General features: G+C 47.0%; 36 protein-coding genes and 2 pseudogenes. 18 read left to right on the forward strand and 20 right to left on the reverse strand.

The genetic code is table 11. The annotated features are described in order from the left end of the window. Positions 1–25: 25 nt before the first annotated feature. The 3 genes from FW758_RS17160 to FW758_RS17170 are packed head-to-tail and all read right to left on the reverse strand — an operon-like array spanning position 26 to position 1,309. Complete coding sequence (locus FW758_RS17160; RefSeq protein WP_006083993.1) at positions 26–316, reverse strand: hypothetical protein; 291 nt, start codon at positions 314–316, stop codon at positions 26–28. Between the two features lie 31 nt (positions 317–347). Continuing rightward, entirely contained in the window at positions 348–893 is a 546-nt protein-coding gene (locus FW758_RS17165) for a class I SAM-dependent methyltransferase (protein WP_446446024.1), read from the reverse strand. A 5-nt stretch (positions 894–898) separates the two neighbouring features. Next, the gene (locus FW758_RS17170) at positions 899–1,309 is read right to left on the reverse strand and encodes a hypothetical protein (RefSeq protein ID WP_106651484.1); all 411 of its coding nucleotides are present in this window, start codon (positions 1,307–1,309) and stop codon (positions 899–901) included. A gap of 498 nt (positions 1,310–1,807) precedes the next feature. Here FW758_RS17170 and fccA point away from each other — a divergent pair, with 498 nt between their 5' ends. The 3 genes from fccA (at position 1,808) to FW758_RS17185 (ending at position 5,659) form a co-directional block, all read left to right on the forward strand. Continuing rightward, on the forward strand, positions 1,808–3,598 hold the full coding sequence (gene fccA, locus FW758_RS17175) for a fumarate reductase flavoprotein subunit FccA (RefSeq protein WP_446446025.1): 1,791 nt from the start codon (positions 1,808–1,810) through the stop codon (positions 3,596–3,598). A 265-nt stretch (positions 3,599–3,863) separates the two neighbouring features. Continuing rightward, positions 3,864–4,853 carry a 2-hydroxyacid dehydrogenase gene (locus tag FW758_RS17180; protein WP_446446026.1) on the forward strand — a complete coding sequence of 330 codons (990 nt, stop codon included), beginning with the start codon at positions 3,864–3,866 and terminating at the stop codon, positions 4,851–4,853. 68 nt (positions 4,854–4,921) lie between these two features. Further along, positions 4,922–5,659: a dienelactone hydrolase family protein gene (locus FW758_RS17185; protein WP_311991271.1), complete on the forward strand. Its 738-nt coding sequence runs from the start codon at positions 4,922–4,924 to the stop codon at positions 5,657–5,659. A 218-nt stretch (positions 5,660–5,877) separates the two neighbouring features. Here FW758_RS17185 and FW758_RS17190 read toward each other — a convergent pair. Continuing rightward, positions 5,878–6,282: pseudogene (locus FW758_RS17190) on the reverse strand (DUF1801 domain-containing protein). A 242-nt stretch (positions 6,283–6,524) separates the two neighbouring features. Here FW758_RS17190 and FW758_RS17195 point away from each other — a divergent pair. From FW758_RS17195 to FW758_RS17205, 3 genes are all read left to right on the forward strand, one after another. Beyond that, the gene (locus FW758_RS17195; protein ID WP_446446027.1) at positions 6,525–9,233 is read left to right on the forward strand and encodes a TonB-dependent receptor; all 2,709 of its coding nucleotides are present in this window, start codon (positions 6,525–6,527) and stop codon (positions 9,231–9,233) included. Between the two features lie 133 nt (positions 9,234–9,366). Further along, the gene (locus FW758_RS17200; RefSeq protein ID WP_446446028.1) at positions 9,367–10,032 is read left to right on the forward strand and encodes a peptidase; all 666 of its coding nucleotides are present in this window, start codon (positions 9,367–9,369) and stop codon (positions 10,030–10,032) included. Continuing rightward, complete coding sequence (locus tag FW758_RS17205; protein ID WP_446446029.1) at positions 10,029–10,805, forward strand: PepSY domain-containing protein; 777 nt, start codon at positions 10,029–10,031, stop codon at positions 10,803–10,805. Before FW758_RS17200 ends, FW758_RS17205 begins: the two co-directional genes overlap by 4 nt. 224 nt (positions 10,806–11,029) lie before the next feature. On the opposite strand, the gene FW758_RS17210 is transcribed toward FW758_RS17205, so the two are convergent. Further along, positions 11,030–11,575, reverse strand: coding sequence for a mechanosensitive ion channel family protein (locus FW758_RS17210; protein WP_006080363.1), 546 nt, complete (start codon positions 11,573–11,575; stop codon positions 11,030–11,032). Positions 11,576–11,681: 106 nt separating this feature from the next. Here FW758_RS17210 and FW758_RS17215 point away from each other — a divergent pair, with 106 nt between their 5' ends. The 4 genes from FW758_RS17215 to ahpF all read left to right on the forward strand — a co-directional run bounded on the left by FW758_RS17215 (position 11,682) and on the right by ahpF (position 16,961). Further along, positions 11,682–12,425, forward strand: coding sequence for a spermidine synthase (locus FW758_RS17215; RefSeq protein WP_037390879.1), 744 nt, complete (start codon positions 11,682–11,684; stop codon positions 12,423–12,425). A gap of 89 nt (positions 12,426–12,514) precedes the next feature. Next, entirely contained in the window at positions 12,515–14,047 is a 1,533-nt protein-coding gene (locus tag FW758_RS17220; protein ID WP_446446030.1) for a leucyl aminopeptidase, read from the forward strand. Between the two features lie 596 nt (positions 14,048–14,643). Next, positions 14,644–15,213 (forward strand): alkyl hydroperoxide reductase subunit C, encoded by a 570-nt coding sequence (gene ahpC, locus FW758_RS17225; RefSeq protein ID WP_006080359.1) that lies wholly within the window; start codon positions 14,644–14,646, stop codon positions 15,211–15,213. A 161-nt stretch (positions 15,214–15,374) separates the two neighbouring features. After that, a complete protein-coding gene (ahpF, locus tag FW758_RS17230; RefSeq protein ID WP_446446031.1) occupies positions 15,375–16,961 on the forward strand; it encodes an alkyl hydroperoxide reductase subunit F in 1,587 nt (528 codons plus the stop codon). 261 nt (positions 16,962–17,222) lie between these two features. On the opposite strand, the gene FW758_RS17235 is transcribed toward ahpF, so the two are convergent. The 6 genes from FW758_RS17235 to brnQ form a co-directional block, all read right to left on the reverse strand. After that, positions 17,223–17,465 carry a DUF4287 domain-containing protein gene (locus FW758_RS17235; protein ID WP_446446032.1) on the reverse strand — a complete coding sequence of 81 codons (243 nt, stop codon included), beginning with the start codon at positions 17,463–17,465 and terminating at the stop codon, positions 17,223–17,225. Positions 17,466–17,517: 52 nt separating this feature from the next. Further along, positions 17,518–17,937 carry a GNAT family N-acetyltransferase gene (locus tag FW758_RS17240; protein ID WP_446446033.1) on the reverse strand — a complete coding sequence of 140 codons (420 nt, stop codon included), beginning with the start codon at positions 17,935–17,937 and terminating at the stop codon, positions 17,518–17,520. A gap of 163 nt (positions 17,938–18,100) precedes the next feature. After that, entirely contained in the window at positions 18,101–19,825 is a 1,725-nt protein-coding gene (recJ, locus tag FW758_RS17245; protein ID WP_259483092.1) for a single-stranded-DNA-specific exonuclease RecJ, read from the reverse strand. Positions 19,826–19,919: 94 nt separating this feature from the next. After that, entirely contained in the window at positions 19,920–20,645 is a 726-nt protein-coding gene (gene dsbC, locus FW758_RS17250; protein ID WP_006080352.1) for a bifunctional protein-disulfide isomerase/oxidoreductase DsbC, read from the reverse strand. Positions 20,646–20,785: 140 nt separating this feature from the next. Further along, complete coding sequence (gene xerD, locus FW758_RS17255) at positions 20,786–21,688, reverse strand: site-specific tyrosine recombinase XerD (protein ID WP_006080351.1); 903 nt, start codon at positions 21,686–21,688, stop codon at positions 20,786–20,788. 114 nt (positions 21,689–21,802) lie between these two features. Then, positions 21,803–23,215, reverse strand: coding sequence for a branched-chain amino acid transport system II carrier protein (brnQ, locus tag FW758_RS17260; protein ID WP_006084009.1), 1,413 nt, complete (start codon positions 23,213–23,215; stop codon positions 21,803–21,805). A gap of 528 nt (positions 23,216–23,743) precedes the next feature. Between brnQ and FW758_RS17265 the strand changes: the two genes are divergently transcribed. The 6 genes from FW758_RS17265 to FW758_RS17290 all read left to right on the forward strand — a co-directional run bounded on the left by FW758_RS17265 (position 23,744) and on the right by FW758_RS17290 (position 34,100). After that, positions 23,744–24,460, forward strand: coding sequence for a tRNA1(Val) (adenine(37)-N6)-methyltransferase (locus FW758_RS17265; RefSeq protein ID WP_006080349.1), 717 nt, complete (start codon positions 23,744–23,746; stop codon positions 24,458–24,460). Between the two features lie 236 nt (positions 24,461–24,696). Further along, a complete protein-coding gene (srmB, locus tag FW758_RS17270) occupies positions 24,697–25,956 on the forward strand; it encodes an ATP-dependent RNA helicase SrmB (RefSeq protein ID WP_006080348.1) in 1,260 nt (419 codons plus the stop codon). Between the two features lie 363 nt (positions 25,957–26,319). Then, complete coding sequence (locus FW758_RS17275; protein ID WP_446446034.1) at positions 26,320–27,531, forward strand: efflux RND transporter periplasmic adaptor subunit; 1,212 nt, start codon at positions 26,320–26,322, stop codon at positions 27,529–27,531. After that, positions 27,531–30,722 carry an efflux RND transporter permease subunit gene (locus FW758_RS17280; RefSeq protein WP_446446035.1) on the forward strand — a complete coding sequence of 1,064 codons (3,192 nt, stop codon included), beginning with the start codon at positions 27,531–27,533 and terminating at the stop codon, positions 30,720–30,722. Before FW758_RS17275 ends, FW758_RS17280 begins: the two co-directional genes overlap by 1 nt. Before the next feature lie 241 nt (positions 30,723–30,963). Continuing rightward, a complete protein-coding gene (locus tag FW758_RS17285; protein WP_446446036.1) occupies positions 30,964–31,671 on the forward strand; it encodes a TatD family nuclease-associated radical SAM protein in 708 nt (235 codons plus the stop codon). Between the two features lie 191 nt (positions 31,672–31,862). Next, positions 31,863–34,100 (forward strand): PAS domain-containing protein, encoded by a 2,238-nt coding sequence (locus tag FW758_RS17290; protein WP_446446037.1) that lies wholly within the window; start codon positions 31,863–31,865, stop codon positions 34,098–34,100. On the opposite strand, the gene FW758_RS17295 is transcribed toward FW758_RS17290, so the two are convergent. The 9 genes from FW758_RS17295 to tkt form a co-directional block, all read right to left on the reverse strand. Beyond that, positions 34,081–35,484 (reverse strand): hypothetical protein, encoded by a 1,404-nt coding sequence (locus tag FW758_RS17295; protein WP_012090100.1) that lies wholly within the window; start codon positions 35,482–35,484, stop codon positions 34,081–34,083. The two genes, FW758_RS17290 and FW758_RS17295, sit on opposite strands and share 20 nt — an antisense overlap. Positions 35,485–35,577: 93 nt before the next feature. After that, positions 35,578–36,132: a hypothetical protein gene (locus FW758_RS17300; RefSeq protein ID WP_446446038.1), complete on the reverse strand. Its 555-nt coding sequence runs from the start codon at positions 36,130–36,132 to the stop codon at positions 35,578–35,580. Continuing rightward, positions 36,125–36,874 (reverse strand): winged helix-turn-helix domain-containing protein, encoded by a 750-nt coding sequence (locus FW758_RS17305; protein WP_446446039.1) that lies wholly within the window; start codon positions 36,872–36,874, stop codon positions 36,125–36,127. The genes FW758_RS17300 and FW758_RS17305 overlap by 8 nt, the downstream gene beginning before the upstream one ends. Positions 36,875–37,040: 166 nt before the next feature. After that, positions 37,041–38,510 (reverse strand): sodium:proton antiporter NhaD, encoded by a 1,470-nt coding sequence (gene nhaD / locus FW758_RS17310; RefSeq protein WP_006080339.1) that lies wholly within the window; start codon positions 38,508–38,510, stop codon positions 37,041–37,043. A gap of 242 nt (positions 38,511–38,752) precedes the next feature. Then, positions 38,753–39,490: a DUF481 domain-containing protein gene (locus FW758_RS17315; protein ID WP_012090103.1), complete on the reverse strand. Its 738-nt coding sequence runs from the start codon at positions 39,488–39,490 to the stop codon at positions 38,753–38,755. A gap of 205 nt (positions 39,491–39,695) precedes the next feature. After that, entirely contained in the window at positions 39,696–40,763 is a 1,068-nt protein-coding gene (fba, locus tag FW758_RS17320; protein WP_006084020.1) for a class II fructose-bisphosphate aldolase, read from the reverse strand. Between the two features lie 251 nt (positions 40,764–41,014). After that, positions 41,015–42,190 (reverse strand): phosphoglycerate kinase, encoded by a 1,176-nt coding sequence (locus FW758_RS17325; RefSeq protein WP_006080336.1) that lies wholly within the window; start codon positions 42,188–42,190, stop codon positions 41,015–41,017. 137 nt (positions 42,191–42,327) lie between these two features. Next, positions 42,328–43,344 (reverse strand): erythrose-4-phosphate dehydrogenase, encoded by a 1,017-nt coding sequence (gene epd / locus FW758_RS17330; protein WP_446446040.1) that lies wholly within the window; start codon positions 43,342–43,344, stop codon positions 42,328–42,330. 116 nt (positions 43,345–43,460) lie between these two features. Then, the gene (gene tkt, locus FW758_RS17335) at positions 43,461–45,455 is read right to left on the reverse strand and encodes a transketolase (protein WP_446446041.1); all 1,995 of its coding nucleotides are present in this window, start codon (positions 45,453–45,455) and stop codon (positions 43,461–43,463) included. 400 nt (positions 45,456–45,855) lie between these two features. Here tkt and metK point away from each other — a divergent pair, with 400 nt between their 5' ends. Together metK and FW758_RS17345 are read left to right on the forward strand one after the other, a co-directional pair. Next, on the forward strand, positions 45,856–47,007 hold the full coding sequence (gene metK / locus FW758_RS17340; RefSeq protein ID WP_446446042.1) for a methionine adenosyltransferase: 1,152 nt from the start codon (positions 45,856–45,858) through the stop codon (positions 47,005–47,007). An 864-nt stretch (positions 47,008–47,871) separates the two neighbouring features. Then, positions 47,872–48,173: pseudogene (locus FW758_RS17345) on the forward strand (DUF2971 domain-containing protein); the annotation flags it as partial.

Genomic DNA, 48,173 nt, shown 5'->3' on the forward strand with positions numbered 1-48,173 from the left:
TTTTTCTCTAAATCGTCAGGCGAATTTAAGAAAAAGCGTTGCCATTCACATGCATAATTGTAAATGTCCACACCACGAACGCCAGTGGGATATGCACTAAGGCATAGAAAAACTGATCGAGTCGTCCCATTCCTTTTGCTAACCAAATCAAATACAAGTGTAATCCAATCACCAGCGGGAACAGGGCTAACAGCGGATACAGAGCGACAGGGCTGGCATCGGAAAACAGGCTATGACTAAATAAAGCCCAAGCCACCATGACAGCGGTCGTTAGCGGTGGTGTTGCAATGCGATATTGCTCTGGATAGGGAAACATCCTACGACCTCTTGAGTCTCAATCGGTAAACTTACGTTTTAGGTTTTCGCGCAATCAACTGTGCTTTATAACTGCTGTGACTGGACTGCGGATCACTTAATCGACCTTCAAAGTAATGTAAAGGTTGCCAGTTAGCAAATGCTGATTTGAGTTCATTTTCAGTCAGCAAGAAATTGGGGTTACGCGGCCGCCCACTCTCAGCCTGCTGTGTGGTAAAAGTTTCATAGACGATAAGGCCTGTAGCCTTAACCGCATTGGCAATTTGCGACAATAATGGCCGATGCAGATAATTGAATACTAACACTATGTCGTACTCTTCAATCGGTAGCGATGGCGCAGCCTCGGCTTCTAAATCCCATTGATATTTGCGGGCGTTCACATACTCAATGTGCGACATGGCAGACAAATCCCTGTCGATAAACGTCACTTCTGCACCTTGCGCTAGAAACCACAAACCATTACGTCCAGAGCCGCAGGCAAGATCGAGTACTTTAAGTCCATCAAAGCGAGAAACAGGCCAAGTAAACTCAGTGATTAAGGCTGCGGGAGTCACGACTGGCGCATGGATTACAGACATTGGAATTAACCCTTAATTTCTTTTTTCGAGTCGATTTGCCGACGATGCACAATAGAATAATGCCTGAGCCCTGCTGGACCATGGGACACAATCACGGACAAAAAGAGGATCGCGATTAACAGCTCAGGCTTGAAATTAGCCAAAGGGACAAACAAACCAAGTAAGCCTACTTTTACTAAGGTTAACACACCCTTAAGCTGAATTAACCAACGCCAATCACGCACAATTTCCCACAACATTAATATGCAGCCCGTCGTCATAGCGAGATACCAATAATTCAGCCATTGCGTTTTATCTACGCTTAATAAAATGCCACCACCGACACCGACGATCCCTAAAATATGCAATGCCCTTAAACTGGTTTTACTCAAACGTTGAACCCAAAAACGTTTTTCTGATATGCCTTGTTTGCGCATTACATCCCCTTAACAATCAACTGCGTAACATCTGGTTAAACTAATAATGCAATTCTATACAATAAAGGCTGGATAAATAACATTATTTATAGAATACTCAAAAATAATTAAGTGACATACTCAAAGTGCTAAGTCACATTATAATATCTATTAAATACAAATAGATAAATCACATCACAAAACCAATAATTAATATCATTTTTATTTTTAAAAGTTAAAGCCAATCCATTCAACATGTTAACCCGCGCAAGTTATACCGTATTCGATCGGTGATTAGCCTCACCTTCATTAATATTTCCCGCTCTATTGCACATTTTAAATATGTTATTTACGCTGTAACAAAGGTTATGTGACTTGGGCACACATATACCTCTTTAGATAGTGATAAATTTGCAACTGGAGAATGCTCTAACAGTGCGTGAATGACGTAAAAAATAAATATCACGCCACGATGAATAACCCTTATTAAGTAGATGAATGTACGGCGGAGGAACTACCATGTTCACAAGAAAGATTCAAAAAACAGCACTAGCCATGCTGATCTCTGGCGCAATGGCAGGAACTGCCTATGCTGCACCAGAAGTGCTAGCCGATTTTCACGGTGAAATGGGTAGCTGCGACAGCTGCCACGTCTCAGACAAAGGTGGCGTCAGCGATGACAACCTTAGCCATGAAAATGCCCAATGCGTTAGCTGCCACGGCGATTTAAAAGAACTGGCCGCCGCCGCACCTAAAGACAAGGTCTCACCCCATAAATCTCACTTGATTGGCGAAATTGCTTGTACAAGCTGCCATAAAGGCCATGAGAAATCAGTCGCTTATTGCGATGCTTGCCACAGCTTCGGCTTCGATATGCCTTACGGCGGTAAATGGGAACGTAAGTTTGTTCCTGTTGATGCAGACAAAGCGGCACAGGATAAAGCCATTGCTGCTGGCGTAAAAGAAACCACTGATGTGGTTGTTATCGGTTCAGGTGGTGCAGGCCTTGCTGCTGCCGTCTCTGCCCGTGATGCTGGCGCGAAAGTGATTCTGCTCGAAAAAGAACCTGTCCCAGGTGGTAACACTAAGTTGGCCGCTGGCGGTATGAACGCTGCCGAAACTAAGGCGCAAACTAAGTTAGGTATTGAAGATAAGAAACAAATCATGATCGACGACACCATGAAAGGTGGCCGTAACATTAACGATCCTGAATTAGTGAAAGTGCTTGCAAATAACTCGTCTGACTCTATCGATTGGTTAACCTCTATGGGTGCCGATATGACTGACGTAGGCCGTATGGGTGGCGCAAGTGTTAACCGTAGTCACCGTCCAACCGGTGGCGCTGGCGTAGGTGCACACGTTGCGCAAGTGCTGTGGGACAACGCAATCAAACGTGGTACTGACATCCGCTTAAACAGCCGTGTTGTCCGTATTATTGAAGATGCGAAAGGCAATGTGACTGGCGTACTCGTTAAAGGCGAATACACTGGCTACTACATAATCAAAGCCGATGCAGTGGTTATTGCTGCCGGTGGTTTTGCGAAAAACAACGACCGCGTAGCTAAATACGATCCTAAGTTAAAAGGCTTTAAAGCCACTAACCACCCAGGTGCAACCGGTGATGGCTTAGACGTAGCACAACAAGCTGGCGCAGCAACTCGCGATTTAGAGTTCATTCAAGCTCACCCAACTTACTCACCAGCAGGTGGCGTGATGATCACCGAAGCGGTACGTGGTAACGGTGCTATCGTGGTTAACCGTGAAGGTAACCGCTTTATGAACGAAATCACTACCCGTGATAAAGCGTCTGCCGCGATTCTGCAACAAAAAGGCGAAAGTGCTTATCTAGTGTTCGATGACTCAATCCGTAAGAGCTTAAAAGCGATTGAAGGTTATGTGCATCTGAACATTGTTAAAGAAGGCAAAACCGTCGAAGAGTTAGCAAAACAAATCGATGTGCCCGCCGCTGAACTGGCTAAAACCATCACGGCATACAACGGTTTCGTGAAATCAGGTAAAGATGCGCAATTTGAACGTCCAAACCTACCACGCGAATTAGCCGTAGCACCTTTCTACGCATTAGAAATCGCACCTGCTGTTCACCACACTATGGGTGGCGTTGTGATTGATACTAAAGCCGAAGTGAAGAGCGAAAAAACCGGTAAACCAATCCAAGGCTTATATGCCGCAGGTGAAGTGACTGGCGGTGTTCACGGTGCTAACCGTCTAGGCGGCAACGCAGTATCTGACATTGTGACCTACGGCCGTATCGCCGGTGCTGAAGCGGCTAAATTCGCTAAAGATCACTAGTCACAAACTGTATAAGGGTTAACGGACTAACCCTTGGCTCTCAAAGCACGTCTTTAAATGCGAGAGTCCAGCTTGAACAACTCAAGCACAGGCAGTCAATCCATAAGCGAGCCATCAGGGCTCGCTTTTTTTATCAACAGTTTTAGCCAATTGATGACAAAGCTCACTCTTTTAATAGCCAATTTTCTAAGGCTAAGGACAAAAAGCCCTAACTCACTTACACTCTTTGGCTGATAACTACATCAAAATCCGTTAGGTGACTGAAATGAGAATTGGATTTTTTAGCGCAAAACATTACGACATGCAGCACTTTAACCGCACAAATGCTGCGTTTGGTGCACAAATTGAGTACTTCGATTATCGCCTCTGCATGCAAACAGTGAAGCTTGCCGAAGGTTTTGAAATTGTCTGTGCCTTCGTCAACGATTCACTCTGCGAAGAAGTCCTCGTTGAACTCGCCAATGGCGGTACGAAAATCATCGCCATGCGCTGCGCAGGCTTTAACAATGTCGACTTAGTCGCCGCTAAACGCTTAGGCATGCAAGTCGTTAACGTACCTGCTTATTCTCCTGAATCCGTGGCCGAACACACAGTCGCGCTGATGTTGACGCTGAACCGCAAAATCCACAAAGCTTACCAACGTACCCGCGATGCCAATTTCTCCCTCGAAGGTTTAGTCGGTTTTAACATGTTCGGCAAAACCGTCGGCGTGATTGGTACGGGTAAAATCGGCGTGGTCACCATTAAAGTCTTGCTCGGTTTTGGCTGTAAAGTCATCGCCTACGATCCCTTTATCAATCCAGCGGTTGTCGCGTTGAATGTGGAATATCAAAATCTCGATTTTATTTATGCCAACAGCGATATCATCAGTTTGCATTGCCCGCTCACGGCCGATAACCGCCATTTGCTCAACCAAGCCAGCTTCGCCAAGATGAAACCCGGTGTCATGGTGATCAACACCAGTCGCGGTGGCTTACTCAATGCCTTCGATGCGATGGAAGCCTTAAAACTCGGCCAAATCGGTTCACTCGGACTCGATGTGTACGAAAACGAAAAAGGTTTATTCTTCGAAGATAAATCGAATGAGATCATTCAAGACGATGTATTCCGTCGATTATCTGCCTGCCATAACGTGATTTTTACGGGTCATCAAGCCTTCCTCACTGAAGAAGCCTTAGGCGCCATCGCCCAAACAACCTTGAGCAATGTAAAAGCGCTATGTGCAGGGAAACTCTCAGGTAACGAATTGTTTTAACTGACAGATAAAATCCTGACTGCTACAGTGAGGCTTCAACGTTTGAAGCCTCACAGAGAGAACTAAATATGTTAGTCACTCAGGAAACTCAGGATATCTCCACGCCTTCAGGGCTAATGCGCACTTATATCTACCGCCCAGAAGCACAGGGGCAATTCCCAAGCATCATCTTTTATTCCGAAATTTTTCAGCAAACGGCACCTATTGCACGCGCTGCGACAATTCTTGCTGGCCACGGTTTTGTGGTATTTGTGCCGGAAGTATTCCATGAACTCAATCCTTTAGGCACAGTGCTCGCCTACGATGAACCGGGTAAAGACAAAGGCAACGCCGATAAGTTTGCTAAACCTTTAGAACACCACGACAGCGACACCCAAGCATTAGTCGACTTTGCCCATCAACAAGCTTACTGCAATGGCAAAGTGGGCAGTATGGGCGTGTGTATCGGCGGCCACTTGGCCTACCGCGCCGCACTCAACCCCGCTATTTTAGGTGCATTTTGCCTCTATCCAACCGACATACACTCCAACACCCTGCCCTGCGCCTACGGCAATGACTCTCTGAGCCGCAGCGGTGATATTCAAGGGGAATTAGTGTTAGTGTTCGGCAAGCAAGATCCCCATGTATCAGCTGAAGGTCGAGTGTTAATCCACCAGCAATTAATGGCGCTGAACCGTAATTTCACTTGGCTTGAAGTTAACGCCCAACACGCCTTTATGCGTGATGAAGGCGAACGCTACGATCCCGCACTCGCACTGCAAATGTACCTGCAAGCGGTAGCGTTTTTTCACAGGGTGCTGCGATAATTAGCTTTGAAACGGCTTACCACAAAAAGTCAGCAATCTTTAATTACATCGTTAAACCTTTATTGTATCGCTCAAATAGTGTGGCGGGTTGTCCAAAAAGACTTAACTCGCCGCACTATTTACGTTTAATAAACCACTAAAACACGCTCACTGAAACAAGCTATAACCTTAACAAACATTATGGCTTTAGTGATTCATCATCTTTTTATTTAATGAAACTAAGCACCTAGTAAAGGTAGATGTTTGATACTTTTGTATTTCAACGATAATTCAATACATTGAGAAATTGCGAATTCTGGCAAGGGATCATAGATATTCAACACTATGGCTCGATTCCCTTCAAACTGCAGCACATCGGAATGCAGCTCTCGAAATGTATCAACCAGCTTAGTTTTACAATTAAAGAATAGTCAGTATTGTTCGGGATATTTAGGCTTCCAATCAAATCTTACTGTACTGCCATTTTTAACTGAATAACTCGGCTCGCCCCATTTTAAGCTTTCTTCCACCGCACCTAAATCCTGCGCTGCGGCAATTGTAAAAATCAAGGTTCGGATCCGTAATAGCAAGGGTGTTATATGCTCAGGATAGCGTTCAAACTTGTTCTGTACTTGCGCTTGCATGCTCTTATCCTCCTATTTACACCATGCCGAATCAGCATATCTGTAAAACAAAAAAACACGCTGCGGGCCCACATGGTTGAACTTCCAAACCTTTAGTGAGCGGCGATTATATCAGCACTTTATTATAAACCGCGCATTAGGGGTGTGACACAGTGTCGCAGGTCGTTGAGTTTTTATTGAGATACCCACTTAATCCTATATAAAACATACCATTATTTAAACAGACCTTTCATAGGCTTATTATGACCCGCTCCGCAGTAATGACTTCAATGGCGATATCCCTAGCCAGCATGGCCACGTTTTCAGGGATAGCAGCCGAAACTGAAGCAATGTTGCCAGCATCTGCAATTAAACCTCAAGTATCGACTCCCACTACCATCGAAAGAATTGCCATTACAGGGAGTCGAATTCAAAGGGAAGAGATGGCAACCACTGCGCCTATGACCGTTTTTACCGCGCAAGATATCGAGAAAACCGGTGCCACCTCGGTTGAGGTATTGCTGCAAAGAATGTCAGCCTCTGCGGGGTTTGCGGGTAATCAAACGAATGCCTATTGGACTGAAGGTGGCTATGGTTCAACCCAAGTGAATCTGCGTGGATTAGGGGTGAATCGCACACTCGTACTGCTCAATGGTCGACGTATGCTGAACAGTGGCACTGGGGCAAACTCCTCCGTGGATCTTAATACTATTCCCATTAGCGTGGTTGAACGAATCGAGGTCTTAAAAGATGGTGCATCCGCCATTTATGGTGCCGACGCGGTTGCTGGCGTGGTCAATATCATCACTCGGCAGCAAATCGAAGGGGTTGAGTTTCAAGCACGAACGGGCATAACCGAGCAAAATGATGGTGGACAGTACAAGCTCGACCTTGCCCTCGGTCATGTCGGTGAGCGTGGCAGTGCATATGTGGCGATGGGTTACGATAAAACCCAAGCCGTCGATATGCTGAGTCGCGCACCTTGTCCGCTTGAAGAAGTTAATGGTGAGCTAGTGTGTGGCGGTAGCTCGGCGCTGCCGGGAGGCAGAGGCCATTTCATTGATACCAATGGTAATCCAATCGGCGATCCGTTAATGCTGTTGCCAACAGGAAGTGCCCCTTACACAAGCAGCCATAAAGACAATACTTATCAGTATTTTAATGCGGTCCAACCTAACGAGCGAGTCAATCTGTTTGCCTACGGTGAATATGACTTAACGGCAAGCAGCCAAGTGTTTGCTGAAGCTATGTACACTCGCCGTAGCTCACAATTACCCGCAACCCCGCAATCGGTGTCAGGAATAGTCATTCCTGCTTGGCATGAGTCAAATCCGACCGATGCAGACTTTCTGCTCCAGAGTCGCAGACTGGCTGAAGCGCCCCGACAATTTAATATTCAAGCGGATACTTGGCGCTTAGTGACAGGTTTTAGAGGGGATTTAGACAACGGTTGGCAATGGGATGCCGCAGTTAACTTCGGCAGTAACCGTGGTTCCTATGAAGTGACCAATGTCATTAATAAGGCTCGTCTTGCCGAGGCGACTGACTATAGCAGTTGTCATTTTGATCCCAATGTCCCTTGCGCAGACTTTTGGGGAGTTGGCTCACTCACACCTGAAATGCTGGACTATTTCCTGTTTAACATGCGTGATAGCGGCGGTAATGAGCAGTTTAGTCTCACGACAAATATCACAGGCGATCTATGGCAGTTACCCGCGGGCATGATGAGTTTTGCTGCAGGACTAGAGCACAGAAACGAGAAAGGATGGAATGATCCCGACCTACTTAAAATCAGTGGTGAAGCAAACACAGCCCAGCAAGATCCGATTGATGGTCGTTATACTGCCGACGAAATCTATCTTGAAACCTTGTTACCTATTTTAAGCGGCCTGCCCTTTGCCAAGTCGGTCGAATTAACTGCGGCGTTGCGATATTCCTATTTTGATACCTTTGGTGGTGATACCAATTATAAAATGGGGCTGCTGTGGGTCGTCAATGACGCAGTGACGCTGCGGGCCACCCAATCTATGGCATTCAGAGTACCGAATATTCCTGAGTTGTTTGGCGGCATAGATCAAGGCTCCATGAATACCACAGATCCTTGTAGCGAGTGGGTTAAGCTCGACCCTAGCTCGAATCGATACGCTAATTGTATGGCATCAAACGTGCCAACGAATTATAAGCAAGAAGGCACAATATTAACCGACCGTGGTGGCAATGCTGAACTTGAACCAGAAGAAGCCAATACCTTTACAGCGGGTATTGTTTGGGATCTGGGGTTTATTGAAGGGCTCAATATCACGCTCGATTACTACAAGATAGAGATTAATAACGCCATTAACTCAGTCAATGGTTCGAGCAAATTAGCCGCCTGTTACGACAGTAAAGGGATGACGCATCCTTTCTGTAGCGACGAGCACTTTGTGCGAGACGCAATGACAGGCAACATCACCTATTTACAAACACAACTGGGCAACGCCGCCAACGAAGTGGTTTCAGGTGTTGATATGGCGATGTTTTACCAGAAAGAGATGGGCAACGTTGTGACTAATACGACTTGGGAGCTGAGCTATTTAGATCAATACGATCTACAAACCTACGCCGGCGCCCCCGTTGAGTCTCGAGCAGGCACCATAGGTTATAATGGTAGCTATACCAAATGGCGCTCAAACCTCTATTTTGATGTCACTAATGACAATTGGCGCTTTAGCTACAACATTCAGTATATTGGCGCGGCGGATGATCAATATGCCAATGCCGGAGAGATAGGGGACTCAGTTGATGCACTCACTTACCATAACGCACAGGTTCATTATCAAATGGACAACAATATTGCGTTCACAGCAGGTATCGATAATCTGTTCGACAAGCAAGCGCCATATCATCAAAGCTTTACCGACGGTAATACCAACACTATGACGTACGACCTAATGGGACGTCGTTACTATGTCGGGATGAAATGGGCTCTGTAGTGCTTTGGGCTTAAGGGGGCAGCCCCCCTTAAGCAAGCTGGCTAAATTAATTAAATAAAAGTGAGTCATCAACTTGAAGCGGGTTAACACATTTAAACGAGTCTCATCGGCGCACTTTCTGCACAGATGGTTGATGCTATTGCTGGTACTGCCGATTGGGATCTGGTCAGTCACCGGCAGCTATTTCGTCTTAATGGATCTTGGGTTTATCCGTGGCGATCATATTAAAGTGCAAGACTCACGGCATATCGATCTCAGCCAGCTTCATTACCCAATGGCAGCGGTTTATGCGCGTTTCCCCAAGGCTCAAGCAATCACGTTAACCTCAGTCACTGATACCCTCTATTACCGGATTAAACTGAACGATAAGTCCATTCTCGTGAACGCAGATTCGGGTGAGTTATTGCCTTCAATAACGGAGAAACAAGCCCGAATGATAGCTTCAAACTATCAGCATCATGGCTCTTTACCCATAGAGGCTAAGCTTGTTAGTGCAACCCTGCTCACCGATATCGCCCCTGCAGAATTAGCGCCGCGATACTTACCAGTTTGGAGAATGGATTTTAACGATAGCGCTGCTACAAGCCTTTACCTATCAGCGACAACGGGAGAGTTAGTCACGCGCAGACATGACTATTGGCGTTTGTTCGATCTCTTTTGGAAATGGCACATTATGGATTACTACGAAGGTCAAGCCATCGACAATCTTCTGCTGCTGAGTACGGCTCTAATCTCTATTGTGGCTGTGTTAGCTGGCTTCATTTTATTTTGGCAGCGCAGAAGGAGGTATCTGAGATGATGCCGAAACTTAAATCTAAACCTAAGCCTCAAAGTAAACGCTTCAAACGCTGGGTCAAAATCGCTCACTATTGGCTCGGTGCCATAGTTAGCATTCAACTGCTACTTTGGCTTGTTACTGGGGTCTATTTCAATTTGACGCCCCATGATGAACTCAAGGGAATGGAGTACCAACAGAGTCATCATCCTGAGCCGCAAAGGCAAGCGTTTGATCCTCAAAAGCTTGTGGATATCGCACCCTTACTGGCGAAGCACACTCAAGTAGAAAGCCTGACATTAGTGGCGCTCGCAGGTAAACCCGTATATGTACTCGATGCAAAGGTGCAGCGCTATGCACACCAGTGCCAACAGCAAACCTTGATTGATGCTTATACAGGCAATGCCTTACTTATTGATAAACAAAGCGCGCAACAACTGGCGCTTGAAAGTTACACTGGCCCAGGCAAGATTACCCAAGTTAAGCAAATCTCAGCCCCCATTAGCGAATGGCCAACCCAGTGCAATTCACTGTGGCAAATAGGTATGGATGATGAGCTGTCGACGCGGATTTACATCAATGCAGTTAATGGTGAATTAGTTGGCCATAAAAATGACCACACAGACATCGCCGACTTGATGTTTAAATTGCACTTTATGGATTACCTCAATCAAGGCAGCTTCAACAACCCCTTTAGCTGGCTGTTTGGCATACTAACCTTGTTGTTATCCCTATCTGGCCTGTATTGGGTTGTTGAGAATCTTGTACTCAAGCGCTATCGATTAAGCCTGAGTTGAGTCTTAGTCAGGTGTTAGTTAAGTGCTATTTAAGCGTTAGTTAAGTGGCTAGAACGGCAAAAGCGATTTCATCTCATCGTCCACCACGACTGGTTAGTCAGCCGCTCTTTGTTCATCAATAGTACGTAAGCAAACACACCTAATGAGACGATAATAGGACTGAGAGCGCCCGCGAGCACTCAGCGCAGCTCGATAATCAATACACAGCTGCGTCGTTATATTCACTACTCAGGATCAAACTTCTTCTTGCCTTCGAGTAACGCCTGACGTTCGGCCAAGGGAGTCTGATCGGCTAGCTTTAACACTGCCTTTTGCAGCATCAAGTTATTGGGATAAGTAATGGTATCGCCATTATCGCGATGGATCAGCACATGGAATAACGCGATTTCGATGATCACGCCGCTAATATCTTCATCCTTATCAACCACTCGAATACGCTCACCGATACGATAGGGAAACACGAAAAAGATCAGCACGCCTGCGGTTAAGTTACTCAATATCGACCACTGAGCAACTAATGCCACGCCCATCACAGCGAAGGCAGATGACACAAATAGCGACACATCCTGATAGCCCAGCCCAAGCGATACCGCCATCAGTGACAAGGTAATAAAAAACATCACATAGGAAATAAAACGGGTCACTAAACTGGTCCGCGCCACACTCACTTGCTTCATTTGCGCCAGTTTTCTCACCCAATGGGTTAAGGCGCGCTGTAAAAAGAGAAACACTGCAAGATAAATACAGGCAAGCAGGATTTGATTTGTCATAATAGCGGCTCAATTAACTAAAACTGTCTGAATTCTAACTTTTTTGCGCGAGCAGTTATAGCCTGTGCAAGCGAGCCAAACAGCTAAACCGAGTAATAAACCCAATATGGCCGATTCTACCCTCTTACATGAAACCCAAGACGCACTAGGCCCTATCCGCGTAATCGATTACGACGACTCACGGATCCTGTCCTTTGGGGATAACGACGAGCAGAGTAAAATCCTCAAGGCTGCGCCCCATATTCCCCAGCACACTTATGTGCAAGCCATGTTGTTGGTTTTGCTGTTTTGTAAGCCAAAGAGCGCCATCGTTTTAGGTTTAGGCGGCGGCTCGATTATCCATTCTCTGCGCAATTTCGACGCGGCAATAAAGTTGACGGCGGTGGAATTACGCCCCGCGGTGATTGAATTAGCTAAGCGCTATTTTCAACTGCCGATAGGTAAAAAGCTCAATCTTATCAATGATGATGCCATCGCCTTTTTGGCCGCAGGCGATCATAAAAAAGTCGATGTGATTTTTGCCGATATCTACACAGCCAAAGGCGTTGAAACGGGACAGCTTTCGCCAGTATTCCTTGAGCAATGCACTAACCTCATTAAACCCAACGGTTATTTAGTGCTGAACTGCTGGAAAGAACATAGCCAAAATCGCGAATTATTAGCCGACTTACAACAACACTTTGCCCATGTGAATGCTTGCCTCACTGGCGGCGGTAATTGGGTGATATTTGCGAGCCAATCGCCACAGCTTTTAGGCACCTCGGCCCTGAAAAGTCAGGCTCAATCTTTGTCGCAACAATTGGGGTTTGCCCTTGAGCGATCACTGACACGTTTTGGGCCTTGGATTTAATATTAATATCAGCAAAATAGCTTAAATTAGTTAACCCTAAGGCTGAGCTTTGATATTCTTCTCACACTCCTATGATATGAGCTGTCACCATGAAAAATAAGCACAAATTTATGTTAAGCGTTATGGCTCTGGCGTGCCTTAACTCTCTCAATGCTAACGCCGAGATTTTTAGTTTTGACACTCGTAGCTCACTGAATTCAGATACATTAGTGCTATTCCAAAGCGCTGATGCTACTACCTATGGGATCGATTTTTTACCTCAGTCGACCCAAGACCAATTAAACCTAGCGACGGCTGATAACAGCTTTTCCGGTAAGCAAGGTGAAATTCTTGAGATTTTAGTGCCGAGCGAAATCGATGCTAAGCGAGTCTTACTGGTCGGTATTGGCGATGCAAAAACCTTAACGCCTGGTGATATCAATACTATCGGCGGTAATGTTGCGGCCAAACTCGATACGGTTCCCCAAGCCACAGTGCGCGTGCTCACCCAAGGCTTAACGGCCGCGCCGTTATTTGCCTCAGAGCTGGCCCACGGTATTGAACTGCGCAGCTATCGTTACACTCAGTTCAAGGCGAGTACCCATGCCGAGAAGAACTACCAAATCGCCGTCGATGATTTAAGTGGCAACCAGAAACACCATAAAAATCTGCAAGCGGTTGAAGCGGGTGTGTTTTTAGCCCGCGATCTTACTAACGCGCCCGCGGGCATTATGTATCCCGACAGCTTTGCCAATGAGGCGAGAAAACTCAAATCCCTCGGCGTTAAAGTCACAGTATTAGAAGCCAAAGATATCGAACGCCTACAACTGGGCGCCTTGGCGGCAGTAGGTAAAGGCAGCGAACGCCCACCTAAGTTAGTGGTCGCCCATTGGCCGGGCAGCAAAGATGTGCCAATCGCACTGGTCGGTAAAGGTATCACCTTCGACTCTGGCGGTTACAACATTAAGGCGACGGGCACTTCTATCGCACGGATGAAGTCAGACATGGCGGGCGCAGCCACTGTGCTTGGCACCATCAAAGCCATGGCACTCCAAAAGGCGCCAGTCAACGTAGTCGCGATTATGCCGATGGCGGAGAACATGATCTCTGGCCACGCGATGATCCCAGGGGACGTGATTAAAACTGCCCAAGGGCTCACCGTTGAAGTGCTCAATACCGATGCCGAAGGTCGCTTAGTACTGGCCGATGGTCTCTGGTATGCCAGAGAAAACTATAAGCCTTCCATCATAGTGGATGTCGCGACCTTAACGGGTTCTAAAGTCGGCGCACTCGGCAGCGTATATGCGGGATTGTTTACCGACTCTGAGACCTTGGTTCAGCAGTTAACCTATGCGGGACAACAGGTTGGCGAGAAAGTGTGGCGTCTACCCTTAGATCAAGCCTACGATGATGAGCTTAAATCCACTATCGCAGATCTGAAAAACACAGGTAAAGAAGGTAGCGCGGGCGCTTCCTCTGCGGCCATGTTCTTAAAACGCTTTGCGGGCGAACAGCCTTGGGCACATCTCGATATCGCAGGTAATGCCTTAACCGCCACCGATACCGCCGTTGTGCCTGCGGGCGCCACAGGTTACGGCGTGCGCTTGCTCAGCACTTGGTTAACTCAGCCTAAAGCTAAGTAACCTGAGCTCGGGATAAGCAGAGCCGCTGAATAGGCATCTTTTCGGGCCTCTCTGCGTTGCTCTGTCTAACCATAGCTCGCTATGGCGTACGACAGAGCGCCTTGATATGCGCAAAAATCTGCGCATTCAGTCAGGAAATAGATTTTTCTTTTCAAACTAATCATTTATAGCATTGATTTAGTTTTGTTAAATTTAGATTTTTCGACACTCGTTATCCCGAGTTCAGGTTAAGTAATCACAGCTCACTTGCCGAACACCTTGGCATTCGCAACGCGGCCTTGTTTTAATTGAATTTATATTTAAGGGATATCATTGATGTCCCTTTTTTATGCCTGAAATTTAGCTCAACCTATCCACTGAAAAGTCATCGCATACAATCCAGATCCAACCCCAATCACACCAAGTCCGCAGCAGCTGTGGAAAAACCGATTGAGTCCGACCGAATCGCATTAGCATTCGATTAAACCGATTAGGATAATAGTTTTTATCCGTTATCTTAATTTTATGCGAGTCGGTAATATGCTTCACATCGACAGGACGCAAGCAAATGTCCTCGTTATGAACTTAAGCAATCATCAACTAAATGGAAGCATAAAATGACTCAATCAATTATCAACAGCACAATCAAACCATTCAAAGCCACTGCGTATCACAATGGTGAGTTCGTTCCAGTAACGGAACAAGACCTGTTAGGTAAATGGTCAGTTGTATTCTTCTACCCTGCAGATTTTACCTTTGTTTGCCCAACTGAATTAGGCGACATGGCTGATTACTACGAGCAGCTGAAAGGCATGGGCGTTGAAGTTTACTCAGTATCAACTGACACCCACTTCACTCACAAAGCGTGGCATGACACGTCAGACACCATCAAGAAGATCAACTTCCCAATGCTGGCTGACCCTACAGGCACCATCAGCCGTAACTTCGGCGTGATGATTGAAGAAGACGGTTTAGCACTGCGTGGTACTTTCGTGATTAACCCAGAAGGCCAAATCAAGGTCAGCGAAGTTCACGATTTAGGCATCGGCCGTAGCGCTCAAGAGCTAGTTCGTAAAATTCAAGCAGCTCAATATGTTGCGACTCACGATGGCGAAGTTTGCCCTGCTAAATGGCAACCAGGTGACGACACATTAGCACCGTCTCTAGACCTAGTTGGCAAAATCTAATTTAGCCCAAAGCGTCAACCCCGCCAGTCTAGCGTCCCAAGCTGATTGGCGTTACAGCCAACACAGTTGTAGCGCCACGCAGCAAAGGATTAAGCCCGCCCCTGCAAGGGCCTAGACTGGCCCCCTTATTTCTCCCTTTTACGCGATTTTGGAGTCATCACATGTTAGATGCGAATTTAAAAAATCAACTGCAAACCTATCTGCAAAACCTCAAGAGACCAGTTGAACTTGTCGTGTCTGCAGATGAGAGCAAAAAGTCTCAAGAATTAAAAAGCTTAGCGCAAGACATTGTCAGCCTATCTTCTCTGGTGAGCCTGAAAGAAACTCAGGGCGAACGCACCCCGTCGATGACAGTGATTAACCCAGAGCTTAATACGCAAATCAGCTTTGCGGGCCTGCCTATGGGTCACGAATTTACCTCACTTGTGTTGGCTTTACTGCACACGGGTGGACACCCAATCAAACTCAGCGATGACATTATCGAGCAGATCCGCAATCTGCCGGGCAAATATGCCTTTGAAACCTATGTCTCACTGACCTGCCAAAACTGCCCAGACGTAGTACAGGCACTGAACATGATGGCGGCGATTAACCCGAATATCACCAACGTGATGATCGACGGCGCCCTGTTCCAAGAAGAAGTAACCAGCAAAAACATTATGGCCGTGCCTTCTGTCTACTTAAATGGCGAAGTGTTTGCTGCTGGCCGTATCAGCATTGGCGAGATTTTAAATAAGTTGGATACCAATGCCGCAAGCCGCAAGGCCGATGAAATTAATGAAAAAGCCCCATTCGAAGTTTTAGTGGTGGGTGGCGGCCCTGCCGGAGCAGCGGCCGCTATTTATGCAGCACGTAAAGGCCTTCGCACTGGTATTGTTGCCGACAAGTTTGGCGGACAAGTCGCTGAAACCGTTGGTATCGAGAACTTTATTTCGGTCAAAGCGACCGAAGGTCCAAAGCTAGTGGCAAACCTTGAAGCCCATGTACGAGACTACGAAGTCGATATCATGGACAACCAAAAAGCCGTGTCATTGACGACTGACGGTTTGTTCGAACTTGAACTAGCCAGCGGCGCTAAATTACGCAGCCGTACCGTATTGTTAGCCACAGGGGCGCGCTGGCGGGAAATGAACGTCCCCGGCGAAAAAGAATACCGCGGCAAAGGTGTCGCTTACTGCCCGCATTGCGATGGCCCGTTATTTAAAGGCAAACGTGTGGCGGTAATTGGCGGCGGTAACTCAGGTATCGAAGCAGCTATCGATCTCGCCAACATAGTAGAACATGTCACTGTGCTGGAGTTTGATAAAACCCTGCGCGCCGACGATGTGCTGCAACGTAAAGCAGCGTCTATGGGTAACATCAAGATTATTACCCAAGCCATGACCACAGAAGTGACTGGCGATGGTACTCGGGTTAATGGCCTGAACTACACAGACAGAGCAACAGGCGAGAGTCACCATGTCGCACTTGCAGGTATCTTCGTACAGATTGGGCTAGTACCGAATACCGAGTGGCTAAAAGGTGTGGTTGAACTGACGCCACGTGGGGAAATCGTTGTCGATGCCCGCGGTCAAACATCCATCCCTGGAGTATTTGCGGCAGGCGATGTGACTGACACGCCGTTCAAGCAAATTATCATTGCCATGGGCAGCGGCGCGAGTGCATCACTGGGCGCATTTGATTACCTCATTCGTCACAGCGATGAAGAAATCGCCGAGACGAAAACCACAGATACGAAAGCGGCCTAATCGTTAAAAATTAACCGCATAAGCTAAGAAGCCAGCGCAAGCTGGCTTCTTGTTTTTAATAGGATTTATTCGAGTCTTGTGAGTTTATCGAACGCTTTAAACTATGGTACAAACAGGCAAATCCCATGGTTGAAAGCAACAAGATTAAGCAAAGCAGCCTCACCCAAGGCACTTGCCCATCAAGTAACCAATTAAGAAAGGCAGACGAAACAGAAAAACTGGCAAGATAGGCATATTGTAATTGTGTCATGCTAGGTACCGCTATCGACTTTTTTCGTTAATAAAATACGCCACCAGCGCATTGGCATGCCCATGACCGAGTTGATGATCACTCTTAAGCCAAGCCACCATTTCCATATGTTTTTTACCTTCGAGACCTTGCAATAACGTTAGCCAGTGGGCGATCGGCTGACCATAGGTTTTCTCGATAGAAGGGAAATAAGATGCGGGGCCTTTCACCTTTACGCTATCGGCTACTGTCGTTGGCTGAGTTTTTCCTGTCATAACAGATGTCCTTATCTTGATATTTATAGAATTTACGTCAATAAAATCTAGCCTAAAGGTAGGGATTCTCAAGCCGAATTTGCATTAAGGTTTCAGGCGTATCGACAGCGTTAAAACCAAACTGGGTGTAGAGTCCATGGGCATCGCGGGTGGCGAGCATTATCCGCCTTAATCCCTGTAAATCAGGATGTTCCATAATTGATGTCATCATCAACTTGCTTAAGCCTAAGCCACGGTGCGACTCAAGAACAAACACATCGGCAAGATAGGCAAAGGTGGCTTTATCTGTGATTAAGCGGCCAAAAGCCACTTGTTTAGCTTCACTATCAAGCACAGCAAAACACAGGCTATTGGCTAACGCTTTACGCAACAATGCCTTTGGCATGCCCTGCGCCCAATAACTGTTACTGATAAAGTCATGAATAACCTCAAAATCCATTTCCGATTGCTCTGTGCTGACTCTGTATTCCATTTTTCGTCCCAATATTGTTATAAGCACGACTTATTAATTTAACTTAGGCTTTGTTCGCACTCATAAATAGCATAAAAGCCATCGCCAATAACACCAATTTAGCTAGCGAATACAAAGCCCCGCGAAAGTAACGGTTGCAACTGAACTCCTTGTCAATACAGGTTTACATGGCTTCGATTTGCTCAACCATCAATTGCAACGAGAAATTACCGCGATACTCATTCACATCGAGCTTATAGACGATACGGGCATGGTTAATCGTCGCATCGGGCCAAGTGTGCAAATCCACATTAAAAGCAATCGCATCGAGCATCACAGTGCCGCACTGGGTTTCGAGTACAAGCTTAAGATGGCGCTCGCCGACGAGGCGTTGCTGCACTATCGTAAAATAGCCATCAAACAATGGCTCTTCGAAGGCTTGTCCCCAAGGTCCGGCATTGCGCAGTAACTGGGCCATCTCAAGATTCAGTTCCGTGGGAGTGAGTTCACCATCGGACCAAAGTTCGCCAGTTAATAGTTCAGGTTTGAGCAGTTCGCGCACCGCATCATCATAGGCTTTGGCAAACGTAGCAAAACTGCCCGCCTTGAGTGATAAGCCCGCCGCCATCGCATGACCGCCAAACTTGATAATCAGTCCTGGGTGGCGCGTGTTGACCAGCTCGAGCAAGTCGCGCATGTGCAAGCCTTTGATTGAACGCGCCGAGCCTTTAATTTGACCATTGCCGGCATCGGCAAAGGCGATCACGGGTCTGTGGTATTTGTCTTTAATGCGCGAGGCCAAAATACCAATGACGCCTTGGTGCCAATCCTCTTGAAATAGCGCGATACCCCAAGGTAACTCGTCTTCGTTGAGCTTTAAGTGCTCAAGGCTTTTTAAGGCTTCCTGCTGCATGCCGACTTCCAGCTCACGACGCTCTTGGTTTAACCCATCGAGCTCGGCCGCCATACGCCGCGCGTACATCATGTCTTCACAGAGTAAGGTTTCGACCCCAAGCGCCATTTCATCCAGCCGGCCTGCGGCATTAAGCCTTGGGCCCACAGCAAAACCAAAGTCGGAAGCAACAATACGCGCGGGGTTGCGTTTCGCGACTTCAAGCAGTGCGGTAATCCCCACACGGCAGCGGCCCGCTCGCACGCGCTGCAAACCCGCTTCGACTAAAATGCGGTTATTGGCATCCAGCGATACCACATCGGCAACGGTACCGAGGGCAACAATGTCGAGCAGCGTCCCGAGATTGGGCTCAGCAATACCGCGCGTTTGATACCAGTTTCGCGTTCGCAGTTCAGCCCTTAATGCTGTCATCAAATAAAAGGCGACACCGACACCGGCAATCGATTTACTCGCGAATGGGCAATCGGGTTGATTCGGATTCACTATCGCATCGGCAGCAGGCAACTCGTGTCCGGGTAAATGATGGTCAGTAATTACCACTTGCATACCAAAGGCTTTGGCCGCAGCAACGCCATCAATCGATGAAATACCGTTATCGACAGTGATCAGCATTTCAGCCTGTTTAGAGGCCGCAACCGCAACAATTTCAGGGCTTAAGCCGTAGCCGTAATCGAAGCGATTGGGGATCAAATAATCCACTTTCACCGCGCCCATCATCCGTAGCGCCAGCATACATACGCTGGTTGAGGTCGCGCCATCGGCATCAAAATCACCGACGATCAAAATCGACTTATTCGCCTGCATGGCATCGGCAATAAGCGCCGCAGCTTCGGGTAAGCCTTTCATGGTTTCAGGTCTTAATAGACCCTTAAGGACAAGTTCGCATTCGTGGCTGAGCGCACCGCGGCGAGCGTAAAGCTGCTTCAATAGCGGCGAAAGATGAGCAGGTAAATGGCTATCATCAACGGTTGGGCGACGGACTATCTTATGGATCAAGGGACTCAAACTCTCATGAAATCGTGGCGATAAGATAACAAAAAGGTGAGCCTTAAGCTCACCTTTAGTGGGATAAATTTTACTATTTTGACTGTTACTGACGCGCTTCTAAGGTGCGTAATAAGTCCGCAGGGGGTTGATAACCTGGGATCATATTGCCATCTTCTAACACGATTGCCGGCGTACCATTCACACCAAAGGTGGTGCCTAAAGCATATTGCTCGGCAATTTTAGCATCGCATGTTGCTGCGGCAACTTTGCTGCCCGCTTTAGCGTCTGTCATGGCTTTTAATGGATCTTTAGCACACCAGATGGCTTGCATTTCGTCGGCGTTGGCTGACGGCACGCCCGCACGCGGAAAGGCTAAGTAACGCACGGTAATGCCAAGCTTGTTGTAATCGGCCATTTGGCTATGCAATTTACGGCAATAACCACAACTGACGTCGGTAAATACAGTGACCACGTGTTTTTCATTTTTAGCTTTGTAAACCAACATATGGTCTTCAAGCGGCTTCATCATTTCTAAACGTGGGCCAGCTAATGCCGCTTCCGTTAAGTTTTTCATGCCTTTATCTAGGTCATACAAACTGCCGTGGAACAGTTTTGAACCATCACGACTAATATAGAGCACGCCGCGGTTGGTCATGGCTTGATACAACCCCTCAATCGGCGAATCCTGCATAGAAATGACTTCAACATCCAACATCTCAGTCAGTTTTTGCTTAATAGCAGCTGTATCTGGCGAGGTCGCTGTTGCGGCGTGAGCAAGAGGAGCTACAACAAGGGCAAAAATTAAAGATAATGCTCGGGTTAACTTCATGGGACATCCTATAAATTGGGTCTCGACGAGGAGATTTTGAGGTCGTTCAAACGCGATATACTTAATAGACCCCGTATGGTGGCAAAAAGTTACAGACAAGCCGCGCGGAAAGCAAATTTATGCTGTAACTAAATCCTTTTTCAGCCTCTTGGATGATGCTGTTGATGCAATTCCTGCAACCTTGCCCGCGCCACATGGGTATAAATCTGCGTGGTCGACAGGTCGCTATGGCCTAACAGCAATTGCACCACCCGCAGATCGGCACCGTGATTGAGCAAATGGGTAGCAAAAGCATGGCGTAATGTGTGCGGTGATAATGCGGTTTCAATCCCCGCACGAAGGGCATACAACTTAATTCGATGCCAAAAGGTTTGCCGCGTCATCATCTGCCCGCGTTTTGACGGAAACACCACATCGGACTGTTTATTGCCGAGCAACTCTTGGCGCGCAAACTTCATGTAGCTCTCGACCTCGGTAATCGCTAATTCACCCAGCGGCACAAGACGCTCTTTGCCGCCCTTACCCACAATGCGCACTAAGCCTTGGCGCAGGCTCATCTGCTCCATCGTCAAGCCAACGAGCTCGCTCACCCTCAAGCCTGTCGCATACAACAGCTCTAGCATGGCTTTGTCGCGACATTCGACGGCATCTTCCACATTGGGCTCAGACAACAAGCGATCGACCTGCGATTCACTCAATGAATCGGGTAAATGGCGGGTTAATTTAGGCGACTCAACTAAGGCCATAGGATCGGCTGAAATCTGCTTGGTCTGCACTAAATAGGTATAGAAACGCCGTAAACTGCTGAGCAGCCGAGCGCTACTGGTGCGCGCAAAATCCTGCTCAACTCTAAAGGCTAAATACGCCCTGACATCGGCCTGAGAAACCGCAAGCAGCGTTACCCCTTGCTGAGCTTGATAACGATCAAAATGGCGCAAATCGGTGCGATAGGCCGATAAGGTGTTGTCACTCAGTCCCTTGCTCGACCAGAGATCATCAAGAAAAACATCAATGAGCGGATCGGGCTGATATGTCTTAGGCACAAAAACTCCATAAAAAAACGGCGTCATCAAATGATACGCCGTTGATATTAACTTAACTACATTTAAGCCTACATCAGCTTAACTGAGTCCCGCGTAAAAACGCGAGTACAAGGCTTAAGCAGCAGCCGTTTGATCACGACCACGACCGAACACTAAACACAGTACTATGGTTGCAATCGTTGGCAGTAACCAAGCCATGCCTTCTTCATAGAGTGGCAGCTTAGATAACACGGGAGACATCACATCCACGACATGGATAAAGCCCTGTGCTAAGCCATTCACCGCTTGACCATCAGCGCCAGTCAGGCTGCTTGCCGCCACTTTAAGGCCATCGAAGATGCCGAAAAACAGTGCCACGCTCAGTACTGCACGGTGTGCAAACTGCGGATTCGCAAAGTAAGCGGTCAAGAAAGTGATGACCACTAAGGCGATTGCCACAGGATAAATCGTCATTAACACAGGAATACTGATGGCGATAAGCTGCGTAAGACCCACGTTAGCAATCACAGCACAAATCACGCTTAAGAAGATCACTAGGAAACGGTAAGACAGTTTAGGCATCAGCTCATTGAAGAACTCTGAACATGCACTTACAAGACCGACCGCTGTGGTTAAACAAGCTAAGGTCACGACCGATGACAGTAAGACTGAGCCTAAATCACCAAATTCACGGGTCACATAGTTTGTTAAGATCTCGCCGCCATTTTTAGCACCGATGGCGATATCGCCTGCGGTCGCACCTAAAAAGAACAGCGACACATACACAAAGGCTAAACCAGCGGCAGCAATAAAGGCGGCGCGGATCAGATATTTAGTTTGAGCACTTGGTTGATCAATCCCCTTTTTGCGCAGGATATCGATAATCAGCATACCAAACATCAAGGACGCTAACGTATCCATAGTGTTGTAGCCTTCCAAAATACCTTTGGTCAGCGGATGGTTTTGATAATCGCCTACGGCTTGGCCCACTTCGGATGCGGGTAAAAACATCACAGATGCAGCCAATCCAACTAACAAGATCAATAAAATAGGCGTTAATACTTTACCTACGCTATCGAGCAGCTTGCCAGGGAAAAGCGCTAATAACATAGTGACAGTGAAGAAACACATGGTGTATAGCAGTTGCGACAGATTCAGTTCTAAACTGCCCAGTAAAAATGTGGCCGTGGTGTCATCGATAAAGGGCTTAGCGCCAATCTCGTAAGCCACTAAACCGGTACGCGGCGCAGCAAACGCAGGGCCGATAATGATATAAATCGCGATAGCCAATGTCGTTGCTGCAAATACTGGCAGCATAGCCATAACCTTACCTTGAGCCTTAGCGACAGCAATCAGTCCAACTAAAGGTAAACCTACGGCGGTAATCAAAAAACCCAACATGGCGAGGGGCATATTACCGCCCGCTAACATTCCCGCGAACGGTGGAAAAATTAGGTTACCTGCCCCTAAAAAGAATGCGAAGGTCATAAAACCTAAGCCCAATGTATCTGCGATACTCATCTGATTGTCTTGCACTGGAAGCCCCATCTTGTCTTATTGTTTTTTTACAAACTTAAGTGATTATGTGTCGATTAGCCATAGCTAAAACAAAGCCCATCCGGAGTGCAAATCTTTGTTTACACAATTCCGTGGTAAATATGTTCGATATCTGTCGAGTTTATAATCTATGACAAACTTTTGTGCAGCCGCACTGACTACTAATTCACCACTAAACTCGTTTACCTATCCGTTAATCATAAAAGTGATTAAAAATGGGGGCGAAACTAATACCAGACTTAAAGCACCAATACAAGACAACAAGACCGTTAGGATAAAAAAAGAGAAATAATGCTAATTAACTGCTAAGAAAAGGTTTCTAAGGCAATAAAATAAAGCGTTAATTAAGTAAAATCTGTATTGCGCCTTAAAAAATAAAATCTTATGCCGACACAAATTCATACATCTAGCGCAACATCTTCTGTTTAAAAGCATTGGCTAAAAACGAGGGCTAGAATTAGAATACTGCCCGCCCAATATTGGGCCTAACCACCTTAGAACGGCAAAAATTAACTCTCCATGGCATTCACTTTTAAACAATTTCATATCGATGATATGAATTGCGGCATGGCCGTAGGCACAGACAGTGTCGTCCTAGGCGCGTGGGCTCAACTGACCGCAGCGAAAACCGTTTTAGATATTGGTGCTGGCAGCGGCTTACTCAGTTTAATGGCAGCGCAGCGCAGCCAAGCACACATTACCAGTGTCGAGTTAGACACAAGTGCAGCCGAGGCTTGCCAGCATAACTTCCACAATAGTCCGTGGGCGAATCGACTCACCTTAGTCAACAGCAGCATCCAAGACTTTTGTCAACATATTGAGTATCAAGAGTATTTTGATCACATCATTTGTAATCCGCCTTATTTTGAGCAAGGCACACAAGCGATACAATCCCAGCGCGCTATGGCCCGTCACACAGATAGCTTAAGTTTTACCGCGCTACTCGATGCCATTCATGTCTGCCTAGCACCGCAAGGAAACGCAAGCCTCATATTACCCATGCAGAGCATGGAGCGTTTCAATGAGATTTTAGCGCACTCACCGCTCAGTCTGATTGAAATAACTAACCTTATTAGCATCGTAGGGAAAAGCGCTAATAGAGTACTCTGCGTACTCGCACACAAGACTCACCCTCAAATTGCCCCTAAGATCAGTGATATCACTATTCGAGAACTTTCAGGCCAATACACCCAAACCATGGTGCAATTGATCCGAGATTTTTACCTTAAATACTGATATCGAGTCCAGCCCTGACACGTTAAGTAAAGGCCGCTAAGTTTGGCAAAGGTAACGAAGGGGCCAATTCCCCCAAAATTAAATGCTAATACATTGAGCTTAAAGTAATTAACTTATGCCTATTACCATAAAACTTTACCGACTAAGAAGATAAACACCGGAGATCTAGATAAGTTATTTAAGTTAACCGCCATAACCTTTATAATGCTTCGCTATTATCCGTCGAGACGCTGCGCATGCAATTTGAAGATTTCCAGCTTGACCCTAGCTTATTAGAGTCGCTTAATGCCATGGGGCATCATTCACCCACCACTATTCAGCAAGAAACTATCCCTTATGCCCTAGAGCAAAGAGATATTCTCGCGCGCGCCCCGACAGGAACAGGTAAAACAGCGAGCTTTTTACTGCCATCGCTGCAACATTTAATCGACTTCCCCCGCCGTTTCGCAGGGCAAGCACGTATCCTGATCCTCACACCAACCCGTGAGTTAGCCAGCCAAATCCACCGTTATGCGTGTCACTTAGCCACAGGCCAAGGTTTAGACATAGCGATCGTGACTGGTGGTGTGCCTTACGGACCACAAGAAGAAGCCTTAGCAGGCAACGTCGATATTCTGGTCGCGACCCCTGGCCGCCTGATGGAATATTTAGACAAAGGCAATTTCAACGCCCAAGAAGTCGATATCTTAATTATCGACGAAGCCGACCGCATGCTAGACATGGGCTTCTCTTCTGTAGTGCAAGCGATTGCTATCGAAGCCCAAGGCCGCAAACAGAACATGCTGTTCTCTGCCACCTTAGAAGGCGGCGGTGTACAACGTTTTGCCCGTGAAGTGTTAAACGACCCGATTGAAATCGATGTTGAAGCACCTCGCAGCGAAAAAGCCAAGATCCACCAATGGATCCACTTAGCCGATGATAAAGAGCATAAATTTGCCCTGCTATGTCATCTGCTGCGCCAAGAAGATGTTAAACGAACTATCGTGTTCGTAAAAACCCGCGACATCGTTTCTAGCTTAGAAGGCCAGTTACTTAAAGTCGGTATTGCCTGCGCTTTCATGCGTGGCGATATGGAACAGAAAAAACGTTTCCAAGCCTTGAGCCGTTTTACCAAAGGTGAAGTGAACGTCTTGCTGGCAACCGATGTGGCTGCACGCGGTATCGATATCGACGATATCACCCATGTGATCAACTTCGACATGCCACGCTCTGCCGATACCTATATTCACCGTATCGGTCGTACTGGCCGCGCTGGCGCCAAAGGCACTGCGATTTCGTTGGCCGAAGCCCACGACATGCGTATCGTCGGTAAAATCGAGCGTTATATCGAGCAACCGTTGAAACGTCGCGTGATCGAAGAGCTGCGTCCAAAGAACAAAGAAGCGCGGACACCGGGTAAGAAAAAAGCCAAAGTGAAAGCGAAAGAAGCAGCGAAGAAAACCAGCAAGAAAGAAGCGGCAAAGAAAGCGAGTAAAATCGCCCGCAAGAAGAAGTAACCTCTGCTTAAAATAATCTAACTAAAGCCGCTATATGCGGCTTTTTTATTACCTAAATTTAACTCAATGCAATAAATCAACTGGCGAGTAAAAGCTAATCACAAAATATAGAGCATGAAATACGGCCCATTTAGATCTACAAGCTCACAAACGTATTCATTCTTATTTCAATATATTCCAATCACCTAAGTGAACCTTTCATCATTTACCTGCTCTAATTTTCGCCAAAAAATCGGTACCTAGTGAGCACATGTGTCAAACCATCACTTTTAGACACATTTAATTTACAAAAATAAATTTATTGGCGCGGCCGACTCTGCTACTTTAACCCCATTACGCGATTAGCATGGATGTAACAATAATATGATGAAGACCCTACTGAGGAGAACATCTCCTTTATTAATTTTGCTGCTATTTGGTTTAGGCGCAAAAATATTAATGCAAACCAAGGAAGCGCCAGAACAAAAACCTGAAGAGATGCCCATTCCTATCGTTGATGTGACGCAAGTGACTCAGCAAACGGTATCGCTAAACTTACCTTCCTACGGAGTGGTTAATCCAAAATATAAAACCCAACTGGTAACCGAAGTTCAGGGCAGAATGCTGACCATTTCCCCTAATTTTGTGGCGGGCGGCATAGTCAAGAAAGGCGAACAACTCGCGCAAATAGAGCCCTCAGATTACGAGGCTGATTTAATGCAAGCCGAAGCGACACTGGCCCAAGCCACCGCTGCACTGAACGAAGAAATTGCCCGCGGTGAAGTCGCTAAAATCGAATTCAAAGGCTACGACAAGGGCTTACCCCCAGAGTTAGGTCTGCGTATTCCACAGCTTAAAAAAGAGCAAGCCAACGTTAAATATGCGCAAGCAGCACTGGCGCGTGCCCAACGTAACCTTGAGCGCACGGTTATCCGCGCGCCGTTCGATGGCATAATCAAAGCGCGCAATGTCGATTTAGGTCAGTATGTTAGCTTAGGTACAAATCTAGGAGAACTCTACGACACTAGTGTTGCTGAAATCCGCTTACCGATTTCCAATGACGATCTAGCCTATTTAGAATCGGTTGATAATCCCGATACTCAAGTGACGCTGAGCGCCTCTTTGGCGGGTAAAGAAAATACTTGGGATGGCAATATTATCCGCAGCGAAGGCGTGATCGATGCTGAAAATCGCATGGTGTATTTAGTCGCTGAAATCAAAGACCCTTACCTGCGCGCCAATAAAGTTGCTGGCAGCTTACCGCTTAAATATGGCAGCTTCGTCAATGCGGTCATCAAAGGTCGCACCGTCGATGGCATAGTTAAACTGCCCCGCCATGTGGTTCGTAACGATCACGTCGCCTTAGTTAACGACAAAAATATTGTTGAAATGCGCCATGTGAATATCGTTCGTAGCGATCTCGACAATGTGTATATCAAGGACAGTCTAAAAACGGGCGAGCGCGTCGCCACCACTCACTTCAACAGCATGGCAAACGGTCAACTGGTCAAGGTCTTAGGTGAAGCTGCATTGCCGACTGAGACGCCAAAAGAAGACTCGCCTGAGTCGAGTCTTGCGGCCACTGGAGTGAAATAATGGACACTCAAAAAGGGATCTTAGCCTGGTTCGCCCGCAACAGTGTGGCCGCGAACCTGTTAATGTGGGCATTACTCGTCGGCGGCTTGTTTAGCACTGTCTTGATCAATAAAGAGGTTTTTCCTTCTTTTGAACTCAATTTACTGAATATTTCCGTCGCCTATCCAGGCGCGGCGCCACAGGAAATCGAAGAAGGCATCAACATCAAGATTGAAGAAGCCATCCAAGATATCAACGGTATCAAGAAGGTCACGTCAGTGGCTAGCGAAGGGGTAGGCTCGATTACGGTTGAAGTCGAAGACGGTTACGAAGTGCAAACCGTGCTCGATGAAGCCAAACTGCGATTGGATGCGATTTCGACCTTCCCAGTGAACATCGAAAAACCCAATATCTATCAGATTAAACCTGAAAATAACGTCATTTGGGTGTCTGTCTATGGCGATATGACACTGCACGATATGAAGGAGTTGGCTAAGTCGGTGCGTGACGATTTAACCCAACTGCCAGCCGTGACCCGTGCCAAGGTGACTGGGGTGCGCGATTATGAAATCGCCATCGAAGTATCAGAAGATAAGCTACGCGAATACGGCCTAACATTTACACAGGTCGCGTTAGCGGTACAAAACTCTTCTTTTGACTTACCCGGCGGTTCGATTCGCGCCCAAGATGGCGACATCCTGCTGCGCACCAAAGGCCAAGCCTACACGGGTGATGACTTTGCGAATATCGTCGTCACCACTCGCCCCGACGGTAGCCGCGTGATGTTGCCGCAAGTGGCGACTATCAAAGATGACTTTGAAGAACGGTTGGAATACACCCGCTTTAACGGTAAACCGGCCGCGATTATCGAAGTCACCAGTGTTGATGATCAAAATGCCTTAGACATTGCCGCTCAAGTGAAACAATACGTCGAGGATCGCCGCGCGACACTTCCTGCCAACGCGCAACTCGATACTTGGGGTGATATGACTCACTACCTCAAGGGCCGCTTAAACATGATGATGTCGAACATGTTTTACGGTGCCTTGTTGGTGTTTATCATCCTAGCTATGTTCCTCGATCTTAAGTTGGCGTTTTGGGTCATGATGGGTCTGCCGGTGTGTTTCCTCGGCACTATGCTGATCATGCCGCTCGAACCTTTCTCGATGACGATCAACATGTTGACCCTGTTCGCCTTTATCTTAGTGCTCGGGATAGTGGTGGACGATGCGATTGTCATCGGCGAAAGCGCCTACACAGAAGTCGAACGCCACGGTCATTCGGTTGAAAACGTGATCCGCGGCGCACAAAAGGTGGCGATGCCCGCGACATTCGGGGTATTAACCACGATTGCGGCCTTTATTCCCATGTTAATGGTTTCTGGCCCTATGGGGATTATCTGGAAATCCATCGGTATGGTGGTCATCCTCTGTTTGGCCTTCTCGCTGGTCGAATCTAAGTTCATCCTGCCAGCGCATTTAGCGCACATGAAGTTTAAAAAGCCCGGTGCGCCAAGGGGATTCTTTGGTCGCCTCAAAGCCAACTTTAACGACAGAGTGCAGCACTTTATTCACCACAGTTATCGCAACTTCCTCGAGCGCTGTATCAAGCAAAGATACAACGTGGTCGCGGCCTTTATCGGTGTGTTGATCCTCTCCATTGCCTTAGTCGCCAGTGGCAAAGTGCGTTGGGTATTCTTCCCTGATATTCCCTCGGACTTCATTCAAGTTCAGCTTGAGATGGACGAAGGTAGCTCGGAAGAGAACACTTTGAAAGTGGTGCAGAGCATAGAAGAAGCCCTGTACAAGATGAACGACAAAATGGAGAAAGATAACGGCTATCAAGTGGTGAAGCACAGCTTTGTCAATATGAGCTCCCGCACCTCTGCCTTTATTTTTGCCGAACTGACGAAAGGCGAAGACCGCGAAGTCGACGGTGTGACGATTGCTGCCGCGTGGCGTGAACAATTGCCCGAGCTTTTATCGGTCAAAAAACTCAGCTTTAACGCGAGCACCAATGATGCCGGTGGCGATATTTCCTTCAGGTTGACCTCAAGCGATCTCGATGAACTATCCGCAGCCTCTAAAGAGTTGAAGCAAAAACTCGCCAGCTACGAAGGCGTGTACGATATTGCCGACAACTTCTCCTCGGGTAGCCATGAAATTCGCCTGAAGATACGTCCAGAGGCTGAAGCCCTTGGCCTGACCCTTTCCGATTTAGCCCGCCAAGTGCGTTACGGTTTCTATGGTTATGAAGCCCAACGTATTTTGCGTAATAAAGAAGAGATCAAGGTAATGGTGCGCTATCCATTAGAGCAGCGCCGCACTGTGGGTTATCTGGAAAACATGCTGATCCGCACGCCAACGGGCACCTCGGTTCCTTTCTCGACCGTGGCACAAATTGAGAAAGGCGAATCCTACGCCTCAATTACCCGTGTTGACGGTAAGCGGGCGATCACCATCACGGCGAATGCCAACAAAAACATAGTTGAACCTTCAAAAGTGGTACAGGAAATCCAAAAAGATTACCTGCCACAATTACAGGCCAAGTATCCTAAAATCCAAACCGCGCTGGATGGCGGCAGTTTAGATGAACAGAATGCTATGGTCGGTTTGATGCAAGGCTTCTTCTTTGCGCTGTTTACCATTTATGCCCTGATGGCAATCCCACTAAAATCCTACAGCCAGCCGTTGATCATCATGTCGGTGATCCCCTTCGGGATTATCGGCGCCCTGTTCGGCCACTTGATTCAGGGACTCGCGATGAGCGTATTAAGTCTCTGCGGCATAGTGGCACTCGCGGGTGTGGTGGTAAACGACTCTTTGATTTTGGTCGACTTTGTTAACCGTGCGCGGGAACAAGGCCAATCGGTTAGACAGGCGGCAGTGGATTCGGGCTGTTATCGCTTTAGGGCGATCATCTTAACGTCACTCACTACCTTTGTCGGCTTAGTGCCTATTATTCTCGAGCGCAGTTTGCAGGCGCAAATTGTGATCCCTATGGCGACGTCCCTCGCCTTCGGTATCCTGTTCTCGACCGTAGTAACGCTGATCTTAGTGCCGCTGCTGTACATCATACTCGACGATGTTAGCCGCTCTAGCAGCCGCTTCTTCAACTGGTGGTGGCAGCCTAAAAAAACCAATGATGAGGACGTTAAGCATCCGGATTTTGAGCAAGCTGTCACGACTGACTATAAGAAAGACTATCTATAGGCTGTTAACAACAGACAGTTAGCGACAGACAGTTAATCAATGTCTTATCCTTAAAAAGAGAGCTTAGGCTCTCTTTTTTATTGCCTGTGTTCATTCAATTCCACCCCAGCACCGTAGTCATGTTCACTAAGGTGCGAGTGAGTTTGAGCTTTCAAGTTGCGATCTAGCTGACAGTTATGCCATCGGGCTTTCGCTACACTGTGCTCAAGTCGTCAGTTATCGTTAGAATGAAGCCATCATTATGTCTGAGCATCTGCATAAGCAACACCTTGATAACCCGCACGTTGTCACCACTGAAACCCTAGCGAACGGTCACATTACAGATGAAGTTTGCACAAATGAAACCTGTGCGACCGAAACGCTAGTCTATGATATTCGCCGCAGTCGTTACCTCAATATCACTGGTCGCTGCACTCTGCGCTGCGCTTTCTGCCCGAAACATAATGGCAGTAAACAAATCCACGAATACCAACTTGCCCTGTGCCACCAACCTAAGCCCGATGAAATTATCCCCCTGCTTGGCGATGTTAAAGACTTTGAAGAATACGTGTTTTGCGGTTATGGCGAGCCAACTTTAAATCTTCCAACGCTACTCACTGTGGCAAAAGAGATCAAACGCAGGGGCGGACGAGTACGGATTAATACCGATGGTTTAGGCAATCTGGTCCATAGGCGCAATATTCTGCCTGAACTTGCTGACTGCATTGATAGCTTATCGATTTCACTCAATGCGGATAATGAAGCCGCCTATATTGAACACTGCCGCCCAAAACTCGCCGGTTCCTACGCCGCCGTGCATGCCTTTATCGCCTTGGCACCACACTATATTGAAACGGTACAAGTCTCTGCCATCGAAGGATTAGCGGGCGTCGATATTGATATTTGCCGTGAACAAGTGGAGTCCTACGGCTGTGAATTTAAGCATCGTGTATTAGGCGCTTTAGGCTAAACGCCATTCCAATACGGCCAAAATCGACTGAAGCACTGAGCCGCAATAACTCGCCATTGAGCGAATGAGTAGAGATGTAAATCTGTCTTAACTTTTACTAAGGAAATCTTGCTTAGTAACTTGGCACTGTCGTAACAATTCTTTCGTGTTAACATAGCGAAATTAACAGATCACCCACTCATAATCGGTTCATGCTGAAGAATAACCCAAGCACGTATCCCCTAGCGCCGCTGCTCTCTTTAACTCAAGGGATCCATTGGTCGCATCAACGCTTATTAGCCGTTGCAAGCCAGCTCTCTATGCTGGTGATTGGCATGATCATTTTAACCAATTTAATCATTACCTTGGGTGAGCGACGTCTACAGGAAGAATGGGCGACGCAGAGATACAGTGAACTGCAGACCATAGGCACACTGATCACAGATAAAGTGTCTTTCCAGCAATTTCGCACCCAAATTTTTGCCAATGGTGAGCTGCTAAAGCAGTACTTGAGCAATCCTACCGCCAAGCAGCAACTCAAATTACAGGAAGCCTGGCTAGATCTGGTGAAGCATATTCCTGAACTGCTCGGCATTGCGCTGTACGATCCCCAAGGCAATTATAAGTTCTCTACCCCTTCTAATTTCAGTAAAGATGCCTTACCGCCGACCTTGCTTGGCGCGAGTCGTAATATGGGCGGTAAAGAGGTTTACACCTCACCACTGGAGTTTGTTCCGATTGAAGGCATGCTAGAACCCTATATGTATCAAATGGCTTGGCTCGAAAAGCCCGATCAAAGTTCTATGGGTTATCTAGTGACATACAACTCTATGGTGCAAATGCTCGAAGCCATAAAGCCGGCTTTTTCGAGCAATAAGTCGCCTATGTTAGTGCTCGACACGCAGGGATTACTCTATGCTGGCGCGAGCGATCTCGCCCCGTTAAGCAATATGCCGGAAACCTTAGGGGCAAGTTTAAGACAAAGTTACCCCGCTCTGTGGCGTGATATGTCCATGAGTAATTTTGGTCAATTCCACGGTGAAGAAGCCACCTTTGTTTACCTTAAGATCGAGCTTACCGCCCAGCCAGAAACCCGCAGAGAATACTTTTTACTCTCCTATGTGCGTAACTCCGACATAGCCGCACGTTTTTCCCAGTGGCAAAACATTGTCATAGTGGCATCGCTGATCTTAACCGTACTCGCCGCTTGGGTTGTGCTGCTCAGCCACATGTATCGCTTACAACAGCGTTCACGCCAATACAGTATCGATGTCGCCAATGGCTTATTTAACAGTGATATCGGCTTTATGATGGTCAACGAAAACGCCAGAGTGATCAGCGCCAACACCAAGGCGGCAGAAGCGACCTTAGTGCCACTCGATGAACTCACAGACCGCAGCCTACAACGCACCTTATGCCTCGATGACAGAACCTATGCCGAGCTGATGGAGCAAGTGCATAAAACGGGTCAATGGTCTGGTGAAATCAGCCTAGAAAGTATCAATGGCCCAACGCTGCGGGTGCATATCCGCCAAGCGCCAAGGGCGAGCCGAGGGTCACCGCATCTATTGATCACCCTTGAAGACATCAGTGAATTAGTCAGCAGTAAAGAACAAGCATTTCTCAGTGAGCTTTTATGCGATAGCACAGTCGCAACAGCGCTGACAGATGCCAATGGTAAATTGATTAAAATCAACCCCGTATTTGATGCGCTAATGCAACTCAATGGCGATTTAAATCAAGATTTAGCCTCGCTGCTCGCCAACGATTTAGGTAATCAATGGCAAAGAATTAGTGCTCAAATCGCCATGCAAGGTCAGTGGCAGGGGCAAATTCTGTGCTCACCTAAACAGGCGCACTCCAATTGTTTACAAGCCACCTTAAAGGGCCATGTGGCCGCCGATGGTGAGATTGATTATATCGTCTGTACCTTAGAGCAAGCCGCCGAACGCGGCCGAGGCACAGAGAAACGCAGCCTTGTGCCTCATCGCAGCACTATTCTGCTGAGCTTAGTTGATTTAGAGCGTTACTTTAACTCGCTACCACCGCCAAGCCGCCTGAGTTCAAGCTTACTGCTAATGGATATCAACCCTGAAGGTTTGCTGAGCCACATGAGTGACATCGACCAGCTGGCAAACCGCCAGCAGGAAGTCGAAGTTCAATTACTGCTTGAAATTCCTGCCAATTATCAGATTTTGCATTGGCAACTCGGGAAACTGATTGTGATGTTACCTGACACAGATGCGACCCATGCGCACAACTTTGCCCTCAATATGATGGAAAAGCTCAATGGCAATGGCTTAGGTGAAGGGATCAGTATCGGGATTGCGGGTTATCAAGAAGGCCAGACACTTGAGCAGTATCTGAATAAGGCCGAAGTCGCCCTAAAACGGGCGAAACAGAATAACGATCAAAATATCGGTCAGGCCTTTACTCGTCATCAATCGTAGATTCGGGCATGTTGACCGAATCGGGCAATTGGCTCTGGGTAATTTCAATAATCGTCGAGCGGTTCATGGTGATTTTGTAGCGAATATACTGCGGGGCTTCGCGGCCATCGCGCAACACTAAAATCAAGTTAACTTGATAGCGTCGCTCAACCGATTCGTGGCTGATTTTACCTTCAACTTCCTTATAAATCTTCGCCTTACCCCGCTCTAAGTAGCGGGCAAAGGGCACTAAGCTAAAGTTCACTTGCTCTTGAATGGTGGAGTATCCCGCTTGGAACTCACTCTGATTCACCTTAGTGGCAATTTTATAGTGCAGGATTTCCGCATCGACCTTATTTTGGCTATGCCTGTGCTTTAAAATTTCGCTGACTTTATCGGGCAGATCTTGCTGGCGCATAAACTCAAGCCATACTAACTGCTTAGCAATCACTGCCTGACTGGTGGTATCGCGCAAAATCCGGCTCCAGCGTGGCCTGCCCCGCTGAATAAAACGCCACATGGCATTACGCACGTCATCCTTAAAGATTTCCCTGAAGCCGTAAATCACCGCCAAGGTCAGCACTAAGGCAATGGTAAAGCCGCTGAAGGCGCCCTGCGCTTGAATAATCAACGCCGACACCACCAACATCACTAACGCCGTCGCCAGTCCCGTCGTGAACTTTTTAAGGCCAATCCCTAAGGGCTTTAACTCTTCTTTGAGTACCACACCTTGTTGGATTAAACGTCGTAACAACAACATCTTGTTTGAGATGCGGTTAGGATCTTGCTTAGTTTGCGCCGAGTTGTAGTTATGCTCATCCCGATAGGCGCACTCATTGCGACACAGTGTTAGCACCCGTTCTTGGATATCGTTGAAATCACTGGTTCTTGTAGCATGGGCGAGCACTTTTAGTAACTGCTGCTCGCAGAACCAAGACAGGTAGTTGTCGGCATTTTCGAAGTAGGATTTCCATTTAGGATCGCCCGGTTCGTTACGGCGAAACTTTTTCAGCAACTGGCCAACTTGTTCGCGTAATTCGTCGAGGGCAAAATAGAAATGGGTTACATCTGTGATTTGATTGAGTTCTTTAACGTCGTTTTCGACTGCAACGGCAAACTGATAGGCGAACAGATTCAAGTACAATCTGAATTCTTCAACGGTGCGGCGATTTAAACTAGCAAAGCGACCCTGTACCAAAGGTAAGTGCAAGCCTTCTGAATAGTAAGAACGACGACCGACAATCGCGCTGTAGTAGTACTCTTCTTCATTGAGCGTGTGCGAGCCTATGCCCATTTCCTTTGGTAAAAAGAAATAGAGATCGAGCTGACGATTATCGCCCTTTTCCATCTGGTGGCTGAACTTAATCGACAGGGATTCTTCTTGCTTTACACGTATCTTAGACACAACACCCTTTTCATGAGCCCTCACAGAGACTCATCGCAGTAGACATAAATCAATGAGCACTAATCTTAACTGAAATAAACTCAAATTCACTGATTAAATTCGACTATTTACGATTCGGCATCCACAAATCGTATTGCTGGGTTGGAATAACACCACGGCATAATCCTTAGTGTCATCCATATCTAACACTTCAATACTGAAATTATTCACCCCAGAATCGCGAAACGGTAAACTGCTGATGTTAGATAGATATTTCATATGTTCTGGCCAATTTTTTTGCTTTTCCATTTCCGATTCAGTTTTCGTCTCCACCGCCACCCTATAGGTCATGCTATTGGCCTCAATGCTGTCGACCTTGCCACGCATCGAAATATGGCCCGCACTGGTGCCATCAAAATTAAAGTAACGGTAGTTGATTTGCACTTTATCGGCGGCAATCAATACGTCCACAAGCAGGTAAAATTTATTGTCACTGCCAGCACTGGCACTGATACTGGGATTCGCACTCGAGTGGCGATCAAACAGTTCTGAACTGCAACTCAACATCATGGTCCGGCTCGTTGCCGACTGTTTATAAACCACCCCGCAAGCCGCAATCAAGGCCGACAAAATAACAATGTTAATGGTCCACTTGAGCCATTTAGCCACAGATATCCACCTCGCGCAGCCAGGCAGAGTCGATGAATGCTTTGGGGCGAGAAAAATCGCTGATGCTAATATTGCGGAGCACTGACTGGTCGAATTTTTCACCGCGAAACGTCATATTAAGCACCTGTTTGTCATGGGATAAAGACGCATAAACATCCGCCCAATCGCTCTTGCCACAGGCAATGAGGCCCGCGCTTAAGCGCTCGCCCATTTCGAACAGTAAGGTGTTACTCGCACTGGAGTCGGCATATAAGTTCAAGCGCACTTGCTGACCAGAGGCTAACGACAGTATCGACGTCATCAAGGCTTGGGTCGGCTTGCTGTGATCTGTATGTTTCAGATAAAACACCGAAAACGCCAACATCACCCCGAATAACACTAAGGCACTCCACAAAGGCACAGTGTGTAGTCTGAGGTAATTGACGCCTCGATATTCGCTGCCGTTTGATGGCCGCAACAAATAACCTTGGCCTTTAACGGTTTCGATCAAGCCCTCGTGCTGAGGGCCAAGAAAGGAGCGGAGCGTGGATATGGCGCGGGACACAGAGGCATCGGTTAATGGCGGACCTTGTCTATCCCCCGTTTTTAGCATGTGCTTTGAAACTAACTGACCTTGGTGTTCAAGCAATAACGTGAGCACTTGTAACTCGGCCCGAGAAAGATGCCAAGATTCATCGCGAGACAACTCAATCAGCATGCCTCGTTCTCGATCAAACCTGCAGCCTCCCAATTGCATACACATTAACTCAACTCCATAAAAACACGGAGTTAAGTCTATGCAAGCCAACCAATGATTAATGTGATCTTGCTAACCCAAGCCAGCAAATAGTTAATTTTCGTGAGACAAGCCGCAAGCCTGTCTCGATAAACGGCATGTCTCGATAAACGACAATCAAGCTAACGCAGTGTTAGAACATTGCGGCGTTTAACCACATGTGCACTAAAATACTCGCCACATAACCTAAAGCTATCACAGGCGTCCACCGCAGATGTGCCCCAAAGGTATAAATGCCGCGCGCTTGCCCCATCAGGGCAACTCCTGCCGCACTGCCAATCGAGAGCAAACTGCCGCCCACACCCGCTGTCAGGGTAACCAATAACCACTGTCCCAAAGCCATATCGGGATTCATGGTCAATACCGCAAACATCACAGGAATATTATCAATCACAGACGAGAGTAAACCCACGGCAACGTTGGCATAGGTGACATCCCAGTGCGAGTACATGGCCTCAGACACTAAGCTCAAATATCCCATAAAACCTAGGCCGCCGACACATAACACCACGCCATAAAAGAACAGCAAAGTATCCCACTCGGCACGGGAAATGCGGCTGAACACATCAAATGGCACCACACTACCAAGTTGCTGCAGGCGTAATTTGTCTTGTCTTAATTCCGCCTTTTCACGTTCGCGGGCAACGGAACGATTGAAGGTTTTACGCAGGTAAAATCCAAAGAATTGCAGGAAGCCTAACCCCGTCATCATGCCCAGTACTGGCGGCATACCTAAGAAGGAATGGGCACACACAGCCGTAGCAATAGTGAGTAAAAACAGCCCTACAATGCGTTTAGCTCCGGGCTTAGTGTACACATGCTCTTTTTCAGGCTCAGGCACAAAATGTGGGATGAACACACTCATAATAGCGGCGGGTAAGGCAAAGTTAACGAGGGCGGGAATAAACAGATTAAAGAAATCGCCAAAGTGCACTAGGCCCTTTTGCCATACCATTAAGGTCGTGATGTCACCAAAGGGGCTAAACGCGCCACCCGCGTTGGCGGCAACGACAATGTTGATACAGGCAAGGGTAATAAACTTGCGTTGCCCTGCCCCAACCTTCATCACCACAGCGCACATCAGTAAAGCAGTGGTTAAGTTATCGGCTACTGGCGAGATGAAAAACGCCATAAAGCCCGTTAACCAAAACACGGTTCGCAGGCTAAAACCACGACCCACCAGCCAGCCGCGGATCGCATCGAACAGATTACGTTCTTCCATGGCATTGATATACGTCATCGCCACCAGCAAGAAGAGCAGTAGCTCGGCGTATTCGAGCAAGTTTTGCTTGAATGCCGCTTCCGACACTTCGGACATGCCGTTTTGCATATAGACAAAACCTATCATGCCCCAGATGATCCCTGCCGCAACGAGCACAGGTTTCGACTTGCGTAAATGTAATGTCTCCTCAGCCATCACCAATACGTAAGCCAGCACAAACACACAGACGGCGACATAACCCACGCTCGCGGCGGTTAAATTAAGCCGATCTGCCCCTTCTGTCATAGCCCATGCTGCAGGTGAGAATCCGCTCAATATTGCAACGCAGAATAGACTCCACAACGCCATTCCACTGCCTTTAAACAACCGCTGTAATTTCATTAAAGTTCATCTCTACGTAGGAAATTAGTCGAAAATTACCATAGCTTCGGCATAGCAAATGTTGATAAAACGCAACTTTCTATGCATTACCCTATAACCAAAGGCATTTAAAACATTAATTTTTGTATAACTACAGATGTTACTAATAAAGAAAAGCTTAATGTATATTCAACTTAGTCCAAAAACAGCCAATAAAAAAGCACCTCGAAGGTGCTTTTTTGTTTTAAATCAGTGTCACAGCATTAGAAAGCATATAACAAGGTCATATTGGTTTCGGTATCTGTGCTTTTCTTATCATCAAGCGGCTCGCTGTTGTAACGCACAATAATGGCAAACTTCATCGCCAATGCACCGATAATATTTGCCGTTAATGAGGTTTCAGAACGGGCATCTAACTTGTCACCGTAATCGGCAACGAAACGCTGTTGGAATTTAGAGGTCTCAGTGATTTCAGTTTCAAAGTTGATCACACCGTGGGCAACAACGCTGTCGTTGGTGTCATAACCTTCGATAAGCGCTTGCTCAGTATCGAGACGTTGATAGATATAACCGGGACCAACTTCAACATCTAAAAAGGTCTTGCTGGTGTCATACAGTCTATGACCATAACCCGCTGCGCCAGATAGGGTGTAGTCATAACCGGTAAACGGGTCGACTTCATAACTGGCATTCGCAAATAGGTAGCTACGGTCTGTCATCTTGTAGTTACCCTGTGCGCCTGCTAAATAGCGTTTCGCGGTGACAGAACCGGTATCTTCTTTGTATAAACCTTCTAGTAAGTACTGATTTTCCCAATCGCCAAGCTCATGCTTAAGATTTAAACGTCCCTTAAATGATGAGGTTTCAGTGTTACCTGTGGTTAAGGTGGCACCTAACTCAGCTTCACCAGCGAATGTCTTGTCGCCTTTTACAAAATCGGCCCCTGCTGTCGCCATAAAAGGTGCAGTCATTAATAGTGCTGCGGTCAGTACTTTTTTCATGTTTAATCGTTCCTGTTCCGTTAAATCCAATCCCTATAAATATCTGTTCGTCCAAGCGAAGCTGAATAAGCACATATTAATATGGGTTAGTTTTTTCCCCTGAAAATCCGCGCAATATTAACATTTGCGCTTAAAAAATGAAAACGACCGCTATTTCATCCATAAAAAAACCCGCATCAGCGGGTTTTTGTCTTAACGATAACGCTTACATGTTGATCTTAGGATCTAAGGCACCAGACTGGTACGCTTTGTACATTGCTTGTAAAGACAATGGTTTAATCTTAGATGCTTGACCAGCACAACCGAAAGCTTCGTAGCGAACAGTACAGATGTCTGCCATGGCTTCCATTGACGCTTTCAAGAATTTACGTGGGTCAAATTCACTTGGGTGTTCCGCTAAGAACTTACGTACCGCACCTGTTGATGCTAAACGTAAGTCAGTATCGATATTCACCTTACGCACACCGTGCTTGATACCTTCAACGATTTCTTCTAATGGCACGCCGTAGGTTTCTGGGATCTGACCACCGTATTGGTTGATGATCTGTAACCATTCTTGTGGCACTGAAGATGAACCGTGCATCACTAAGTGAGTATTAGGAATACGCGCATGGATTTCTTTGATGCGGTCGATACGCAGTACATCGCCCGTAGGTTTACGGCTGAACTTGTAAGCACCGTGGCTAGTACCGATAGCGATGGCTAATGCATCAACATGAGTATCGGCAACGAAACGCGCCGCTTCATCAGGAGTAGTCAACATTTGATCCATGCTTAATGTACCCACTGCACCAATACCGTCTTCTTCGCCTGCTTGGCCAGTTTCTAAACTGCCTAAACAGCCGATTTCGCCTTCAACTGACACACCACACGCATGGGCAAATGCCACTGTGCGACGGGTGACATCGACGTTGTAGTCATAAGATGCAGGGGTTTTGCCATCAGCCATCAAAGAGCCATCCATCATCACTGATGACATGCCTAATTGGATAGAACGCTGACAGATATCAGGATCGGTACCGTGGTCTTGGTGAATACACACAGGAATATCTGGGTACTGCTCAAGGGCCGCTGCCATCAGATATTTTAAGAACTGTGGGCGAGCATATTTACGCGCACCAGCAGAAGCTTGCACAATAACAGGGCTGTCTGTTGCTTCAGCGGCCTGCATGATGGCACGCATCTGCTCTAAGTTGTTAACGTTGAACGCAGGCACACCGTATCCATGTTCTGCCGCGTGGTCGAGTAGTTGTCGTAGGGAAATTAACGCCATTTTTTAACTCCAATAATAGGGTGACTGTCACATTCTGCAACGCTTGGTCACCGAGGTCACTATCGTTTGGATGGATTTTTATACCCGAATTCAGATAGATACCTTAAACAAGCACCTAAAATAAGTACCTGAAAAAATATCTAAAATAAACACGGGCGGTTTTTTTATAATTCTTTTATTTATTATCAAGCTTTGATGATATCAGAGCTTATCGCGGCGTCTTATGCGCCGCGTATTTTAAAACTTAATAATTAAGCGCCGCGCTTTTCTAACATAGCCACAGCCGGTAATTCTTTACCTTCGAGGAACTCGAGGAAAGCGCCGCCGCCAGTCGAAATGTAAGACACTTTATCGGCAATACCGTACTTATCAACCGCAGCCAAAGTGTCACCACCGCCTGCGATAGAGAAGGCTTTTGAATCGGCAATCGCTTGGGCGATACGTTTAGTACCTTCACCAAATTGGTCGAATTCGAACACGCCCACAGGGCCGTTCCACACGATAGTGCCTGCAGATTCGATGATTTTAGCCAGTGCTTCAGCGCTATCTGGGCCAATATCAAAAATCATTTCGCCATCAGCGACTTCACTAACTGATTTTAAGGTTGCCGCAGCCGTTGGGCTAAACTCGCCTGCCACGACTACATCTGTCGGCACAGGAATATCGGCGCCACGGCTCTTAGCATTGGCCACTAAACGTTTAGCTTCGTCGATCAAATCCGCTTCATACAGTGATTTACCGACATTGTAACCCGCCGCCGCGATGAAAGTATTGGCAATACCGCCGCCAACCACTAGCTGATCAACGATACCTGAAAGGCTTTCTAGCACGGTCAGCTTAGTTGATACTTTAGAGCCACCAACAATCGCCACCATAGGACGCGCTGGATTATCTAATGCCTTGCCTAAGGCATCTAATTCTTGCGCCAGTAATGGACCGGCACAGGCTATGGGGGCAAACATGCCAACGCCGTGGGTCGATGCTTGGGCGCGATGTGCAGTACCAAAAGCGTCCATAACATAGACATCACACAGCGCGGCCATTTTTTGCGACAGCGCTTCGTTGTTCTTGCCTTCGCCTACGTTGAAACGCACGTTTTCGAATACCACAACTTCACCGACGGCAACGTCGACGCCGTCTAAATAATCCGTCGCTAAACGCACAGGACACGACAAGGCTTTAGCCAAGTAGTCGACCACAGGTTGCATAGAATATTCGGGATTGTATTCACCTTCGGTCGGGCGACCTAAGTGCGACATCACCATCACAGCGGCGCCTTTAGCAAGGGCCAACTCGATAGTTGGTAGAGAGGCGCGCAGACGTGCATCACTGGTGACGACGCCGTTGCTAACAGGCACATTGAGATCTTCACGAATAAGCACGCGCTTACCTTGTAGATCCAAATCTGACATATTGATAATTGCCATAGTAACGCTTCCTTTTATAATCAAAAAACAAACTGGTTTCACACATGGCCGGTATCAGTTTACTGCCGCTAGGCGCTCGACATCCCGTCGAATTGGCATATAACTGAGTGACCCACCGGTGAATAATCTACTTTTTATCAGCCTCGCTTGGCTGCGATCATCGCCAAACTCGTATCTAACATACGATTGGCAAAACCCCACTCGTTATCGCACCACAACAACAGCTTCACCAACTGACCGGCGCTGACACGGGTCTGGGTACCGTCAACAATACTGGAGCGCGGATCATGGTTGAAATCACATGAAACCAAGGGCTCATCAGTATAACCCAAAATGCCGTTAAATCGCCCATTGGCGGCCGATTCCAGCACCTGGTTCACAGTGGCAATATCGACGGTTTTCTCAAGCGTCACAGACAAATCGATCGCCGTCACGTTGATGGTGGGCACGCGCACCGAAATCGCTTCAAACTTATCTTTCATGTGCGGCAAAATCCGCTCAATACCACGTGCAAGCTTAGTGTCTACAGGGATAATCGATTGGCCAGCGGCGCGGGTACGACGTAAGTCATCATGATAAGCATCAATCACTTGCTGATCGTTCATCGCCGAATGGATAGTGGTAATGGCACCGCTTTTAACGCCGAAATGGCGATCGAGTACGTCGATCACAGGCACGATACAGTTAGTTGTACAAGAAGCGTTGGAAACCACTATGTGTTCAGCGCGGAGTAAATCGTGATTCACACCATAGACAATCGTGCCATCGACATCGGCTGAGGATGGATGGCTTATCAGCACTTGCTTAGCGCCAGCATGAATATGGGCTTCGCAGCTTTGACGATCGAGTAATACACCTGTGGCCTCATAGACAATGTCTATGTCCATTTCATGCCAAGGGAGTTTTGTGGGATCGGGCTCGTGGAGAATTTTTATCGCATCGTCGCCAATCAGCATGTGATCATCGACGAGTTTCACTTTGTGAGCAAACCGACCGTGGGTGGTGTCGTACTGGGTCAGATGAATAATGGCTTCAGGTTTAGCTAATTCATTAATCGCGACAATCTGCATTTGCTGCCGTTTTCCAGACTCGTACAAAGCACGAAGAATAGAGCGGCCGATACGGCCATAACCATTGATAGCGACTCGGATCATTGAGGTCTCAATTTCCTCTAAATACAAAAACGGCCTGCAAAAGATTGCAGGCCGCATTATACAGATTAACACTTAAAAAGTTTAACCTTTTGTATTGAATCTAATCCCTTGAGCGATTAGCCCAATGATTTTGCAGCATTCAGCACATTTTCAACGGTGAAACCGAAGTGATTCAATAGCACGTTACCCGGCGCTGACTCACCAAAAGTGGTCATGCCAACAACAGTGCCTTCAAAACCAACGTACTTGTACCAGAAATCGGTATGCGCCGCTTCGATAGCCACACGTTTAGTCACTGCGCGTGGTAATACCGATTCTTTATACGCTGCATCTTGCTTATCGAACTCAGTTGTCGATGGCATAGAAACTACGCGAACTTGTTTACCTTGCTCAGTCAGTGCAGCGGCGGCATCCATTGCCAATTGTACTTCGCTACCGGTTGCGATCAGGATCAGCTCTGGTGTACCCGCACAGTCTTGCAGTACATAAGCACCTTTAGCCACGTTGGCTAATTGCTCAGCGGTACGCGCTTGGGCTTTGAGGTTTTGACGGCTGAAAATCAGTGACGTTGGCGCATTGCGACGTTCAATCGCAGCTTTCCAAGAAACTGCCGTTTCTGCCGCATCACATGGACGCCATACAGCCATATTTGGCGTCATACGTAGGTTAGCTAATTGCTCAACTGGTTGATGCGTTGGGCCATCTTCACCTTGACCGATAGAGTCATGGGTATAAACGAAGATGTTTTGAATGCCCATCAGCGCCGACATACGAACTGCGTTACGGGCGTATTCCATGAACATCATGAAAGTTGCCCCGTAGTTGATGAAACCACCATGCAGCGAAGCACCGTTCATAATGCCGCTCATGCCGAATTCACGCACACCGTAGTAAATGTAGTTACCGGCAGGATCGTCTTGAATACCTTTAGAACCAGACCACAAAGTCAAGTTAGAACCCGCTAAGTCAGCAGAGCCGCCTAACAGTTCAGGTAACATAGCACCGAAAGCACCGATGGCATTTTGTGAGGCTTTACGGCTCGCAATACCTTCGGCTTTGTCCTGTGATGCTTGCACGAATGCCTGCGCTTTCTCTTCGAAATCAGCAGGTAATTCACCTTTAAGTACGCGGCGCTCATATTCAGCAGCCAGTTCTGGGTGAGCTGCGCTATAAGCCGCAAACTTCTCGTTCCATGCCGCTTCACGGGCAGCACCGGCTTCTTTGGCATCCCAACCGGCATAAACGTCAGCAGGGATTTCAAATGGTGCATGTGGCCAGCCAAGGAATTCACGGGCTGCTGCGATTTCCGCATCGCCTAATGGCGCGCCGTGGCAATCGTGGCTGCCAGATTTGTTGGGTGAACCAAAACCGATAATGGTTTTGCAGCAAATCATGGTTGGTTTATCGGTAACCGCTTTCGCCGCTTCGATAGCAGCACGGATTGCCGCGCTATCGTGACCGTCAACACCGGCAATCACATGCCAGCCGTAAGCTTCAAAACGCTTTGGCGTATCATCGGTGAACCAGCCTTCAACATGGCCATCGATAGAAATACCGTTGTCATCCCAAAATGCGACCAGTTTGCCTAGACCTAAAGTACCGGCTAATGAACAGGCTTCGTGGGAAATACCTTCCATCAAACAGCCGTCGCCGACGAAGCAGTAAGTGTAGTGATCAACGATATCGTGACCATCACGGTTAAACTGTGCCGCTAAGGTTTTTTCAGCAATCGCCATACCGACTGCATTGCTGATGCCCGCGCCGAGTGGACCCGTTGTGGTTTCAACACCTGGGGTGTAACCGTATTCTGGGTGACCCGGGGTTTTTGAATGCAATTGACGGAACTGTTTCAGCTCTTCGATTGGTAATTCATAACCTGTCAGGTGAAGTAAAGAGTAGATCAGCATTGAACCGTGACCATTAGAAAGGACGAAACGGTCTCTATCTACCCATTTAGGATTGGTCGGGTTGTGCTTAAGGAAATCATTCCACAGCACTTCAGCAATATCTGCCATACCCATTGGGGCGCCGGGATGGCCTGAATTTGCTTTTTGAACTGCATCCATACTTAACGCACGGATTGCGTTTGCGAGTACTTTACGGGAAGACATGCTCTCTCCTGCTTGTTTGTGGGGTCTAGCGGGCAATTTGGACGCATATTTTCCCCTACATGCCAGTGTGACGCAAACTAAAATTATCATTCACTCAGCAAAAGATGGCCGAATCGTAAACTCGTAGAAACAAGCTAGTCACTTTACTGGCGCTTACTTGAGTGGGCCTCGCAAGGATCACTTGTAATAGTGAAATAAATTTCTCAAAAAAAGAGTAAACCTAATGGCATGAAATATAAGTAAAATAACCATTTTAAGACTGAGCATAGTCGTTTTCAGGTCACAATCTGAGAGGATTTTTTCTCACTGGGGGTGATCGGCAATCGGATTTAAACTAAAATAGCCGTCTAGATGTAGATGCTTCTACACGTTTGAATGCTAACGACGAGATTTTCCTACTATGGCAAAGCACTTGTTTACTTCTGAGTCGGTCTCAGAAGGTCATCCCGATAAGATTGCAGATCAGATTTCTGATGCTGTGCTAGATGCAATTCTGGCTCAAGATCCAAAAGCACGCGTGGCGTGTGAAACTTATGTCAAAACTGGCATGGTATTAGTCGGTGGCGAAGTCACGACTTCTGCTTGGGTTGATATCGAAGAAATCACCCGTAAAACGGTGCGTGAAATTGGTTATACCCACTCAGATATGGGTTTTGATGCAGACTCGTGTGCGGTATTAAACGCCATTGGTAAGCAATCACCTGATATCAATCAAGGTGTAGACCGTGCTGACCCTGCTGAGCAAGGTGCAGGCGACCAAGGGTTAATGTTTGGCTATGCCAACAACGAAACCGACGTCCTCATGCCAGCGCCTATCACTTATGCCCACGCATTAGTGAAGCGTCAGTCTGAAGTGCGTAAAAACGGCACCCTGCCTTGGTTACGCCCAGATGCGAAAAGCCAAGTCACGTTTGCCTATGATGATGGCAAAATTGTCGGTATCGATGCCGTCGTATTGTCGACTCAGCACAGAGATGACGTTTCACAAGCCGACTTAATTGAAGGCGTGATGGAAACCATCATCAAGCCAGTATTACCGGCTCAATGGCTAAACAAAGACACTAAGTTCTTTATCAACCCAACTGGCCGTTTTGTTATCGGTGGCCCAGTAGGCGATTGCGGCTTAACCGGTCGTAAGATCATCGTTGACACCTACGGCGGCATGGCCCGTCATGGTGGTGGCGCATTCTCTGGTAAAGATCCATCAAAAGTTGACCGTAGCGCGGCATACGCTGCCCGTTATGTGGCAAAAAACATAGTGGCAGCAGGTCTTGCTGAACGCTGTGAAATCCAAGTGTCTTACGCTATTGGTGTGGCAGAACCGACTTCTATCAGCATCGAAACCTTCGGTACGGGTAAAGTGTCTGAAGATTTGCTGATCAAGTTAGTACGTCAACACTTCGAACTGCGTCCATACGGTTTAACGGCCATGCTAGATTTAGCACGTCCGATTTATCAAGCGACAGCCGCTTATGGTCACTTTGGTCGTAACGAATTCCCTTGGGAAGCAACAGACAAAGCTGAAGCACTGCGCGCTGACGCGGGTCTATAATCGGTTTAGATTAAAACCCGTTAAGATTGCAGAGCATAAAAACCGCTACCCAGCGGTTTTTTTATGCCTGCAATTTGGTTCCCCAAAGCAAGATAATGGTATCTTCAGTTGTGCAGCATTTATTGTCATTGTTTCCCCTGTGACTCGCCACCTCATTTGTTTAACAAAAAGCGTCCCTGAGGGCTCAACTAAAACATCCTGTTTTAGAAGGTCACAGGTGCAACAATGCCAATCCTCACCAACCCTCTAGCTGTTCGTTCAGCTAAAAAGCTATTACCCCAAAGCAAGATAACTTTATCGTCAGTTATGCAGCATGAATTGTCATTATTTCCCCAGTGACTCGCCGTAAATATATCCCTATAGGCTCGACGACGGCATCCATGCCGCCAACGGTCACTGTTGCAACAATGCCAATCCTTACTAACCCTATCGCTGTTCGTTCAACTAAAAAAGCTATTGCCCCTTTATTCGTTAGCTAGAGAAACTGATGCACTGGATAACACCCAATAGTGCCATATATTTTCTAATGTCTTGGGCAGTCTGATCTGACTTTAAAGTACTAGATCATATTCAGATATAATTTCACGCTGGTAATCCGTAAAGAAAGTGAACAAAATCGAGGTTTTTATGCTCTATAAACGGCTACTTTTTAGATAAATCATTGAATTTATTATGACTGGTAAAAGGTTGCAAAAACCTCTACATCAACCTGTTTAGTTTAGTGCGCAACTTATTCAACTATTTTGAAAGTAATGTTAACTTTATCGCTTTATTTCAATTAATTAGCGTGGCATAGTCGCTGTAAGTCAAATTTTAGGCAGCAGTTTATTGAGCTGCTATTCAATAAGTTTTTATGTGGTTCCGATGAAATTAAACCTCTACAAATATTTAGCCTATGATGATGGTGCCAAGGCATTAATAAATAATGGAACATTAAAATACAGTCACTTTAGCGAGTTCAATGACCCTTTTGACTGTACGGTTTCTTATGATGTGGAAGATTCTCTTGAATACTATAAGTCTAGAAAAGACTTAATTAAAGCTGTAGGCGATAAACTGAATTACAGTCCCGCGGAAAGAATACAAAAGAAACCGCAGTTGTTAAAAAATGTCGAGAAATCAATTATTAATGGTGACTTTCACCGAGGCCTTTTAGACCCTATAGG

Source organism: Shewanella sp. 1180_01 (assembly GCF_052850535.1).

Coding starts and splice junctions, on each gene's coding strand:
- FW758_RS17160 (WP_006083993.1), bottom strand. CDS start 316: ATGTTTCCCTATCCAGAGCAATATCGCATTGCAACACCACCGCTAACG.
- FW758_RS17165 (WP_446446024.1), bottom strand. CDS start 893: ATGTCTGTAATCCATGCGCCAGTCGTGACTCCCGCAGCCTTAATCACT.
- FW758_RS17170 (WP_106651484.1), bottom strand. CDS start 1,309: ATGCGCAAACAAGGCATATCAGAAAAACGTTTTTGGGTTCAACGTTTG.
- fccA (WP_446446025.1), top strand. CDS start 1,808: ATGTTCACAAGAAAGATTCAAAAAACAGCACTAGCCATGCTGATCTCT.
- FW758_RS17180 (WP_446446026.1), top strand. CDS start 3,864: ATGAGAATTGGATTTTTTAGCGCAAAACATTACGACATGCAGCACTTT.
- FW758_RS17185 (WP_311991271.1), top strand. CDS start 4,922: ATGTTAGTCACTCAGGAAACTCAGGATATCTCCACGCCTTCAGGGCTA.
- FW758_RS17195 (WP_446446027.1), top strand. CDS start 6,525: ATGACCCGCTCCGCAGTAATGACTTCAATGGCGATATCCCTAGCCAGC.
- FW758_RS17200 (WP_446446028.1), top strand. CDS start 9,367: ATGCTATTGCTGGTACTGCCGATTGGGATCTGGTCAGTCACCGGCAGC.
- FW758_RS17205 (WP_446446029.1), top strand. CDS start 10,029: ATGATGCCGAAACTTAAATCTAAACCTAAGCCTCAAAGTAAACGCTTC.
- FW758_RS17210 (WP_006080363.1), bottom strand. CDS start 11,575: ATGACAAATCAAATCCTGCTTGCCTGTATTTATCTTGCAGTGTTTCTC.
- FW758_RS17215 (WP_037390879.1), top strand. CDS start 11,682: ATGGCCGATTCTACCCTCTTACATGAAACCCAAGACGCACTAGGCCCT.
- FW758_RS17220 (WP_446446030.1), top strand. CDS start 12,515: ATGAAAAATAAGCACAAATTTATGTTAAGCGTTATGGCTCTGGCGTGC.
- ahpC (WP_006080359.1), top strand. CDS start 14,644: ATGACTCAATCAATTATCAACAGCACAATCAAACCATTCAAAGCCACT.
- ahpF (WP_446446031.1), top strand. CDS start 15,375: ATGTTAGATGCGAATTTAAAAAATCAACTGCAAACCTATCTGCAAAAC.
- FW758_RS17235 (WP_446446032.1), bottom strand. CDS start 17,465: ATGACAGGAAAAACTCAGCCAACGACAGTAGCCGATAGCGTAAAGGTG.
- FW758_RS17240 (WP_446446033.1), bottom strand. CDS start 17,937: ATGGAATACAGAGTCAGCACAGAGCAATCGGAAATGGATTTTGAGGTT.
- dsbC (WP_006080352.1), bottom strand. CDS start 20,645: ATGAAGTTAACCCGAGCATTATCTTTAATTTTTGCCCTTGTTGTAGCT.
- brnQ (WP_006084009.1), bottom strand. CDS start 23,215: ATGGGGCTTCCAGTGCAAGACAATCAGATGAGTATCGCAGATACATTG.
- FW758_RS17265 (WP_006080349.1), top strand. CDS start 23,744: ATGGCATTCACTTTTAAACAATTTCATATCGATGATATGAATTGCGGC.
- srmB (WP_006080348.1), top strand. CDS start 24,697: ATGCAATTTGAAGATTTCCAGCTTGACCCTAGCTTATTAGAGTCGCTT.
- FW758_RS17275 (WP_446446034.1), top strand. CDS start 26,320: ATGATGAAGACCCTACTGAGGAGAACATCTCCTTTATTAATTTTGCTG.
- FW758_RS17280 (WP_446446035.1), top strand. CDS start 27,531: ATGGACACTCAAAAAGGGATCTTAGCCTGGTTCGCCCGCAACAGTGTG.
- FW758_RS17285 (WP_446446036.1), top strand. CDS start 30,964: ATGTCTGAGCATCTGCATAAGCAACACCTTGATAACCCGCACGTTGTC.
- FW758_RS17290 (WP_446446037.1), top strand. CDS start 31,863: ATGCTGAAGAATAACCCAAGCACGTATCCCCTAGCGCCGCTGCTCTCT.
- FW758_RS17305 (WP_446446039.1), bottom strand. CDS start 36,874: ATGTGTATGCAATTGGGAGGCTGCAGGTTTGATCGAGAACGAGGCATG.
- nhaD (WP_006080339.1), bottom strand. CDS start 38,510: ATGAAATTACAGCGGTTGTTTAAAGGCAGTGGAATGGCGTTGTGGAGT.
- FW758_RS17315 (WP_012090103.1), bottom strand. CDS start 39,490: ATGAAAAAAGTACTGACCGCAGCACTATTAATGACTGCACCTTTTATG.
- fba (WP_006084020.1), bottom strand. CDS start 40,763: ATGGCGTTAATTTCCCTACGACAACTACTCGACCACGCGGCAGAACAT.
- FW758_RS17325 (WP_006080336.1), bottom strand. CDS start 42,190: ATGGCAATTATCAATATGTCAGATTTGGATCTACAAGGTAAGCGCGTG.
- epd (WP_446446040.1), bottom strand. CDS start 43,344: ATGATCCGAGTCGCTATCAATGGTTATGGCCGTATCGGCCGCTCTATT.
- tkt (WP_446446041.1), bottom strand. CDS start 45,455: ATGTCTTCCCGTAAAGTACTCGCAAACGCAATCCGTGCGTTAAGTATG.
- metK (WP_446446042.1), top strand. CDS start 45,856: ATGGCAAAGCACTTGTTTACTTCTGAGTCGGTCTCAGAAGGTCATCCC.